Origin of the sequence: Streptomyces sp. NPDC058525 (assembly GCF_042719495.1) — a bacterium.
Taxonomy (GTDB): domain Bacteria; phylum Actinomycetota; class Actinomycetes; order Streptomycetales; family Streptomycetaceae; genus Streptomyces.
Genome location: NZ_JBHXNP010000002.1, coordinates 1 through 54,715, shown reverse-complemented (window position 1 = coordinate 54,715; position 54,715 = coordinate 1). Strand labels below are relative to the sequence as shown.

Below are 54,715 nucleotides of genomic sequence, written 5' to 3'. Positions count from 1 at the left end.
GTCCAGGCCCGTGTCGAAGCCGGTGCTCCAGTCCTGCCGTACAGGACGTGCCCGGGCTCGGCGAAGGCGAGCAGCGAGGGCAGGGCGGCGGGGCCCGCGGAGAGGGCGGTGTCGAAGGAGAAGCGCCGGCGCTCGGCCAGCAGGCCCTCGGGCGTGGAACCCGGGTGGAGGTGGGCGGCGACGGCGAACCGCTGGGCGGCGTACGGCAGGAACCCGCCCGCGTGGGGCAGGATCAGCCGCATCCGCGGGTACCGGCCGGGAACCCCGGCCAGCGCCATGTGCAGGGCCGTGCGCGGTGTCGTACGGGAAGTCGACCAGCGGGCCCGGCAGCCCCGGGACCGGCGGGCCCGGCGGCGCCGTCGGATGGACCAGGACGACGGCGGCGCGGGCGTCCAGCTCGGCCCACAGCGGCTCGAACGCCGGATCGCCGAGGTACCGGCCGTGGGCGTTGGACAGGACCACCACCCCGTCGGCGCGCAGGACGTCCAGGGCGTGCGGCCTCCGCGAGCGCGCCGTCCACATCGGGCAGCGGCAGGGCGGCGAAGTGGCCGAAGCGGTCGGGCCGCCCCTTCACGACCTCGGCGGCGAGCTCGTTCACGCTCCGGGCCCCCTGCCGCGCCCCGGCGAGGTCGTCGGGGGCCGCGAGCGGGGCCGGGTACGACAGGACGCCGACCTCGATCGACCGCCGGTCCATCATCTCGATCGCACCGCGTTCGTCCCACGCGGGCGCGCCCGCCCCGGACGCCACCCGAACGGCCGCCGCGCGCGGCAGCGTCAGCCGGTGGGCGCGTCCGGGGCGTCCAGCGGGGCGCCGTCCGGGACGGCGATGCCGAAGTCGTCCGTCAGGACGCGCACGATCTCCTCGCGGCCGGACAGTTCCCGCTCCTTGCGGGAGCCGTCCGTGCGGGTCTCGACGAGGTGGCGGCCGCTGAGCGCGAGGTGCGCGTCCGGCGTCGTCCGCTGGATGTAGAGGAGGTGGGAGAACGGGGAGCGCGGGTTGGTCGCGATGTGCCAGTTGATGACCTCGAAGTCCGGGGCCTCGAAGGGCTCCAGGGTGAACGCGTACTGGTCCGTCCACGCGTCCTCCTCGTACGCCTGGAGCACCCACAGCTCCAGCGGCCCGCGGTGCGGCCGGTGGACCAGGCGGTGCCTGCGGGTCGCGTCCCGGAACTCGGTGTCCGCGACCAGCGGGACCGGTTCGAGCAGCGCACCGCCCGCGCCGAAGCCGACGTCCGCCACGTACGGGCCGGGCTCGCCCGGTACGTCGACCAGCAGCAGCATGTGCGTACGCGGCCGGACCGCGCCCTCGGCCCCCAGGACGACGCGCGCCGCCAGCCGCGTGACGCCGAACCCGAAGGCCTCCAGCACGGCGGCCAGGAGCGTGTTGTGCTCGTAGCAGTAGCCGCCCCGGCCCCCGCGGACCAGCTTCGCCTCCAGGTCCGGCAGCGCGAGGGAGGGGGCCGCGCCGCCGAGCGGCTCCAGGTTCTCGAACGGGATGCCGTACATGTGCGCCAGGTGCAGCGACCGGAGGGTCGCCGCGTCCGCGCGGCGCTCGCCGGTCCAGCCGATGCGGGCGAGGTAGGCGTCCAGGTCGGGCCGCGGGGCCGCGCCCTTCGGGGCTGCGTCGTTGCTCGTCATGTCCCCGACCCTACGCAACGGGCGGCGGGACGGCCCCGGGCTTCGAGCGGCACTCGTCCCGTGCCGGTCACCGGGCCGGTCACCCGGCCCGGTAGCGGGGTCTCGGCTACCGCGGCTCCTCGCTCGCGGTGGAAACCCGTACGGGCCTGGCCGACGGCGCCCTGCGCGCGGGCGACCGCTCCGGACGGGCTGCGCGGCGTACGCCTCTTCGACGCGTTCCGGGGCCCGCACTGGACGCTGCTGGTCGTCGGCGAGGCCGCGCCGGCGCAGCTCCCGCCGCTGCCCGAGGTCCGCACCGTGCGCGTCCCGTCGTACGAGGCGTACGAGGAGTACGGGGACGGCCTCTTCCTCGTCCGCCCCGACGGTACGTCGGCTGGGCCGGGGCCTCGGTGACGGGCCTGGCGCCCTACCTGTCCCGCACCGGCGCCTGACGGGTCGGCTCGCCGCCCGCATCCTGAGCGGCCCGCCCTCGTTGGGCCGGGCATGAAGAAGATCATTACTGCCGCCCTCGTAGCCGCCCTGACCGCCATGGCCGTGGGAACGGCCGTGGCGGACGACGACGATGACGACACCCCGCGCCGGAACGCGCCCGCCGCGCCGGTGGTAGCGCTGCTCAACATCGGGGAGATCGACGACCCGATGGAGGACGTGCTCGAGCACGCCCTGCAGTTCGGGAACGGCTGAACCCGAACTAGGGGGTCTCGGCCGGGGTCAGCAGGACGAAGTCGGCGTTCGCCGGGTCGAGGCAGACGGCCAGCCGGCCCACGCCCTCGGCGTCCTCCGGCCCCATCTGGACGCTGCCGCCGTTCTCCGTGACCCTGGCGACCGCCGCGTCGCAGTCGGTGACGTGGAACACCGGGTGCCAGTACGCCCGGCCGTTCGTCAGGGCCAGTGCCTCCTCGGGGAGTTGCATCAGGCCGCCGTGCATGCGCTCCTCGGGCAGGCCGGCCGGGGTGATCAGGGAGTAGGTGCCCTCGCCGCCGCCCGGCAGCGCCATGTCACTGAACTGCCAGCCGAAGACCCCGCCGTAGAACTCCTTCGCGGCCCGGGCGTCGCTCGTGTACAGCTCCGTCCAGGACAGCGAGCCCGGCTCGTCCACCAGGTCGACGCCCTTGCTCGTGCCGGGTTCCCAGACGGCGAACTGGCCGCCCAGCGGGTCGGTGTACTGGGCCATCTTGCCCCACTCGTCGAGGTCCCTCGGCGGCACCCGCACCGTGCCGCCCGCGCTCTCGACGGCCCGGGTCGTGGCGGTCGCGTCCGGGACGCTGTAGTAGATCATCCAGGCTGGGCGGGCGCCCTCCTCGGTGAGCTTGCCGAGTCCGGCGACGATCTTGCCGTCCTTCCGGAACATGCCGCCTTCCATGTCCTCCCCCTCGCCCATGGACTCGTACTCCCAGCCGAGCACGGTGCCGTAGAAGGCGGCGGCGGCCCGGACGTCCGGAGCGCCGAGGTCGAGCCAGCAGGGGGAGCCGGGGGCGAAGTCAGTGCTGATCATGGCCAGTGCCCTTTCGCGGATCGTCTAGGCCCCCAGCGTGGCACCGGGCACTGACACTCGCCTGTCGGTCGCCCGGCCGGAGCGGCGCAGGGCCGCGGGTGTGGTGCCGTACCAGCGGTGGACCGCGCGGCGCAGGGCGCGGGCGTCGGCGTAGCCGCTGCGCGCGGCGATCGCGTCGATGCCGAGGTCGGTGTCGTGGAGCAGCCGCGTGATCCGGGCCCGGCGCAGGCTCTCGACCTCGTTGTTCCAGGTGGTGCCGTGTTCGTCGAGGCGGCGCTGGAGCGTCCGCGTGCTGACGGCCATCCGCCGCGCCACGGCGGCCAGGGTCGCCGCGGCCTCCTCGTGGGCGGAGGCCAGGGCGGTGCGGAACAGGTCCAGCCAGTCGTGCAGCGGTATCGCGGTGGCCAGGGTCTGCTCGGCGTGCCTGCGCAGCACGGCCGACAGGCCCGGCTGGGCGTGCGGCGTCGGGGTGTTCAGCTCGGAGGCCAGGAAGGTGATCGAGGTGTCCGGGGCTTCGAAGTCGATGGTGCGCGTGCCGTACAGCTCGGCCAGGGCCTCGTGCCGGCGGGGTGCCTTGGCGGCCAGGGTGACGCGTACGGGCACGAGGCGGCGCTGCGCGGCCTCGCTCAGCCGCCGCTGGTAGAGGCCGAGCGCGTAGCCGCGGATGGCGCAGGCCGCCTCGTAGGTCAGATCGGCCTGGTTGACGTGGCTGATGGTGACGTGCGCGCCGTCCTCGGTGATCCGGAGGGCGTCCGTGGAGGAGTCGGCGACGATGGCGATGTAGGTCGCCGCGTCGCGGAGCCCCTCGAGGGGGGTGGGCGCCGAGGTGATCAGGTAGTCCCAGACCCCGAAGGTGCCCGGGTCCGACTGCTGTGCGAGCGCGACCGAGAGCTCGGTCCAGGGCGTGTGCACGGTCGTCAGTTCCGCGATGCGGATGCCCGTGGCCGCCGGGGTCCGGCACAGGTCGTCGTTGAGGTGCTCGGGCGCCAGGCCCAGCAGGTGCGCGTATCCCTTGGGCGGTACGTCAAACAGGCGTGCGGAACTGACGCTCAGACGGGTGAGGGCGGAGGAGGTTGTTCCCTGATGTTCATGCGAGACCACGGGGGTTGAGCATAGACGAGCACGAATTGCCAGGTCATCGCCGGATCCTGGCGCGCGGTGTCCCCATCACGGCGCGGCGGGTCCCCCCGTGGCGCGTACGGTCCCCTGGCTGGCGCGTGCGGTCCTGGGGCGCGTGACCCCTCGGCCGTAGCGTGGTGATCGTCGTACGGACACCGACACGGTGGAGCGGAGCCCCCCCACGGGGGTGGGGGGCCCGCGTCACCGTGCCGACGGCGCGGCGGGGCCGTCCAGGCCGTCGAGGTCGTCGAGCAGCTGGTGCAAGGGTCTGCGCAGGGTGACGGCGAGGGGCCGGTCGTCGGTGCGGGCGTAGTCGGCCAGGTAGGCGCGGGCGGCGGCCGCGGCGGGCCGGGGATCCTCACCGGACAGGGTGTGTTCGACGGCCCGCACGGTGAGTGCGGCCAGTTCGGGCAGGCGGACTCGGGCCCGGGCGAGGTCCGGGGCGAGGTCTTCGCGGCCGCTGAGTTCGGCGACTTCCCTGGCCAGGGCGGTCAGGTGCGGTGTGAGCCGGTCGGCGGTGGCGACGAGCCGGGCCCGGAGCCGCACGGTGTCGCGATGGCGGCGCCGCAGCGGATTGAACCTCATGGCGCGTTCGGCTTCCCGGGCGCGTGCCGCATGGGCGTGCACCGCTTCGACGTCGGCGTCGACCTGGGCGAGGTTGTCGCGGGCCGCGGCCGGTCCGCTGCCCAGCGCCGCCGCGGTGGCGGTGAGGGCCCGCACCAGGCGCCGCCGGGAGTCGTCGGCGAGGGAGGCCAGGATGCGGTGCGGGTCGGGCGGCCACAGCAGCGGTGCGAGCAGGATCGTCACCACCGCGCCGGCGGCGGTCTCCCATACGCGCTCGAACGCGTAGGCGTCGGGCGAGGTGCTGGCGAAGACCAGCAGCGAGGAGACCGCGACCTGGGTGTTGAGCCCGCCCCCGGCCCGCAGGAACATTCCGACACCCAGGCCCAGTGCCACCACCAGTGCGAGCGTGGCGGTCGAGGGGCTCAGCACGTTCAGGACGGCGATCCCGATCAGTACCCCCGCCACCACGCCCAGCGCCCGCTGCACCGCCGTGCCCAGGGCCGTCATCGGATCGCCGCGCAGCGCCACCAGCGGAACGATCGCGGCGAACACCGGCGGCTGACGCGCTCCCAGCCACAGCGCGACCTGCCAGGCCGCCGCGACGGTGACCACGATCCGGGCCGCCGCGGGCCCCTCGGTGCGCAGGAGGTCCAGGGCCCGGCGGGCCCGTGTCCCGTGCGCCTCGGCGAGGTCGGTCATCCGCGCCCTTCGGTGAGGCGTCCGTGCTCGCCCGTCGAAGGCTGCGCGATCCGCGCGCTCGTACGCCGTGGCTTCCTCGGCCACAGCGTGCAGCGCTCCCGCCGCCCAACATCGCCATTACCCCGAACGCGGCATGTCACCCCCACTACGCTGGCGCGATGAGCCTCCACCAGCACGCCCCGGGAGGCCGCGGAAGCACCGCGGGCGGCGGGGGTGGGCCTGAGCACCGGAGCCGTGGCGAGGCGGCTCGGGGTGTCCGCGACGACCCTGCGCTCCTGGGAGCGCAGGTACGGGATCGGTCCGGCGGACCGGGAGCACGGCCGGCACCGCCGGTGGCTGCCGCCGGACGTCTCCCGGCTCGAACTGATGTGTGCGATGACCTCGCAGGGCGTTCCTCCCGCGGAAGCGGCCCGGGCGGCGATGAACCGTCCGCCCGAGTCCCTGGGGCAGCGGACGGACGGGACGCAAGGGGCGATGGGGGCCGAGGGGGCCGAGGGGGCCGAGGGGGCGGCGGGCGCGGCGAAGCTCTCGCTCGGCACCGGCCTCCACATGCCCGGGGGACGCGGCGCGCTGCCGCTGGGAGCCGTACGCCAGGAGTGCCGCGGACTGGCCCGTGCGGCGGTACGGCTGGACGCGGTGGCCGTCGGCGACATCCTCGAACGCGCGCTCGACGCCTACGGCTGCGTCGTCACCTGGGAGGAGATCATCGCGCCCACGCTGCACGCCGTCGGGCGCAAGTGGGCCACCGCGGGGGAGCGCTACGTCGAGGTCGAGCACCTGCTGTCATGGCACGTGTCCACGGCACTGCGGCGCGGGCGGCCGGCCCGCGAGACCGCGGGCGTGCCGCCCGTGCTGCTCGCCTGCGTGCCCGGGGAACAGCACAGCCTGGCCCTCGAGGCCTTGGACGCGGCCCTGGCGGAGGCCGGCCTGCCGCGGCGGATGTTCGGCCCCGCGCTGCCGGTGGACGCGCTGCGCGAGGCGGTACGGAGAGTGGGTCCCTCGGCCGTCGTGCTGTGGGCGCAGGTCAAGCCGGCCGGCGTGGACCTCGGCCGGGTCGTCGATGTCGTCGCCGGCGTGGAATGGGGGGTCAGGGGCGCCCGGTCGCAGCCGCGGCTCCTGCTGGGCGGACCGGGCTGGGCGGGCGTCCGCGACGCGGGATGTCGGCTCCTCACCGGGCTCGGCTCGGGCCTGGAAGTGATCCGCGGGATCGTGGGCACCTGGCCAGCGGTGAAGGAAGGCTGACGGATCAGAGGTCCTGCCACCCGCGCACGCCGCCCAGGCTCCGGCGCAGCGACAGCAGCCCCCTGCGCAGGTGGCTCTTGACCGTGCCCAACGGGACGCCGGTCCACTCGGAGATCCGTACGTGCGTCAGCCCGCCGTAGAAGGCCAGGCACAGGACCTCGCGCTGGGCCACGGGCAGGGCGGCCAGGGCATCCAGGAGGAGGACCCGGTCCAGTGCCGCATCGGGGCCCGCGCCGCCCGCCGGATCCGGCCGGTCGTCGGACTCCGGGACACCGGCGCGCACGGACGCCGCGATCCGGGCGCGTACGGTCAGCGCGTCCACGGCCTTGTGCCGCGTGATGCCCGCGAGCCATGCCGCCAGGTCGCCGCGCTGCGGGTCGTAGCGGTGGCGGCCGCGCCAGGCGTCGAAGAACACCTGCTGGGTGATGTCCTCCGCGGTGTGCCGGTCGCCCGTGGTGCGCCAGGCCATGGTGTGGACCATGCCGCCCCAGCGCCGGTAGGCGGCGGCGAAGGACGCCTCGTCGCCCTCCTTGAACCGCCTGGACAGGTCGACGGATGCGCACACCACCCCGTCGGGCGGGCCGGATGTCGTGGTGGGGGCGAGAACCATGGTGTCGGCTCCTGGTGCCGAGGACGGGCGAAGGGGCTGCAGCCCGAGGAGCGTGCCCGCGGCCGGCAGCCGCGCGCAACGTGCACCGTTTGTGCATCGATCTTGACCGGCCGCATCCCCCGTCCGGCCCGCCCGGTCCCGCGGATGGTGCATCCGAGGCGGCCCTCCGCGGGGAAGGCAGTCACAGACCGGTCGGGCCACACCGGGCGACGCCGGTCGGAGTGGAGGCCTCCATGTCCGCACGCAGTGACCAACCCCGCCCCGCGACGGAGCCGGAGGCCGAGCCGGAGCAGCGGCCGGGCCCGCTGCTCTGCCTGGTCACAGGGGCCAGCGGCTACATCGGGGGCCGCCTGGTGCCGGAGCTGCTGGACGCCGGCCACCGGGTCCGCTGCCTGGCCAGATCCCCCGAGGGGCTGCGCGACCACGCCTGGGCCGGCCGGGTCGAGGTCGTCCGGGCTGATGTCACCGACGCCGTGTCCACCGGCGAAGCCCTGCGCGGAGTCGACGTCGCCTACTACCTCGTGCACTCGCTGAACTCCGGCCGCGCCTTCGAGGACGAGGACCGCGCGGCCGCCCGTACCTTCGCCGAGCAGGCCCGCCTGGCGGGCGTACGGCGCATCGTGTACCTGGGCGGGCTGACCCCCGCCGGGGTGCCCGCCGACCGGCTCTCCCCGCACCTGCGTTCCCGCGCCGAAGCCGGCCGGATCTTCCTGGCGGGCGAGGTCCCGGCGACGGTGCTGCGCGCCGCCGTCGTCATCGGGTCGGGCTCCGCGTCGTTCGAGATGCTCCGCTACCTGACCGAACGGCTCCCGGTCATGGTCACGCCGAGCTGGGTGGGCAGCAGGGTCCAGCCGATCGCGGTGCGCGACGTCCTGCGCTACCTCGTCGGCAGCGCGACCATGCCCCCCGACCTGAACCGGACCTTCGACATCGGCGGGCCGGACGTCCTCACCTACGAGGAGATGATGCGGCGCTACGCGGCCGTGGCGGGCCTGCCCCACCGGCTGATCCTGCGGGTGCCCATGCTCACCCCCCGGCTGTCCAGCCACTGGATCGGCCTGGTCACCCCCGTCCCGCGCGGGCTGGCCCGGCCGCTCGCCGAATCGCTGCGCCACGAGGTCGTCTGCGACGAGCACGACGTCGCCCGGTACGTACCCGACCCGCCGGGCACACCCGTCCCGTTCGACCGGGCGCTCGCCCTGGCCCTCCAGCGGGTGCGCGAGGCCAAGGTGACCACCCGCTGGTCCAACGCCTCCCTGCCCGGCGCCCCCAGCGATCCGCTGCCCACCGACCCGGACTGGGCGGGCGGCAGCCTCTACACCGACCACCGGACCCTGGACACCGACGCCTCCCCGCAGGCGCTCTGGCAGATCATCGAGGGCGTCGGCGGCGACAACGGCTGGTACTCCTTCCCCCTCGCCTGGGCGGTCCGCGGCTGGCTCGACCGGCTCGTCGGCGGAGCCGGCATCAGGCGCGGCCGGCGCGACGCGTCCCGGCTGCGGGTGGGCGACTCGCTGGACTTCTGGCGGGTCGAGGAGATCGAACCGGGCCGGCTGCTGCGGCTGCGCGCGGAGATGCGGCTGCCGGGACTGGCCTGGCTGGAGATGTACGCCGATCCGCGCGCCGGGAGCGCCGGGCCGGCCGGCGCGTCCTACCGCCAGCGCGCCCTCTTCCACCCCCGCGGCCTGCTCGGCCACCTCTACTGGTGGAGCGTGGCCCCCTTCCACGCCGTGGTCTTCGGCGGCATGGCCCGCAACATCACCCGCGCCGCCGAACGCATCTCCCCGTCCTCGCCCCCCGCCGTTCCTTCCTCGATTCCTTCCTCGATTTCGTCCTCCCGCGAGGGATAGCGCATCCGGAAAGGCCCCCACCGGAGAAGACCCTCACAGCCGGTATCCGCCCTACCCGTACGGAGCGCGCTCCCATGACCGTCGCCATCGTCCTCTACACCTCCGACCTGCGCGTACACGACCACCCACCGCTGCGCGCAGCCCTCTCGTCCGCGACGGAGGTGGTGCCGCTGTTCGTCCGCGACAGCCACATCGAGGCCGCCGGCTTCGACGCCCCCAACCGGCAGGCCTTCCTCGCCGACTGCCTCACCGACCTCGACGCCGGGCTCCGCGCCCGCGGCGGCCGGCTGATCCTGCGCTCCGGGGACCCCGTGGCGGCGGTCGGAGCGGTGGCTCAGGAAAGCGATGCCGACGAGGTCCACATGGCCGCCGGCGTGAGCGCGTACGCCCGTGCCCGCGAGGAGCGCCTGCGCGCCGCCCTGGAACGGGAGGGCCGGCGGCTGTACGTGCACGACTCGGTCGTCACGGCCGTCGCCCCCGGCGAGGTGCTCCCGGCGGGCTCCGACCACTTCGCCGTCTTCACCCCGTACTTCCGGCACTGGGCGGGGCTGCCGCTCCGCGCGCCGGCGGCCGCGCCGCGCAAGGTGCCCGTTCCCGAGGGGCTCGCCTCGGGGCCCCTGCCCGCCCGCACCGCCGTCCGGGGCGTGTCCGAGCTGCTGGCCAGGGGCGGTGAGTCCGAGGGGCGGGAACTGCTCAACCGCTGGCTGGGCAGTGGCATCCGGCAGTACGCCGATACCCGTGACGACCTGGCGGGCGATGTGACCTCACGGCTCTCCCCGCACCTGCACTTCGGCACCCTCTCGGCCGTCGAGGTCGTCGGGCGGGCCCGGCAGCGCGGTGGGCTCGGCGCGGCCGCCTTCGTCCGCCAGATCTGCTGGCGGGACTTCCACCACCAGGTGCTCGCCGCGCGCCCCGACGCCGCGGCCGCGGACTACCGGTCCCGCCACGACCACTGGCGCACCGAAGGGGACGCGGGGGAGGAGATCCAGGCGTGGCGCGACGGCCGCACGGGCTACCCCGTCATCGACGCGGCCATGCGCCAGCTGCGCGCCGAGGGCTGGATGCACAACCGGGCCAGGCTGCTGACCGCCAGCTTCCTCAGCAAGACGCTGTACGTGGACTGGCGCATCGGGGCGCGGCACTTCCTCGACCTGCTCGTCGACGGAGACGTCGCCAACAACCAGCTCAACTGGCAGTGGGTCGCCGGCACCGGCTCCGACACCCGCCCCAACCGGGTCCTCAACCCGCTGATCCAGGCCCGCCGCTTCGACCCGGACGGCGCCTACGTGCACCGCTGGGTCCCCGAGCTGGCCGGGCTGCCCGTCCCGTACGCCCACCAGCCGTGGAAGCTCCCGAGCGCGGAGCGCGCCGGGATCGACTACCCGGAGCCCGTCGTGGACCTGACCGACGCGCTCGGCCGGTTCCGCGAGGGCCGGGGCCTCGGCTGAGCCGCGCCCCGTCCGGCCGGACCCGACCCGGCTCGGCCGGACGGGCACCTCCGGATGCAGCTCCGCCGGGCGTTCGCCAGACTGACCGAGATGATCGAATTCCGCCGCGACCGGCGTCACGGCCTGCTGCCGCCGGTCGTCGCCTGGCTGGTCGCGAACCTCGTCAGCTGGCTGGTCGGATCCGTTTCCGTCGCCGGCGACGGATCCGAGGTGGCCTACTGGTCCATGGACAGCCGCCACCGCTGGGACTCCGGTCACTACCTGTCCATCGCCGAGTCCGGCTACGAGATGTTCTGGTGCCGCGACCGCTATCCGGACTTCCGCGATGTCATGTGCGGAAACGTCGCCTGGTTCCCCGGATATCCCATGTCGGTCCGGGCGGCTTCGGCCACCGGACTCTCGTACGACCTCTCGGCTGTCGTCATCACCGAAGCGTCCCTGCTCGGCATGTTCGCGGTGCTGTGGTGGCTGCTGGGCGCCCGGCTCACCTGGGCCACCGGTCTGACCCTCGCCATCGGCACCGTGTTCCCCGGCGGCATCTACTTCCACGCGATGTTCCCGATCGCCACCGGAACGCTGGCGCTGCTCGTCTGCATCGCCGGAGTGAAACGCGGCTCCTGGGCGATGGCCGCCGCCGGCGGGTTCGTGGCGGTCGCCTGCTATCCGGTCGGCGCCGTGGCCGTCGGCATGCTGCTGCTGAGCGTGTTCTTCGCCTGGCGGAGGGACGCGTGGCCGATCCGGTGCGCGAAGGCCGGGCTGTCGGCGGCCGTCGCGGGCGGCGGCGTGCTCTGGGCGAAATGGCTGATGTGGCAGGCGACCGGCCGCTGGGACGCGTACGAGGTCCTCCAGGCGTCCAGCTACCGGCAAGGCGACCTGCACGAACCCTTCGGCGAGATGCGCAAGGCCTACGACTTCCCGTTCCGGCACTGGTACACGCCCGAGGGGCCCCTGCCGTGGCTGGTGGAGCACAGCCTCGCCGCGCACCGGCCCCAGCTCTGGCTCAACACCGCCTTCGTCCTGCTCGTCGTGGCGACGGCCGCGGTGCGGCTGATCCGGAACCGCCGGCTCGACGTCGAGGAATGGGCCGCCCTGGTGCTGACGGTGGCGATCTTCTGCGCCCCGTTCCTCGCCGGCGCGGAGATGTCGTGGTACCGCAACCACGCGCAGATGTTCGTCGGGCTCCTGCTGGTCAGGCGCATGTCCCGGTGGGTGCAGGTGCCGCTGCTGATCCTGTGCTCGGTCCAGTACTTCTTCCTCGGGGCGATGTTCTTCGCGGGGGTGCTGGTGTGACCCGGCCCGCTGCCCGCCCGGCTACTTCCGCTCTTCTCCCGTGTCGCGGGCGACGCAATAGGTGGGCCGGCCCTGGACGGCCGTGTAGATGCGCGCCACGTATTCCCCGAGCATGCCCAGGCAGAAGAGCTGGACGGCGCCGAAGAACAGCACCGTGATGATCAGAGAGGTCCAGCCGGGCAGGGTGCTTCCCATCGCGTAGACGGTGAGGGCCCAGGTGAGGAAGGCGAGGCAGAGGACGAGGCTGAAGGCGCCGATCGCCGTGGCCAGGCGCAGGGGGATCGCCGAGAAGCTGGTGACGCTGTCCAGAGCCAGGAGGATCATCTTGTGCAGCGGGTACTTGGTGGTGCCGGCGACCCGTTCGGCGCGCTGGTAGGTGATCTGGCCGCCGGGGAAGCCGAGCCAGGGGATGAGCAGACGGTAGATCTGCTGCTGGTCGGGGAGGGTCTTGAGGGTTTCCACCACGGCGCGGGACAGCAGGCGGAAGTCGCCGGCCTGAGCGGGGACGTAGGAGCCGGCCAGGCGGCGCATGAGCCAGTAGTAGGCGCCGGCCGTCCGGCGTTTGAACCCGCTGTCGGTCGACCGGTCGGTGCGGACTCCGTAGACGATGTCCAGACCGTCCGCCCGGGCCAGGGCCAGCATCTCGGGGATGAGCTCGGGCGGGTCCTGGAGGTCCGCGTCGATGCTGACCACGTGGGCGCCGACGGAACGGTGCAATCCGGCGGTGAGGGCGGCTTGGTGGCCGCTGTTCCGGCGCAGGGTCACGACGCGGAGCTCGGGCCAGAGGGCACGCAGGTCTTCCAGGAGGCGCGGGGTCCTGTCGGTCGAGCCGTCGTCGACGGCGACGACCTCGTACGGTTCCCCGCCCCCGTCGAGGATCGGCCGCAGCCGCGCCGCCAGCACGGGCAGGGCCTCCTCCTCGTTGTAGATGGGAACCACGACCGACAACGCGATCGATCCCGTGCCTGTGTCGTACACAGCACTGATGATGCGGGAAGCACCTGGACCCGGCACTCCGAGAAGCCGGAGCCCTCGCTCACCAGGGACTGCGGACCTTGACGCCCAGGCCGCGGACCTGGTCCTGGTCGTGCGGATGCAGCTTGAGCAGCAGGTCTTCGCCCACGACGCCGTCGCGCCGCCAGATGGTGCAGAGGGTCTCCAGCCCGGCTTCGGCCACCTCCGGCTCCTCGTCGGTCGCGGCGTTCACCAGGGCTTCCAGGACCGGCCTGGAGCGCAGTTCGCCGACCGCCCGTGCGATGCGGGCCCGCTGCCCGGCGGGGACGGCCGGGTCGGCGAGCGAGCGCAGGACGCCGGCGGTGTCGTGACGGTCCTGGGCGGGCAGCACCCAGCAGGCGTAGACGAGCTGGGTCGCCACCACGATCAGGTACTGCAAGGGCGCGAGCAGCCCCACGGGCAGCAGCGGGGCCAGCGGAAGCACGACCATCCAGCCTCCCCGGATCCGCTCGATGCCACCGTCCGGCGGTTCGAACCGCCGACCGGCCAGCAGGGTGATCACGAACATGGTCGCGAGCGTCAGGAGGGGCACCCCCACCAGTCCCGCGCGCAGGCCCAGGGCGAAGGCCGAGCCGAAGGGCTCGTCGCCGAGCGCAGGCAGCACGGCCGCGGCGGCAGCCCAGCCGACCAGGGCGGTCAGGACGTAGCGCTGCAGCGAGACGCGCAGCCACCTTCCCGTACTCATGACGACTCCCTCACATCAGGCGTTTTCGGGGCATGCGGGTTCGAGGCGCGCCGGGAGCGCTGTGCATACTGCTGGGCATGACGTCCTCGATCGCCACCCGCATTCATCTGATGATCACATTCGTACTGGTGATGTGCGGAGCGGTCGGCGGGGTTTGCTTCGGGCTTCTGCTGGGTGGCAGGACGACGGCCCTGGCCGCGGGTTGCGCGGCCGGTCTGGGCGCCGGCATTGGCTCGTTCCTCTCGCGCCGCCAGGTGGCGGCCTTCTTCCGGCCCGAGCGCGGCCTCGCACGGGCCGACGGGTACGCGGAGGGCATCGCCGACGCGGTCCTCGTGAGCATCGCGACCTATCAGGCGGCCGTCTTCCCCCTCACCCACGACGGCGTGAGCGAGGAGGAACGGGACGCCCGCCGCACGGTCGCGTACCGGGTCTCCGCCTACGACGGCCTGCCCCTCGCGGTACGGGTGTCGGCGGCGGCCGCGCTGGAGGCCCTCGACCAGGGCCTGGACTCCGAACGCGCCCAGGCCGCGATGAAGGACCTGTCCCTCACGGTCTACGACCACCGCGCCGGCCGCTGACCCCGGCACGGGACGAGCCGCCGCGGCGGCAGGACCGCGATCGCCGGCGTCGCTCACAGGCTCGCGAGGAGGCCGTCGAGGGGAGCCGGCACCTGATCGTGGTCGAGGGCCTCGACCAGCAGACGGCCGTAGCGGATCTTGCGGCCCTTCTTCGTGCCGAGGAAGCGCCGCAACTGCTGCCGCGCAGGCCGGCCGTGGTGTGCGGGCTGGCGCATGAAGGTCTGCCAGGCACGCAGGTCCCCCTCGGCCTGGACGATCTCCTCGACCTTCGGCGCGCCCAGCGCACGGATGAGCTCCTCCTCCAGGTCCGCCACGCACACGAAGACGTCCCCGCGCTCCGCTCCCGCGCGCGCCAGGCCGCGGTCGAAGAAGGGCCGTTCGCGTTCGTCGCACAGTCCTGTCAGGCGCAGGCCGAGTCCGGTCGGCCCGAGGAGGCCGGCGTACCGGCCGACGCTCATCGCCCCGCCCATCGACACCACGCACACGCCCTCGGCGGCCAGGTCCCGGCCGCGCCGCGCGGCCAGGGCCTCGACGGCGGCGAGGTCGCTCGCCCCTTCCAGCAGGACGGCCGTCCGCACGCCCAGCCGGACGGCCAGATCGCTCGCCGGACCGTCGAGCCCGTCACGTCCGTCCGGCCCGGCATGTCCGCCCGCTGCTCGGCGGCTGACCGCGTACCGGAACTCCTGCATGTCCGTCATGGAGCGAGTCTGCCTGTCGAACGGCGGGGCGGCACGGAATTATCCGATCACCCGCCCCGACCCGACACAGCCGGGCCCCGGGGAGAGCGTCCCCGGGGCCCGGCTGTGTCACTTCGCTGACCGTCAGGCTCAACGACCGGTCGGGCATGACGTCACGCTTCGACCGTCGCCCGGTTTCAGGGTCCCGGGCCGGCCGCCCTCAGGAGGCGCCCGGTACGGGTGTGAACGCCGGTCCCGTGGGGGTCGCCGGGGCAGTGGAGGCGCCGCCGTCCAGGCACATCAGCGACACGATGACCGGCGCCTGAATGCCCTGCGCGGGCTCGCCGTTGAAGCCGACGAGGACCGTCCAGTTGCTCTTCTTGAGGGTGATCGTCTCGCTGCCCGTGTCGGGACCGGCCTGCCAGCCGTGCTCGGAACGGGCCCGGGCGACGGCCGCCTTCACGGCGGCTTCCACCGTGTGCGGCTCGTGCCGTCCCGAGAGCCGTTCCGTGCAGCGCCCCAGGACGCCCGAGGGTTCGCGCTTCACCGTGACGCCCTCGGCCGCCAGCACCGACGTCATCTCCGACACCACCGTGTCCGCGGTCAGCGGCGGACCCGTGAAACGCGGGGGCAGCGGGCCGAGGTCCCGCAGCGGAGGGGCGCAGGCCGTGGCCGCGGCCGTCACCAGTGCCGCCATGACCAGGGGCGCGAGGGCTGCGCGCCGCTGTCGTTGTCGCACGAGGGGGGTCCGTCCTGTCGGTTCGCTGCTCGGAGGCCCAGTCTCCCATCCCGCTGATCTTGACCGCCCCCCGGCCCCGGCCGTGGTTTTCAGGACTTCTTCAGATTTGTCCCGGACCCGGACCCGGCTGTTCCATTCCGGACCGGGTCCCGGCCTCCGGTACGGGGTTCCGGAGCGCGGGCCGGGACCAGGGTGCGTCGGGGTCCGCGGACTCCGGCCGCAGCCCGAGCTCGCGGAGCTGGTTGACCGCCATCATGGCGGTGAACACGGTGTTGGGGTTGGCGCCGCCGACCCCCAGATCGGCGACGGCCCGCGCGTAGCGGGTGGTGAACGCGCCCGCCCGGACCTCCGCGCCCTCCCCGGTCAGCCCGAGCGCGGCCGCTTGCAGCGCGGTGGCCTGCTCCAGCAGCCCGTCCACGTACGGCACCACCTCGGCGCCGCGGCGCACGGCGAACGTGTGGCCGTCGGTCAGGAGGCCGGCCTCCCCCTCCTCGAAGAGGCGCGCGGCGGCGCCGAGCACGGTCTGGATCTTGAGCTGGTCGGCGTCGGCCATCGCCCCGCGGGCAGCGGCGCCGACCCGGCGATGCGGTCGAAGGCGCGCACCCAGTACGACAGGGGGTCCCGCATCTGGTCGAGGTCGAGGGCGGGGACGTAGTGCTCGGCCGGCACGCCCAGTTCGTCGGCCAGGTCGTTGTTGCCCACGTGGTCGAGGTGCCCGTGGGTGGTCAGCACCAGGACCCGGGACCACGGCCCGACCCGGTCGGCCGCCTTCCGCAGGGCGGTGCGGAAGGCCGTCGTGACTCCGGTGTCCACGAGCACCAGGGTGTCGCCGGCCCGGTGGACCAGGGCGTTGGCGACATCGGGCTGATCGTGCTCGACGTCCAGTCCCTGTCCGAGGACCAGGACGGTGCGGTCGTCGATCTCGATCAGGTCACCGAGCGCGGTCATGCGTTCCTCCCGCGGTCTGGTCCGGGTCCGGTTCGCCGAGCGTACGCCGCATCCCGCAGCGGAGCCTGCGCGGCGACGCGTGCGGGTCACGGGCCCCACGGGACTCCAGGTCTCACAGGACTCACAGGTCTCACAGGACCGCGATGCCCAGGGGGCGCTTTCCCGCGGGGAGCCGGTGCGCCGTGCCGGTGTCCAGGTCGACGACGGTGATGCCGTCCCAGTGGCCGTCGCGGGTGAAGCCCCCGGTCACGTACGCCGTGCGGCCGTCCTTCGAGACGGTGACGTCCTCGTGCGGACCGTCGAGCGGGATCACCTTCTCGGTGCCGTCCGGCGCGCGGACGGTGAGCGAGGGCCCCTCGTCGGTGGACGGGTCGATGGGACCGGTGCCGACGACGAGCAGGGTGCCGTCGGCGGTGACGGCCGCGCCGTGCTGGTGGGTGTTCGCGGTCATCCGCTCGACCGTCGACCTGCCGGTGGAGGGGTCGACCACGACCAGCCTCTCGCCCTCGAACGGCAGCAGCAGCCGGCCGTCGGAGGGGCGTACGGCCGTGTAGTGCGGCTTGAGCCACGAGCCGAGCCCGCCCTCGGTGCCGTAGGGGGCGACCTCGATGCGGCGCGTGTCCAGGGTGTCCGCGGCGACGACCGTGACGTCGAAGGAGTCGTGGTCCGTCGCGTACACCTGGCGGCCGTCCCGGGAGACGTCCACGTCGAAGGGGCGGCGGCCGGTGCCGGCGCTCCCGGTGACCTTCAGGGTGTCCGTGTCGATGACCTCCAGCGTGCCGTTGCCGCCGGGGACGTTGACGCCGACGTAGACGCGGCGGCCGTCCGGCGCGAGGGCGATGCCCATGCCGCCGCCGCGGTACTCGCCGTACGTCGAGCGGCCGAGGCCCGCCGTCCGGTAGGGCACGACGGCCAGGCGCTCGCGGGCGGCGGTGTCGACGACGGCGACGCCCTCGGCCGTGGCGACCCAAGCGCGGCCGTCCGCGCCGACGGCCAGGCCGTAGGGCGCGGTGCCGACCTTCACCGAGTCGAAGGGGCCCTTCTCCGGGTCGACGAAGGTGACGGTGTCCGATCCGAAGTCGGCGACCAGGAGCGTCCCGTCCGGCGTCCTGCCCTGCGCGCGGGCGCCGGCTTCGGGGCCGGGGGTCATGCCCGCCTCCGGCCGGGCCGATGCAGCGGCGGCGGATCCCGTGGGACCCGCCTGTGTGCAGCCCGTGAGCAGCGCGGCGACCCCGGCCGTGACCGCCGCCGCGGTCAGTACGGTCCGGCGGCGCCTGCGGGGGCGCCCCGTACGGCCGGTGTCCGAACGGCTGATCACCGTACGGCCCTCAGCAGGCCGGCGATCCGGGTGAAGCCGCGGCGCTCGGCGTGTTCGAGTGCGGTAACGCCGTCGCCGTCCGGCAGGTGCGGTGTGGCGCCGGCGGTGACGAGCAGCTCCACGATCTCCTGGTGCGCGCGGCCGCCGTCGCCGAGGATCACCGCTTCGAGCAGCGCGGTCCAGCCGAGCCGGTTGACGTGGTCGACGTCGATGTCGGTCTCCCGCAGCAGGGCGCGCACGTAGTCGACGTGGCCGCGTTCGGCGGCGGGGATCAGGGAGATGCCGCCGAACCGGTTGCGCAGCGTGAGGTCCGGTCCGGCCGGGAGCAGGGTGCGCATCATGCGGACGCTGCCGGTGACGCCGGTGACCAGCCACGGGCTGTCCTCCCGGTCGTCCTGCGCGTCGGGGTCGGCGCCGGCCGCGACGAGGGCCCCGGCGGCCGCCACGTGGTCGCCGAGGGCGGCGATCAGGAGCGGGGTGCGACGGTGCTCGTCGCGGGTCTCGATGTCGGCGCCGGCGTCGACGGCCGCGCGCACGGCGTCGGCGTCGTCGTCCCGGACGGCGGCCAGCAGGGCCCGGTCGGCAGGGGGCATGGCGGTGCTCCTCGGGTGGGTCAGGCCGCGCAGCGAGGCCAGGAGCGTCCTGGTCCTCGTACGCACGGCGATGGCGATGCCCGCCCGGGCGCTCGCGCGGATCCGGGCGGGGGAGAGGGGCCGGCGGCGCACGGTACGGGGGGACGCGTGCGCCGCCGGGGTCTGGGCGGGCGTCGTGCTCGACGTGGTCACCTGGACCTCCGCGACATCGTGGGTGGGGTGAGCCGGGTCATGGGAACCGTCCGCGGAGCGCGTCGCCGCGAGCGCGGCTACTTGTCCAGTGCCGCGACACCGGCCCGGGCGAACTTCTCGTCCAGGTCGCCGGAGGGCGCGCCCGCGACGCCGATGCCCGCGACCGGGGCGCCCTTGGCGGTGACCGGGGCGCCGCCGCCGAGGAACAGGGTGCCGGGGATGTCCTTGAGGTTGGGGGCCTGCTCAAGGCGCTTGGCCAGTTCGGAGGTGGGCGCGTTCCAGGACACGGCCGTGTAGGCCTTCTTCTCGGCCGACTCGTAGGACTGCGGTCCGGCGCCGTCGCCGCGCAGGGTGACGAGGGTGTTGCCGTTGCGGTCGACGACGGCGACGGAGACGCGCTGGTTCTCCTTCTCGGCGGCGTCGAGCGCGGCCTGCGCGGCCTTGGTGGCGGCATCGACGGTCAGGTGGGTCGACTGGGTCAGGTTCCGGTTCTTGGCATCCGCCTGCGCGGCGGCTGCGGCGGCTGCGGCGGCCGGGGCCGCCGGGGCCGGGGTGGCAGCGGCGGAGTAGGCGCCGAAGCCGCCGAGGGCGAGGGCGGCGACCAGGGCGCCGCCGGTGAGGGCACGGGTACGCCCGGAGAACTTCTCGACGTGCTTCATTGAGGCCAACTCCTGTATCTGGATGCTCAGTTGGGGCCCGGCCGGTCCGGCCTTCCCCGCTCTGACATCCATGGTGGGCCCGCCGAGGGCGCCGGCCCGTCGGCGTACCGGCTGCATGGCGCGCGCGGACGGCTGATGGCCGGGTCAACCGATCGGATGACCCCGGCCGCCCCGCAGCCCCGCCGCCCGCCCGCCCGCCGTCGAACCGGCGTGCGGGACGGCAGGCCGGCTTCCGTCGTAGGGTGAGCCCCGCACGTGGCGGACAGGAGGGCGAGGTGGCCGAGGTGGCCGAGGTGGCAGGGACGACGCTGAGCGGGACGACGGTCGACGAGGTGATGGCCGAGCTGGCCGGACTCGAGGACCCGAAGGCCCGCGCGGTGAACGAGAAGCACGGCGACGACCACGGTGTGAACCTGGGCAAGCTGCGCGCGATCGCGAAGCGGCTCAAGACGCAGCAGGACCTCGCCTGCGCGCTCTGGGAGACGGGCGACACCGCGGCGAGGCTGCTGGCGCTCCTGATCTGCCGCCCGAAGGCGTTCGGGCGGGACGAGCTGGACGCCATGCTGCGCCCGGCGCGCACGCCCAAGGTGCACGACTGGCTCGTGAACTACGTGGTGAAGAAGAGCCCGCACGCCGAAGAGCTGCGCACGGCCTGGTTCGCCGATCCGGATCCGGTGGTCGCGAGTGCCGGCTGGGCGCTGACCACCGAACGCGTGGCGAAGAAGCCCGAGGGCCTCGACCTCGTGGGACTGCTCGACGTCATCGAGGCGCGGATGAAGGATGCCCCGGACCGCCTGCAGTGGGCGATGAACCACTGCCTGGCCCAGATCGGGATCGAGCACCCGGAGCACCGCGCCCGCGCCCTGGAGATCGGCGAGCGCCTGGAGGTGCTCAAGGACTACCCGACGTCCCCGGGCTGCACCTCTCCGTTCGCACCCGCCTGGATCACCGAGATGGTCCGCCGCCAGGCCTGACGGCCTACCCGGGAAGGTCGGAAAGGGAGGGCCAGCCCGGGCCGTACAGCAGCGCCGCCAGACCGTGCCGCTGCTCCGCGCCGTTGAAGTCGTCCCAGCTGATCGCACCGTCCCGGTCCGCGTCGACCAGCGCGAACGCTGCCTCCGCCGCCTCCTCCGGTACGAGTTTGAACCCGCGCCACGCCACGAACTCGCGGCGGTCCATGAGCCCGTCCCCGTCCCGGTCGGCCACGTTGAACTGCGCGTGCAGCGCGGCCATCACCTCCGGCGAACCCGAGGGCCTGCCGGAAGCCGAGGCCGGCGGCAGGGAGCCGACCCACTCCCGGTACTCCTCGCGCGTGATCCGCCCGTCGTGATCACGGTCGACGAGCTCGGCCTGCCGCTGCCACACCGCGAGGTTCGCCTCGATCAGCGCGCGTCCCTTCGGTGAGCTCGGCCCCATCCCGTACGACTGGAGCATCTTGTCCGCGCTCGCCCGGTAGTCGTCGGCGGCGAGCACTCCGTCGCCGTCCGTGTCGAGCCGGTCGAAGATCTTGTCGGCCGCTGCCAACCGCTCGGTACCCATGCCGCGAGCCTAGGCCGCGGCCCTGCGCGAACCGGCGGATTCCCGCGCCCGGGGGCGTGTCAGCGCAGTACGGCCGCCAGCAGATCGGTGCCCAGCGCCGTCAGGTCGGGCAGGTTGAGGGTGTAGCGGACGTAGCGGCCCTGCCGCCGGCCCGTGAGCAGGCCCGCGCGGCGCAGGACGGCGAGGTGGCGGGACACCTCCGGGGGCGAGAGCTCCCAGGCGTGGGCCAGTTCGACCGTGGTGTGCGGACCGCGGGCCAGGGTGCGCAGCAGCCGCAGCCGTACCGGGTGTGCCAGTGCTTCGAGCCGCAGGCTGACCGTCTCCAGCGACACCGGTTCCGACGGGCCCGGTTCCGCCACCGGGTACTGCACCACCGGCTGCCATCCGGGCGCGTGGACCGCCACCAGGTGCGGGCGGCCGAAGACGCTGGGGATGAAGGTGACCCCGCTGCCGCGGGCGGCGGTCGCCTTGTCCTGCAGCTTGTCCACGATGATGCAGTCACCGTCCGGTGCCAGGGAGACCGCGCCGGAGACCGACGCCAGGGCGGCCCCGATGCCCTGGCGCCTCAGCAGGTCGTTCTTCAGGCGCAGGTCGGCGGCGAGCTGGGCGGTGACCCCCGTCCAGGCGGCGTCGAAGAAGGCCTCGGCGCACTGTTCGAGGGTGTGGCGCACCCGCTGCCGTACGGCGGCCGGGTCCGCGAGCAGCCGTTCCGCGAAGGCCTCCTGGCGCGCGCCGCGGGCCTGGGCCAGGTCCAGGGCCCGCTCGCGCGCGCCGGGGTGCGTGAGCGGCGAAGGCGCGGCGAAGGGGACCCGGCTGCTTCCGCAGGTGGTGACGAGCGCGGCGGTCACGTACGTCTCGTCGTCGATCCGGTCCACGTCGTCCAACTCCTCGGCCAGCGTCGGCCGGGGTCGGGCGGGGAGCAGGAAGTCGGCCTGTGAGGAACGCCAGAGGAACTCCGCCTCCCGCAACCGCTCGGCCGGCTCCGGCGGGAGCCCGGCCCAGACCTCCCCGGCCCAGCCGGCGAGCTGCGGATGGTGGCCGGGTTCGGCCAGTACGTGCAGCATCGCGGTCAGCTCGGCCAGCGGGGAGGCGGCGAACCGCAGTTGCCCGGACCGCAGACCGCTGATGTCGATCCTCAAGGTCACCCCCTCATCATCACCGACCGGCCGGGCGGCGGCGGAACCGATTGACGGACACCGTCAACCGACGCGGCCGGTCCGGCGGCCGCACGCAGGGTGGGCGCCATGGCAACCACCACCACCCTCAAGGTCCGTCCCCGCGCCCTCGTCCGCGCCTCCGGAGGCCCCCGCTACGCCGTCGCGCTCGCCGTGGACGCGCTCGGCACCGGCCTGCTCAGGCCCTTCCTGCTGATCTACGGCGTGCTGGTGCTGAAGCTGTCCGCGCCGGCCACCGGCATCGCCATGACCGTCGGCGTCGTCGTGGGCCTGGTGTGCATGCCTGCGGTGGGCCGGTGGCTGGACCGCGGGGCACGCAGCGCGGTCGTGGCCGCGTCGATGCTGGTGCGGGTCCTGGGCGTGGCGCTGCTGCTGGCCACACCGGCGGGGTACGTCTGGCCGTTCGCGACGGCGGCCCTCTTCCTCGGGATCGGCAACCAGGCGTGGCCGGCCGCCCATGCGGCGCTCGTGGCCACGGTCGCCCACGGCCGGGAACGCGACGCCGCCCTCGCGGCCGGCCGCGCCCTGCGCAACGCCGGGCTGGGCGTGGGCGCGCTCCTCGCCACCGTCTGCCTGGCCGGCGGCGCCGCGGCCTTGCAGGTGCTGGCGGCCGTCACCGGGCTCGCCTATCTCACCGCGGCGGCCTTGGCGTGGTCGGTCCGGCTGCGCGCGCGGCCGGCCGCCGCCCAGGCCGGCGAAGGCGAAGGCGAAGGCGAAGGCGAGGGCGAAGGCCAGGGAGAGTGCGAGGGCGACGCCGGGCCCGCACCGCGGATTTGTGCGCTGCTCGCCGCCAACGTGGTCTACGTCTTCTGCCTCAACATCCCCGAAATCGCGCTCCCGCTGGTCCTGCTGACACAGCTGCACGCATCCCCGGTGTGGTCGGCGGCCATCTTCGTGGCCAACACGGTGCTGGTGGTCGCCCTACAGGTTCCGGTCACCGTCCTGCTGTCCCGCTTCCCCCGGCGGACCGTGCTGGCGCTGGCCGGCATCGTGCTCGCCGCGTCCTACCTCGGCTTCCTCGCGGCCACCTCGGCGGGACACGGCTGGGGCGCCCCGGCCGTCGCCGCGGTGTCCGTGCTCTGCACCCTCGGCGAGATCGTCTACGCCGGCAGCGCCACCGCGCTCGTCACCGCCCTGGCCCCGCCCCGGCTCCTGGGACGCACCCTCGCCCGCTTCGAACTCTCCTCGGGCTTCGGCCTCGCCGTCTCCCCGGCGGTCATCACCGCGCTCGCCCCGCACGGCCCGACCGCCCTGTGGGGCAGCCTGGCCGCCGCGACGCTCCTGTCCGCGGGCGCCGTCGCCACCGAGAAGGACCGGCAGACGCCCGTACGGTCCCGGACCGGCGTGAGCGTGCAGCCGGGTCCGTCGGCCCGGGCGGCAGGACCTTCGGCCCGTCCGTAGAGCCGAAGGTCACCCAATATGTTGTGCTGGCGTGTCGCCAGGACCCCCAGATGTAGTGTTGCCGCTGTCGGTTCGGCAGGCATTTCCGAAGCCCGCCGAGACAACAGGGAACCCGGTGCGAATCCGGGGCTGCCCCGCAACGGTGAGCGACCGCACGACGGTTGGAGCCCGATACCTGCCGGCACCTCGCGCGCATGTCCGCGTGATGGGGTCTCTACCGCCTCGTGGGAGGGCTGACGTGACACAGATCAACGCCGTGGACTCGGTGACCGAATACCTGGACCGCAGCGACTGGCGGGTCAACGCCAACGCGAACCAGGGCTACTCGCTGGGCGGGCTCATCCTGAACACCGCCGGGAAGGTCGTCGCCAACTACTGGCTCGACCAGGTGTACACCCCCGCCATCGGGCGTGCCCACCGCGACGGCGACTTCCACATCCACGACCTGGACATGCTCGCCGGCTACTGCGCGGGCTGGTCCCTGCGCACCCTGCTCGCCGAGGGTTTCAACGGCGTCCCCGGCCAGATCGACTCGGCCCCGCCCCGGCACTTCTCCTCGGCGGCCGGGCAGATCGTCAACTTCCTCGGCACCCTGCAGAACGAATGGGCCGGCGCCCAGGCGTTCAGCTCCTTCGACACCTACATGGCCCCCTTCGTGCGCAAGGACGCCATGACGTACGAGCGTGTGTACCAGTGCATGCAGGAGATGGTGCACAACCTCAACGTGCCCTCGCGCTGGGGCACCCAGACCCCCTTCACCAACCTCACCTTCGACTGGACCTGCCCCGCCGACCTGCGCGAGCAGGTACCGGTCATCGGCGGCGAGGAGATGGGCTTCACCTACGGCGAGCTGCAGGCCGAGATGGACCTGATCAACCGTGCCTACATCGAGGTCATGACCGCCGGGGACGCGACCGGGCGGGTCTTCACCTTCCCGATCCCCACGTACAACATCACCAAGGACTTCCCCTGGGAGAGCGAGAACGCCGGACGGCTCTTCGCGATGACCGCGAAGTACGGGCTGCCGTACTTCCAGAACTTCATCAACTCCGACCTCGAACCCGGCCAGATCCGCTCGATGTGCTGCCGTCTGCAACTCGACCTCACCCAGCTGCTCAAGCGCGGCAACGGCCTGTTCGGCAGCGCGGAGCAGACCGGCTCCCTCGGTGTGGTCACCGTCAACTGCGCCCGCCTGGGCCACTTGTACGCGGGTGACGAGCAGGGCCTGCTCGACGCCCTGGACCGGTTGCTGGAGCTCGCCCGGGACAGCCTGGAGACCAAGCGGATCACCGTGCAGGACCTGATCGACGGCGGCCTGTTCCCGTACACCAAGCGCTACCTCGGCACCCTGCGCAACCACTTCTCCACCATCGGCGTGAACGGCGTCAACGAGATGGTCCGCAACTTCACGCACGACGCGCACGACATCACCGCGCCCGAGGGGCACGCGCTCGCCCTGCGCCTCCTGGACCACGTCCGGGCCCGGATGGTCGAGTTCCAGGAGCAGACCGGCCACCTCTACAACCTGGAGGCCACCCCCGCCGAGGGCACCACCTACCGCTTCGCGAAGGAGGACCGCCGCCGCTTCCCCGGCATCCTGCAGGCCGGCACCCCCGAGAACCCGTACTACACCAACTCCTCCCAGCTGCCCGTCGGCTTCACCGACGACCCCTTCGAGGCACTGGAGCGACAGGACGAACTGCAGACCAGGTACACCGGTGGGACCGTACTCCACCTCTACATGTCGGAACGCGTCTCGACCGCCGAAGCCTGCCGCAGCCTGGTGCGCCGTTCCCTGGAGAGGTTCTCGCTGCCCTACCTCACCGTGACTCCCACCTTCTCCATCTGCCCCGAGCACGGCTACCTGGCCGGCGAGCACGCCACCTGCCCGACCTGCGACGGGGACTGCGAGGTGTGGACCCGCGTCATGGGCTACCACCGTCCGGTGGCCTCGTTCAACATCGGCAAGAAGGGCGAGCACGCCGAGCGCACCCACTTCCAGGAGAAGGCGTCGGCCCCGGCGTGATCCGGATCGGCGGCTGGTCCCGGCTCTCCACCTGCGACTGGCCCGGCAAACTGGTCACGACCGTCTTCTGCCAGGGCTGCCCCTGGAGATGCGGCTACTGCCACAACCCGGAGCTGCTCGACCCGCGCGGGCCGACCGAGGTGCGGTGGGAGACGGTCACGGCCCACCTCGAACGCCGTCGGGGCCTGCTGGACGGAGTCGTCTTCTCCGGCGGCGAACCGCTGCTCCAGCCGAACCTCGTCGAGGCGATGCGCGCGGTGCGGGCCCTGGGCCACGGCGTGGGCCTGCACACCGGCGGCGGCTACCCGCGCCGTTTCGCGCAGGTGCTCGACGAGGGCCTGGTGGACTGGGTCGGCTTCGACATCAAGGCCGCCCCCGAGTCCTACGCCCGCGTCACGGGGGTGCGGGGCAGCGCGAAACCCGCCCTGCGCAGCCTCCGCCTCCTCCTCGACGCAGGGGTCCCGCACCAGCTGCGCACGACGGTCGACCCGGCGCTGCTCGACGACGGGGACGTCGCCGACCTGGAGTCGTGGCTGGCCGGGCACGGGCTCCACGATCACGTACGGCAGGAGGCGCGTGCCGTGTGAGGTTCAGCGGGCGAACCTCGACCGCAGGGCGTCCCGGGTGGCCACGTACCCTTCAAGGTCGCCGGCGAAGGCCGCGGCGTCCTTCGACGCCAGGGCCCGCTGGATCCGGATTCCCTCGTCCGCGGTGTTCAGGGCCTCCTGGACGCGGCCCAGCCGGCCCAGCTGTACTCCGAGGTTGACGAGCGCGCGGGCCAGGCTGTGCTCGTACGTCGAAGGGAGTTCGCCGGCCAGGCGGCGGTAGATGTCCACGGCCAGCCGGGAGGCACCGGCGGCCTCTTCCGCGCGGCCGAGCGTGGCCAGCCGGTTGCCCAGGTTGTTCAGCGCCTTGCCCAGCTCGTCCTGGTGCAGGGTGTTGCCGGTGGCGGCCAGGCCGCTGTGGATGCGTACGGCTTCTTCCGTGGCGGCCAGCGCCTGCTCCGGCCGGTCGACCGCGGCGAGTCGGTTCCCGAGGTTGGACAGGGCGCTGGCGAGGTGGCCCTCGTGCACGGCGGGCTGGGCCTCGGCCAGTTCGCGCCAGAGGCTGACCGCCTGCTCGGTGGCGTCCAGGGCCTCCGCGGGATGGTCCGTGTTCCACAGGTAGACGCCGAAGGCGGTCAGCGCGCGGGCGAGGGAGGGCCGGTAGGCGTCCGGGTTCGCTTCGGCCAGCCGGCGGCGGATGCCCACGGCCAGGGCGGCGGCGCCCGCCGCCGCCTTCCCGCGCCCCGATCCCCACAGGTGGTTGGCCACGGTGACCAGCGAGGTCGCGAACGCGGGTTCGTACGCGTACGGATCCGCGGCGGCCAGTTCGCGGTAGATCTCCGCCGCCGCCAGCCCCGTCTGCACGGCCAGGGCCCGGTCCCCCGACTGGAACAGCATGATCCCGGTGTTGACCAGTGCGCGGGCGAAGTCCGGCCGGTACGCGGCGGGGTCCGCGTCGGAGAGGGTGCCGTACACCTCGGCCGCCCGGAGGTTCGCCTGCAGGGCGTCCTCGATGCGGCCCACCGCCAACAGGCGGCTGCCGAGGTTGCCCAGGGCGCCGGGCAGGTCGGCGCGCGGGACGTCGGGGTGGTCGTCGGCGGGGTACTCGGCATCGTGGCGGCGAGCCAGTTCGATGGCCTCCTCGGTGGCCTCCAGGGCCTCGGTGTGCAGTCCCAGCTCCGACTGGAAGACGCCTCGGTTGGTCAACGCGCCCGAGAGGGAGGGCAGATGGAGCGCGGGATCCTCGTCGGCCAGGCGGCGGCAGCAGGCCACGGCCCGCTCGTTGCTGTCGAGCGCCCGGCGGTGCAGGCCCGCGTGCCACTGACGCATCGCCAGGTGCTCGTACAGCACCATGTGTTCGGTTGGGTCGTCCGTGAGGCCGGCCCGGTGCTCGGTCAGGCGGGCGGTGAGGGCCGCCATGCCCGGGTCGAGGTCGGTGTGCCTGCCCGGCGGGAACCGCGCCTCGACGGCCTCGAGCACGGCGACGGCGTCCGGGAGGCCGGCGAGGACGGTCAGGGCGCTGCTGCCGGCGTCGACCGCCAGCTGGGGGTCTTCGAGGAGCAGCGGGTTGAGGTAGCGCGGGCCGAGATGGGCCCAGTGCTGTGCGGCCGACGCGAGGAAGACGATCGCGCGGGGCGTCCAGGGCGCCGGCGCGCGCTCCCGGTCGCTGCGGGCGAGCAGCGCGGAGGCGGTGGGGATCGCCCAGGGCTGGTCCGGATAGGCGGACCGGTGGCCGGGGACGGTCAGCGCGAGGAAGTCCTCGGCGAGGCGGTCGGGGTAGAGGGGTTCCAGGACCTGGCCGGTGGAGGAGGGCGGGGGATAGCAGGAGGCGTGGTCCCGCAGTACGCCCGCGGGATCGGGCACCCGCAGCCGGTCCAGGACGGCGGCGCCTGCGGTGTGGGGGAGGGTGCCGGTGAGGATCGCGGTGAACACGGCCCGGTTCATCGTCGGGGGCGGGGTGCGGAAGCCGGTCCCGTCCTGTGCGGCACGGGCGCCGTCGCCGTACAGGCGCGCCCAGTGCAGCTGCTCGCGGTCCAGCAGGTACATGGTCAGGCCGGCCCGGTCCGCGGGCGGGTCCGCGCCGGTGGCGTGGGCGTCGACGGCGACCAGCGCGGCCATGTGCACGGCCAGGGTCAGGCCGAACTCGGCCCCGCCCAAGGGTACGGACGCCTGGATCCCGGCGCTGTCGGGCAGCTGGTAGGCGGCGGCGAAGCCGTCGCGGGCCGTGGTGAACATCGTGCCCCGCGCGTCCCCGTCGGGAGGCAGGGCGGAGAGGGGCCGGCTGGAGACTCCGGCCTGGTAGGCGTCCAGGGTGGCGCGCAGCGGGGGCAGCGCGTCGAGGGTGCGGCCCAGCATCAGGATCCGGGTCGTCACACCGGTCTGGTGCAGGAGCGAGTTCTTCAGCAGCCAGGTCAGGTTCGTGGTGAGCCACCGGTCGGCGTAGTCGACGATCATCAGTACGCCGGCGGATCCGTCGAGCCGGAGGTCCTGGCTGCCGGAGGCGACCGGGTCGGCGTCGGGGCCGTGGAAGGCGACGACGACCTTCCAGCCGGCCTCGGCGGACTCGGCGGCGAGCCGGTCCGCCAGCCGGGTCTTCCCCTGGCCGCCCGGCCCGTACAGCCACCGCGTCTCCAGCCGCCGGCCCCTGTCGTCGCGCCACTGCCGGAGGTCTTCGAGTTCGTCCTGGCGGCCGGTGAACGGTACGACGGCGCGGCGGGCGTTGAGCATCCGGCTGGGCAGCTCCCGCAGCCACCGGGGGTCGGTGTCCGGTCCGTCCTGCCAGTTGGCCAGCAGGTACAGCGGGAGCCCGCTGCCGGAGTGCAGGTGGATGTCGGCTCCCATCGCGCCGTACGCGAAGCTGTTGACGGCGACCACGTTCTGTACGAACCGGGGCCGGGAGCCGTCGTCCGGCTCGCTCACGCGTCACCCTCCGGTGCTCCGCCGGTGACGGGGCCCGGGGCGGTGGCCGCCGGCGGGCCGCCGTAGTGGGTGGTGGTGGTCAGGTAGACGTTGCCGTGCGTGACGCCCGCGGCGGTGGCGCCCGGGGCGGAGGCGGTGATGTTCTGTACGACCGAGGGCCGCTCGGCCTGCCGCAGCGCTTCCTGGGCGCGGGCGATGAGGGCGCGCAGGTCGTCGGCGGCGTCGGGGTACTGGACCAGGAACGCCTCCAGTTGCAGCTCCCACAGCGGGAGCAGGGCCCGGCGGGCGCGCTCGCTGTCCTCGGTCCGCCGGACCAGGTCGTCGTGCGAGGCCAACTGGACCTCGACCGTCTCCTGCCCGGCGGTGTCGCCGCGACGGAACAGCCGGACCACGGATTCCCGTGTGCCGTCCCAGGCGGTGGTGGCCATCGCCGCCACGACGGCCGCGGCTCCGGTCGTGGCCAGCTCTGCCAACTCCAGCATGCGGGTCTCCTTCAACGGCGGTGCGGGATCGCCGGGCAGCGAGCCGGGCATAGAGCCGGGCTTGAGCCGAGCGGCGAGCCGGGCCGCGTGCGCACCCGGCTCCTCGGCCGCCGCCGATTCCCCCCACGGACAGATCGGGCAGGCGGATCAGCCTAGGGCAAGTCGCCCGCCCCCGTCCCCGGTTCGGCCCCACCCACCGCGGCTGCCGCGTCCGCGGGTCCAGCGGACCATCTTCTGCCCGATTCCGGGCAGGATATGGGAAGTCGGGGGCCGCGTCGCTACAGTTGCGGCATGATCACTGCCTCGGCACTGGGGTCCTTCGCGCTGATCGTGGGACTCCTCACCCTCACACCGGGCCTCGACACCGCCCTCGTCCTGCGCACCGCCGCCCTGGGCCGCCGCAGGCGCGCCTGGGGCGTCGTCCTCGGCATCCAGACCGGCACCCTCGCCTGGGGGGTGCTCAGCTCGGCAGGTCTCACCGCCGTACTGACCGCCTCGCACCTCGCCTACGAGACACTCCGCTGGGCGGGCGCGGCCTATCTGGTGTGGATGGGCAGCCGCATCCTGGTGTCGACCCTGCGCCGACGGCCTGGTGCGGACCCCGACCAGGCCGAGGCCGGGACCGGGGCCGCGCCCGCGAACGAGCCCGAGGCGGATGCCGGCGACGGCTTCGGGAGCGGCTGGCGCCAAGGCGCTCTGACGAACCTGCTCAACCCCAAGGTGGGCGCCTTCTACATGGCGGTCCTGCCCCAGTTCATCCCGGCCGGCGCCGCGCACCTGCTGACCGGCACCCTGCTGGCCGGCGTGCACATCCTGCTCGGCCTGCTCTGGTCGGGCGTGCTGATCGCATGCGCCCGGGCGCTGCGCGTCAGGCTCCAGCGCCCCTCGGCACGCCGGATCCTCGACCGGGTCAGCGGCACGGTCATCGCAGGCTTCGGCGTGCACCTCGCCCTCGCCGACTGACCGGGCGGCCCGCAGGCTGCCGACGTAGCCTGGCGGCATGCGTGAGCACGATCTTGTCGTCATCGGTGCGGGATCCGGCAACGCCGTCATCGACGAGTCGTTCGCCGGCCTCGACGTGGCCATCGTCGAGGAGAGGTGGTTCGGCGGCACCTGCCTGAACGCGGGCTGCATCCCGAGCAAGATGCTCGTCCACACCGCGCACGTGGCCCGGACCGTCGAGGAGGCCGGCACGTACGACGTCGACGCGGAGCTGGCGGGCGTGCGCTGGCGGGCGGTGCGGGACCGGGTGTTCGGACGCCTGGACGCCGACCGCGAACAGGGCCGCCGGGATCGCCGCGAGACGGACTTCGTCACCGTGTACGAGGGGACGGCAAGCTTCACGGGCCCCCGGGAACTCCGGATCGACGGCCCCGACGGCGTCGTCGGCATCAGGGCCCGGCAGATCGTCATCGCCGTCGGCGGCCGCCCGTCGGTGCCCCCGCCCGTCGCCGGTTCCGCACTGCCGTACGAGACCTCCGACACCGTCATGCGGATCGACGCCCCGCCCCGCCGCCTGGCCGTCCTCGGCGGCGGGTACATCGCGGCGGAGCTCGCCGAGGTGTTCGCCGCCGCCGGCAGCTCCGTCGTCATCGTCGAGAAGGAGGAGCTCCTGCTCGGCCCGCAGGACCAGACGGTCGCCGAACGGTTCACCGAACTGGCCCGTTCCCGCTTCGACCTCAGGCTGGGCCGGGAGGTCACCGAGGTCGGCGGCCGCCCCGGCGCGCTGCGGCTGAGCCTCGACGACGGTTCGACGGTCGAGGCGGACATGCTGCTGGTCGCCGCCGGCCGCGTGCCCAACAGCGACCGGCTGAACCTCGAGGCCGCCGGGATCGCGACCCGCGACGACGGCCGCATCGTCGTCGACGCGTACCAGCGCACCACCGCGGAAGGCGTCTTCGCACTCGGAGACGTGTGCACACCGGTGCCGCTCAAGCACGTCGCCAACCGCGAGGCCCAGGTCGTCGCCCACAACCTCCGCCACCCCGACGACCTGATCGAGGCCGACCACGACCTGGTACCGGCGGCCGTCTTCACCCACCCCGAGATCGCCTCGGTCGGCGCCACCGAGCAGGAGTGCCGCGAGCGCGGGCTGGACGTGCTGGTGGGCGAGGCACGGTACGAGGACGTCGCCTACGGCTGGGCCATGGAGGACACCACCGGCTTCTGCAAGGTGCTCGCCGAACGGGGCACCGGCCGGCTGCTCGGCGCCCACGTCATGGGCCCGCAGGCACCCGCCCTCATCCAGCCCCTGGTCCTGGCTATGACCGCGGGCATCGACGCGTCCACCCTCGCCAGGTCCCCGTACTGGATCCACCCGGCGCCCACCGAGCTCGTCGAGAACGCCCTCCTCGACCTCGACTTGTGACCCCGCGCGTGAGCGCGCCGGGCCGGGACACAAGCGCGGTGTGCTGAAACTACTCCTGACAGCCGTCCTCGGCTCGAGGGAGGCGCTGCGCCCGGAGCTCCAGCAGTACTTCATCGAGCGGAACTTCGACGGCCGCCCGTTCGACCGCGACACCCGCAGCATCGTCTACGAACGGGCCAAGGGCACCGACGCGGAGGAGCCCTTCGGCACCGAACTCGACCTCTACCGGTCCGGCAGCGAGTACCTCGTCCCGTCCATGGCCCCCCGCCCCGTGAGCACCACCCCGCCCCGGGTCCGCATCGGCGGCCCCGACTGCACCCGGCCCTACGACATGGCCCTGCTCAACGTCTCGGCGATGAGCTTCGGCTCGCTGTCGGCCCAGGCGGTACGCGCGCTCAACACCGGGGCGCGGCTGGGCGGCTTCGCCCACGACACCGGCGAGGGCGGCCTGTCGGATCACCACCTGCGGCCGGGCGGGGACCTCGTCTGGGAGATAGGCACCGGCTACTTCGGCTGCCGGGCCGACGAAGGTGGCTTCGACGAGCGGAAGTTCGCCGAGAAGGCGGCGCACGAGCAGGTCAAATGCGTATCGCTGAAGATCAGTCAGGGAGCCAAGCCCGGCATCGGGGGCGTCCTGCCGGGGGCCAAGGTGAACGCGGAGATCGCGAAGGTCCGCGGGGTGCCGCAGGGCGAGCCCGTCATCTCGCCGCCCTTCCACCGCGTGTACTCCACCCCGCGCGAGCTGGTGCGCTTCCTGGCCCGGATGCGCGAGCTCGCCGACGGCAAGCCCGTCGGCTTCAAGCTGTGCGTCGGATCGCGCCGCGAGTTCCTCGCCGTGTGCAAGGCCATGCTGGAGGAGGGCAGCACACCGGACTTCGTCATCGTCGACGGTGCGGAGGGCGGCACGGGCGCGGCGCCGCTGGAGTTCGTGGACAATGTCGGCCTGCCGCTCGGCGAAGGGCTGATGGCCGTGCACAACGCCCTCGTGGGCTGCGGGCTGCGCGACCGCGTCCGCATCGGGGCCGGCGGCAAGGTGGCCACCGGCAGCGACCTCGTCAAACGCCTGCTCCAGGGAGCCGACTACACCAACGCCGCCCGCGCCATGATGTTCGCGATCGGCTGCATCCAGGCCCAGCGCTGCCACACCAACACCTGCCCCGTCGGCGTCGCCACCCAGGACCCGCGGCGCGCCCGCGCCGTCGACATCACCGACAAGTCGCAGCGCGTACGCCGCTACCAGGAAGCCACGGTCAAGAGCGCCCTCCAGATCATGGCCGCGATGGGCGTCGACGACCCGCGCGGACTGCGCCCCGACATGCTGCTCCACCGGGTGGACCCGCACACCGTCCGCTCCTACGCCGAACTCCACACGTGGCTCACCCCGGGACAGCTCCTCGCATCGGCGCCCGCCGACTGGGCATCCGACTGGCAGGCGGCCGACCCGGACCGCTTCACCCGCTGAACCCGGCACCCGCAGCACGGTGCCGCACCGGACCGAGGGGGCATTCCCATGGCACGCACCGTCGCCCAAGTCATCGTCGACGCACTTGGGGAACTGGGCGTCCAGCACGTCTTCGGCGTCGTCGGAGACGCCCTGAACCCACTGACCGACGCGATCCGCACCACGGACGGCCTGGACTGGGTCGGCTGCCGGCACGAGGAGGCGGCGGCCTTCGCCGCCGGAGCGCAGGCCCAGCTCTCCGGCACCCTCGGGGTGTGCATGGGCACGGTCGGACCGGGCTCCGTACACCTCCTCAACGGGCTCTACGACGCCGCCAAGAGCCGCGCCCCCGTCCTCGCCGTCTGACCTGGGCGATCAGGAGCTGACCGACGACCGCCCCCTGCGGTTCGCCCTCGACCGCTCCGTCACCCGCCCGGACGATCCGGCCCTCACCGAGGCCGCCGCGCTGCTGAACTCCGCCTCCCGCGTCACGCTGCTCGTCGGCCGCGGAGCCCGCGAGTCCCGCGCCGAAGTGCTCGCTGCCGCGGAGCGGCTCGCCGCGCCCATGGTGCTCACCCTCAAGGCGAAGGAGGGCTTCGAGGACGGCAATGCCTTCCAGGTGGGCCAGACCGGCCTGATCGGCAATCCCGCCGCCGTCCACGCGCTCGACCACGGCGACGCCCTGCTGATGCTGGGCACCGACTTCCCGTACCGCGACTGGTATCCGCAGGGCTGCAAGGTCGTCCAGGTCGACACCCGCGAGGAGAACCTGGGCCGCCGGGTCCCGGTGGACGTGGGCCTGACCGGGGACGTGGGGGCGACGCTGCGGGCCCTGCTGCCGCTCCTGGAGGAGACCGCCGACCGGACCCACCTGGAGGACGCGCGCGACCGGTTCGCACGCTGGCAGGAAGGACAGCAGCGGCTGGCCGATCCGGCGCACGAACGCCGCTGGACCGGCAGGCTGCGCTCGGCGCTGGACAACAGGGACCACCAGATCCGCCCCGAGGCCCTGGCCGCCGCGGTGGACGCGTACGCCGCCGAGGACGCCGTGTTCACCTCCGACACCGGTATGGCGACCGTCTGGCTCTCCCGCTTCGTCACCATGCGCGGCAGCCGCCGCCTGATCGGCTCGTACAACCTCGGCTCCATGGCCAACGCCATGCCGCAGGCCCTCGGGGCACAGCTGTGGGCGCCCGACCGGCAGATCGTCGCCTTCTGCGGCGACGGCGGGCTGAGCATGCTGCTGGGCGACCTCATGACGATCAGGACGTACCGACTGCCCGTGAAACTCGTCGTCTTCGACAACCGGCGCCTCGGCATGGTCAAGCTCGAACAGGAACAGGCGGGCCTGCCCGAGTTCGGCACGCAGCTCGACAACCCCGACTTCGCCGCCGTCGCGACCGCCCTCGGCCTCACCGGCATCCGCGTCACCGACCCGGCCGACCTCGAGGACAGCGTGCGCAGGGCGTTCGAGACTCCGGGCCCGGTCCTGCTCGACGTCCTGACCAACCCCGAGGAGGTGGCCGTGCCCGGGAAGCCGACGGTCAGTCAGGGGTGGGGCTTCGCCGTCGCCAAGGTCAGGGAGATCCTTCCGGGCGGAGGGGACTGACCGGCCCGTTGCGGGGTACCCGCGGGGCGGGCGCCGCCCGCTCGTACGCACGCAAACGACCCGAAGGAAAGGGCATCTCGATGACGATGACACAGTCACACCGGAGCAAGTCCCTCCGCACGCCGACGGAGCTCCGTCGACAGGCCGCCCACGCCCGCGAGGAGCTCGGCCGCATGGTCGGCGCGCTGGCCTCCAAGGAGCGGGCGGTACGGGCCACCGGCCGGGCCGCGGCCACGGCACGTACCCACCGCACCGCGTGGATCGGCGCCACGGGCATACTGGCCGCCGCCCTGCTCGCCCGGCGGTCCCGGCGTTCCCGGCCGGCCGCGCGGGCGGGACGGGCATGGCTCCGACGGTGAACGCGGCCCTCCCGGAAGGCGCCGTGCGGGATGCCGGCGAGGACGGACGGGACGAGAGCGCGGACGAACGCGCCGACCGGCAGTGGCAGGAGCTCATCCAGGAGATCCGCGTCGCCCAGACCGGCGTCCAGATCCTCTTCGGATTCCTGCTCACGGTCGCCTTCACCCCCGCCTTCCAAGGGCTCGCCCAGACGGACAAGTCGATCTACATCGTGACCGTGGTGCTGGGCTCGCTGGCGACGGGCGCGCTCATCGGGCCGGTCGCCTTCCACCGCATCGTCTCGGGCCACCGCATCAAACCAGAGGCGGTCGCCTGGGCCGCGCGCCTGACCTTCACGGGCCTCGTCCTGCTGCTGGCCACCTGCACCACGGCCCTGTTCCTCGTCCTGCGGGTCGCGACCCACAACGCCGTCGTGCCGTGGCTCGTCGGCGGCGTGCTCGCCTGGTACCTGCTGTGCTGGTTCGCGCTGCCCCTGTGGGCGAGGGTCCGCGACACCACCGGGCAGCGGTGAGGATGCCGCGGGGGCCGAAGGCTGAGCCCGGGTTCAGCTTCTCCGGCCCCCCGGCCCGGGGCGGGGCATTCTGTGGTGATGCGTCTGCTTTTGGTGGAAGACAACGCCCGATTCGCCGACCTGCTCCGTCAGGGTCTGGCCGAGGATGGGTTCGAGACGGAGTGGGCCTCCGAGGGGCGGGCCGGCCTGCGCCGCGCCCTGGAGCGCGGGTACGACGTGATCGTGCTCGACGTGATGCCGCCCGTGCTGCACGGCTACGAGCTGCGCGCACGGCTCCGGGCCTCGGGCGATGACACACCGGTCCTGATGCTGACCGCCAAGGACGGCGAGTACCACATCGCCGAGGGCCTGGAGACGGGCGCGGACGACTACCTCGTCAAACCGTTCTCGTTCGTCGTGCCGGCCGCACGCCTCAAGGCGCTGGTCCGGCGCGGCGGACGGCACAGGCCCACCGGATGGCAGGTCGGTGACCTCGAACGGTTCACCCGCCTCGACGCGGCCCGCAGCCGCGACCAAGGCGGCGCGGGCCTGGGTCTGGCCATCGCCCGCGCCATCGCCACCACCCACCGGGGCAGGTGTCGCTGCGCATGCGGGAGGACCGCAGCTACGCCCTGCGCCGGGCCCTGTTCCCGCCACCGCCGCTGGGCGAGGATCCCCTGGACGTCCTGCCGCCCCGCCTCGGAGGACCGGATGAACACCGGGCGCAGGCGCGGTGCATTCCCCCGAAATCGGCGGCACGCCCTGGCCAGTGAGGCCCGTGACCAGCGAGTATGCCTGCCATGGCCATCGACAGGGATCTCGTTTCCGTACGCTCGACGCGCTCGACGCCGCTGGTGTTCGGTTCGGGGGCGGCCATCGGTGTGCTGGGCGGGATGATCGGACTGGGCGGCGCGGAGTTCCGCCTGCCGCTGCTGATCGGCCTGTTCGGCTTCGCCGCGCTCTCGGCGGTCATCCTGAACAAGGCGATGAGCCTGGTCGTGGTCCTGGTGGCGCTGCCCGCCCGCCTGGTCGCGGTACCGGCCTCGGAGGTGGCCGCGCACTGGCCGGTGGCGGCCAACCTGCTCGCCGGCAGCCTGCTGGGCGCCTGGGCCGGCGCGTCGTGGGCGGTGCGCATGCGCGGCTCCACGCTCTACAAGGTACTGGCCGGTCTGATGGTGCTCATGGCCGTGGCCCTGCTCGTCACGCACACCACCACCCTGGAGACGCTCGCCCTGCCGCTGTGGGCGCAGGTGCCGTCCGGAGTCGTGGCCGGCTTCGGCATCGGGGTGGTCGCGGCGATCATGGGTGTGGCCGGGGGAGAGCTGCTGATCCCGACGATCGTGCTGCTGTTCGCGGTGGACATCAAGACGGCGGGCAGCCTCTCCCTCCTGGTGTCGCTGCCGACCATGCTGGTGGCCTTCGCCCGCTATAGCCGAGACGGCAGTTTCGCGGTGCTCGGCGCGAACCTCCGGTTCACCGCGATCATGGCCGCGGGCTCGATCGCCGGCGCCGTACTGGGCGGGCTGCTCCTGGGCGTGTTCTCGGACCTGGTGCTCATCCCCGTGCTGGCCCTGATCCTGCTCGTCTCCGCGGTCAAGCTCGCACGGCACGCATGAGCGCAACGGGCGCGCCCCCTCCCGCTACTCCCCCCGGCTACCGCTGACGGGTGCCTGCCAGGGCGTCCGTGCCGGGGGTGCAGTGCTCCCGCAGCGCCGCGAGCTCGGCGGTCGGCAGCCGGCGGGACGCGCCGCGCCGGCTGCCGTCCAGGCGCGAGACGCCTACGTCGAGCCACTGCGGGAGCGGCTCGACGCCGATGAAGGCGGCCAGTCGCGTCAGCTCCGCGCGGGGCTCGTCGAGCAGGTCCTCGTAGGCCAGCGTGGTCCGTAGCGGCGCGGGCACCTCGTCGAGATGCGCCACGCCCCGCACGACGATCTCCGACCACAGCGCCGCGAAGCCGGCCGACGGCAGGTCGCGATCCCGCACCAGCGCGCCATCGAAACGCTCGGCCAGCAGCCCGGACAGCTCGGGCGGCAGGGACCGGACCTGTTCCTCGGTCAGCTCCTCGACGCGCGCGGCGCCGGTCCGGGCCAGGATGTCGCGCAGCAGGTAGATCAGCCGGTAGCCCGTGTGCCGGCTCATGGACAGCGCGCAGTCCGGCCCGTCCCTGAACAGGTGCACGAAGCGTGCCTGCGGGAAGGCCCTGCGCAGCAGCGGCACCCGCTCCAGCGAGTAGCCCGACCGCTCGACCACCGCGCTGCGCCCGAACCGCGTGCACAGGAGCCCGAACAGGGCCTCGTAATGGCCGACGGCGGTCCGGTCCGGCCAGCCGCACACCTGCTTCTCCAGCTCGTCGAACAGGCCGTCCGGGTCGTCGGTCAGGTGCGGAAGGACCATCAGGGACAGGGCGGGGATGCCGGTGGTGTCGGTCGCGAAGCGTCCGGGACGGCGGGTGTAGACGAACTCCGGCATCGGCACCCCGCTCCGGATCATCCGCTCGAACACCGGATTGGGATCGGCCAGCAGCCGCCAGAACTCCCGGCCCGCCAGGACGCCTTCCGGGAAGCCGCGGCTCTGCACCGACGACAGCAGTTCGTTCAGGCTGAGCACGTCCCGATGCGCGTTGACGATGCCCGACAGCGCGGTCGACCCGCTGCGGCCGGTACCGACCACGAACGTCAGAGTGCGCATATGGGCAATTCCCTTCGACTACGACTACGACTACGACCACGACTACGACCACGACCACGACTTCGAGCTGTACCGATCGCCAGCAGACTTCCCCGAGCGCCACCACCCGACGCCTGTCCGTCCCGATCCGCCCCGGTCAACGCGTGGGCATACCCGCCGGGCACGGGTACGTCATGTTGTTGACACCTGCCGGACGGCGTGCGACAAAGACTGCAGGGCGTGTTCGCCACCTACTCCCTCGTCTGAGGTGCGCTTCTCCTCATGACGGGGCCGCCGTACCTGCCGGTGCCCTCGCCGGGGCCGGGGTCGGGGCCGACGTCGCGCGCATTTCACCGTCTCCCATCCGAGACTCGCCGAACAGCGGGCAAACCACCGCGTATGTGAACGGACAACTCTGCCTTGACCATGATTCCCGGATCCCGTGTTCCCGGGCGGACCTGGACCGTCCGTCTGACCGGCCACGGCGACCACACCGTCTCCGTCAGCTGCAGCACCGAGGCGTGCCGCATGCCGCCCCGCTCCAAGGACACGACGGCCATGCGGCGCTTCGCCGCCGAGCACGTCCGCGCGCACGCCCGGCTCGCGACCGTGCGCCCCAACGCCGCGTGTGCCTGCCGGGCCGCCGAATGCGGCTACCACGAGGACACCAGAGCCGCCTGCACCGGTGCCCCGCTGCTCGTGCTCATCCACAACCCGGCCGTCGGCCAGGTCTGGACCCTCGCCGAGATCTGCCAGGGCTGCGCACCGCTGATCTCGCACACCGCCGTCCTCGGCCGGGCCCAGCGCCCGACGGCCGCCCGGTCCTCGGCGTCGGCCGCCGCTCCGCCCGCCGCGGCCTCGCCGGCGCCGGCGCACGTCGCCGTGGCCGGCGGGTTCTCGTCTCCGGAGGCCGCTCCCGACGTCGTGTCCCGCCGTCGCCCGCACCGCGGTGGCCCCCGCCGCGCCCGCTGAAGCGGGCCCGGGCGGTGGGGGATCCGCCGGGCCGCTGCCGTCGGGCCCGTTGCCCGGGGACGACGGTACGAGCGCAGTCGCCGGGGGTTCGCCGGGCGCGGCCCGGGTGCCCGGCCGCGGAGGGACCGGGAACCCGGGACCGGCCGGGTTCCGTACGGAGCCGGGCGGCAGCCCGTCGTGCGGGCGGGCCGGCCGTACGGCGCCGGGGGAGGTTCGCCGTACGGCCGAGGCCCGCTCCGGAAGCCCCCGACCCGCAGGGGGCGGCTTCCGGTATCCACGCGTCTAACCCGGTTCTCCTCCGTCAAACGCCCCCGTTCCTCATGTGCTGAGAAGGCGTCAAGACCCGGCGTGCCCCCGGGAGTACCAGTCCAGGACGCCCGATCGAGGCGCGGGCGGTACGCATCCCGCATGAGTGGCCCTCGGACGCATGTCTACCGCGGATGCGCGAGGCAGTTGACACGGGTGTGGGCGGGATCGGTCGGCAGGGACGGCGCTGCGAGCGAGGGTGCCCTGCGTGACCTGCGGATTTTCCCGCGTCAGGGCCCTTTGGGCGCAAGGCTTTCGGATCATGCTCAGGCGGGACTACAGCATCGCTCTTCTCCGGGGGTGCACAGTCTCGTGCAGTCCCGCGAACTGCTGCCCCTCTCAGGTACCCCGACCGGATGCCGGTGACCGCCCAGGCGTCACGGGCATCCGTTCACCCGCCCGCGCTTCTTGCACGGGGTCGCAGCACAGACCCTGATTTACGGAGACGGACCGAATGAACCCCCATCAGACCACGTCACTCCTACTAGGCCTCGCCGCCATCGTGATCCTGGCACGCGTACTCGGCGCACTGGCCCGGCGATTGGGCCAGCCGGCGGTGATCGGTGAGGTGCTCGCCGGCATCGCTCTGGGACCGACCCTCTTCGACGGAGCGATCTCCGACGTCCTCTTCCCCGGAGACATCCGGCCCCTGTTGAGCGCCCTGGCCGCGGTCGGCGTCGCGGTCTTCATGTTCATAGTCGGCCTGGAATGGGACGCCACGCTCATCCGCGGAAGCGGCAGCCTCGCCGCCTCCGTCTCGTTCAGCTCCATCCTCGTGCCGTTCGGCCTCGGCATGGTGCTGGCGCTGTACCTGATGGACGAGTACGGCACCGGAGACCAGACCGCGTTCATGCTGTTCATGGGCATCGCCATGTCCATCACGGCGTTCCCCGTACTGGCCCGCATCCTCACCGACCGCAAGATGACGCGTTCCCCGCTGGGCGTCGTGGCGCTGGCCTGCGCCTCCATCGACGACGTCCTCGCGTGGACCGTGCTCGCCGGAGTGGTCGTCCTCAGCGGCTCGGGCGGCGCGGACGAGTGGCGCATCCTGCTCGCCGTCCCGTACCTGCTCGGCATGCTCTTCGTCCTGCGGCCCATGCTGCAGCGCTACGCGGACCGCCGCCCCGAGCTCCGGCTCACCCCGACCGTGTTCGCGTGCGTCGTCGCCGGGCTGCTGCTGTCCGCCGCCGTCACCGAGTGGGTGGGGCTGCACTACATCTTCGGCGCCTTCCTCTTCGGTGTGGTCCTCCCGCGCACCGGCACCGAGCGGCTCCGCTCCGAGGTCCACGACCGCCTCGGCGAGATGAACGGCACGCTGCTGCTGCCGGTGTTCTTCCTCGTCGCCGGCCTCAAGGTCGACCTCTCGGACCTGGACATGGGCGGGCTGGGCGCCCTCGCGCTGATCCTCCTGGTGGCCGTCGGCGGCAAGTTCACGGGCGCGTTCGTCGCCGCCCGGCTGAACCGGATGCCGGTGCGGCAGTCGGCCGCGCTCGCCGCGCTGATGAACACCCGAGGGCTGACCGAGCTCATCGTCCTCAACGTGGGTCTGCAACTGGGCTTCCTGTCCCAGGGCCTCTACTCGCTCATGGTCGTCATGGCCGTGGTCACGACCGCGATGGCGGGCCCGCTGCTGACCTGGTTCATCGGCAGGCCGAAGGACGACGACCAGCACAAGTCGTCCGGGACGCCCGAAAAGACCGAAAAGGCCGAGAAGGCCGAGCCGGCCGAACGCACGGCCGGAGCGGTGCGCACGAGCCTGTAGCCGCCATCCGGCCCGGCAGGGCGGGGCAGCGCGAGCGCCGTGAGCGGGGCCGCCACCGACCGGTGGCGGCCCCCTTACGGCCGCGGCGGCCTGCCCGGCCTAGCCGGAGCACTTGTGGTTCTGCCGGGCGGTGAGCTGCCCCTGCACGAAGGCATCGGTCTCCGGCGTGTAGGGGCCGCCGTGGTCGAAGAGCAGGTCGGTGATGCGCTGCCATTCCGCCACCTCCGCATGCGTGCCCTCGTCCGCCGCCTCCAGGTCGCCCGCGGCCTCCTCGGCGGCTTCCAGCGCTTCGGCGGTCTGGTGGTGCGTCATCCCCTCGGCACGTCGGCGCACCCGGTCGCGGGCGGCCCGTTCCCCGGGGGTCGGCTCGTGCGGGTCGTTCGCCGGTGCGGTGTCCTCGGTCATGGGTGGTGCGCCTTCCGTTGGAGCTGTGGCGGATCTCCGGCCCGTGTGGCGACGAGGACGGGCTCCGCCGCCGGACTACCCTTCAGGCCCATCGTCCCGGAGGAGCGGCAGATGACCGATACGACCACCATCGACCTCGGACCACAAGCCCGGATCGTGGCCGGTCTCGTCGCGGGCGTCCCGGACGCCCGCCTCGACGGCCCGACGCCCTGCCCCGAGTACGCGGTCGGCGACCTGCTGGGCCACCTCGCCCACCTGACCGTCGCGTTCCGCGACGCCGGCCGCAAGGACCTGGGCCCCGCGACGGACACGGACCCCGGAGCGGCCGTCCCCGCCCTGCCCGCCGGCTGGCGCGAGGAACTGCCCCGGGTCCTCGGCGAACTGGCCGAGGCCTGGCAGGACCCGGCGGCCTGGACCGGCATGACCCGGGCGGGCGGCCTGGACCTGCCCGGCGACATCGCGGGTGCGGTGGCCGTCGACGAACTGGTCGTCCACGGCTGGGACCTGGCCCGGGCCACCGGCCAGGAGTACGCACCCGACCAGGCCGCCCTGCGCGCCTCGTACGCGTTCCTGCTGGCGAGCGCCGAGGACGAGAGCCGCGCGGAGATCTTCGGCCCCGTCGTCCCCGTCCCGGACGACGCCCCCCTGCTGGACCGGGCCATCGGGCTGAGCGGGCGCGATCCGCACTGGACCGCCTAGCCGGCGCCGCCGTCGGCCGAGTGCGGACGGGCGTCACGCGGGAGGGGCGCCGTATATCTCGTCCTCGTCCCAGCTGCCGATGACGGGATCCTGGTGCACCGTGCCCGGGTGCCCCTCGGGCAGTACGCACGAGGCCTCGTACTGCTCGTCGTCGAAGAACCGCGCCCCGATCCCGCACGTCCGCTCCGCCATGGTGTCCGCTCCCTCCGCCGGCCGCCGATGGGCCGGACGAGCTGTCCAGCGATACGGGACCGGTGTCCCGTCGTTGCACGAGCATGACTGATTTCATGGTGCAGATTCCTGCGGACTGGCTGGCTCGGGTGTTCCTCGCGCTGCGCCGCGGGGCATCGGGCGGCGCGCAGGCCGTCGCCGAGGAACTGAGGCCGTTCACGGAGAAGCCCGGCCAGCGGGTGCCGGTCCCCAGGACCACGATGCTGCGGACCGAGTTGGCGCTGCGGCGGGAAGCGGAGCTGGCGAGAGTGCAGAGCCGGCGCGCCGAACTGTCCGACCACGCCGAGTTCCTGGTCCGGCAGCGGCTGGCCGACCAGTAGGGAGGCGGCCACGTGGCGCGGGCCCGGGCAGAGCGCCGGGTCCGCGCCACGGCTGCCTCAGCGGATCCGGTGCTCCGTCCAGAACGGGCCGAGGTCCCGTGCCGTCGCGGCCTGCGCCGCGCGCTTGAAGTCCGCGGTGGTGGTGACGCCCAGCCAGTGGTCCCGCACGTAGCCGCGCAGCATGCCCGCCATCGCCGGGCCGCCCAGGACGCGTTCGAGGTCGTGCAGGGCGCAGGACCCGCGGTGGTAGACGACCCGGTACTCCGAGCGGCGGCCGTCCGCGAAGTAGGCCAGCGAGCGGATGAGGGCGGCCGTCGCGCTCGGCCACGGCCCCTGGTCCTCCCAGCAGGTGGCGGTGTCCTCCCGGTAGTACAGCTCGGTCGCGTACTGGGCGAAGGACTCGTCCAGCCAGGGCGATGCGAACTGGTCGTTGCCGACGATGCCGTAGAACCACTGGTGGGCGATCTCGTGGACGACGGCCGAACCGCCCGGTTCGGTCCACAGCAGGACGAGGCCCGGGAACTCCATGTTGCCGAACTCGTCGAGGTTGTCGCTCATGACGAGGTCGAGCTCGCCGTACGGGTAGCGCCCGAACCGCTGCCCGAACTCGTCGACCGAGCCGATGGCGTCCTTCAGGTCGGTGGCGACGCCCTCGGGGGAGGTGGCGGCGGTCCAGTAGGCGTTCAGCCGGACCCCGCCGGGCGTCGTGACCGTCTTGGACCGGAAGGGGCCCGCCGCCCACGCGAAGTCCCGCACCCCGCGCGCCACGCTGGTGCTGACCGTGCGGCCCGGTCCGCCCGCGCGCCGGGTCGTGGTGCCCGTCGCGGGAACGACGAGCGCGCTGGGGTGGTCGAGGACGACCCGGAAGTCACCGGCCAGGGTGTGGAAACTCTCGCCGAAGCCGACGTCCGGGTCGAGGTGCCGGCCCTGGGCGTCGCGTACGGACAGCAGGGGCAACGCGTTGCCGAGGTAGCGGTGCGCGCCGTCCTTGCCGAAGCGGTGGACGCGGTCCGGGACGGTGATCTCGACGTCGAAGGAGACGCTCGTGCGCGCCCCGTACGGCAGCGGGGCGGGCAGGTCGATCCGCAGTGCGGTGCAGCCGACGGTGAGCGGTCGCGGAGTTCCGCCGGTGACCCGGGCCACCCGGACCGGGGACGGGCCGTCCGGGGTTCCGCAGCCGGCGGTGCCGTTGCCCCACAGCCGTACGTCGACGGAACGCAGCGGGGTGCGGGCGGCATTGCGGAAGGACACCGTCTGGCGTCCGGTCCACCGCGAGCCGTCGGAGTCGGCCCGCAGGGAGACGTCGTACGAGGGGCGGTCGGGGGTCGCCGCGCTCACCGGGGCGGCGGTGTCCGCGGCGTCCGCGGTCTCCTGGGCCGCGGCCGTCGGCGTCTGCGGGACGAGCAGCAGCACGGCCGCGAGGGCGAGTAACGGTGTACGCCAGTGCCTGAGCGAAGTCATGGCAGGCACGCTAGAACGCCCGTACGCCCGGACGCGCGAGTTCCGGGGCAGAGCGGCGGGCCAGAGCGGTGGGGCAGAGCGGCGGCGCGCAGCGGCCTAGCCGCTGCCGCGTACGGCGCTGAGCAGTGCCGACGTCGACGCCATGCGGGTCGGGGGCTGCCAGGTCCAGGTGCGTACGGAGGTGAAGCCGGCCGCCCGGACCGTCTGCGCGAGGGCGGGGAGAGCGGTGGGGAGCCACTTCTCGTGTGCGGCCAGGACCATGCGGCCGCCGGGGCGCAGGACGCGGTGGAGTTCGGCGAGGGCGGCGGTGAGGTCGGGCCAGAGCTGGAGGTTGTTGACGGAGATCACGACGTCGGCGGAGGCATCGGGCTCGCCGGTGCGGGCGGCGGTGCCGGATACGAGGCGCAGCCGGCCCCGGGCGATCACGGGCGCGCAGCGGCGGCGGGCCATGGCCAGCATGACGTCGGAGGGGTCGACGCCGATGACGTGTGCAGAGCGGCGGGCCGCGGCCGCGAGCCCGATCCCGGGGCCGGGCCCGAGGACCAGGACGGTGTCCCGTTCGGTGGGCGCGGCGAGGTCGACGACGTGCTGTTCGGTGGCGGCGTTGCCGCGTGCCATGAGCCGGCCGCCGAGCCGGCCGAGCAGCCCGCTGGGCCGGCCGAACCCCCGGGTCAGGAGGCGCTGGGTGATGCTCTGCACCCCTCCATGCAAGCACGTACGCCGATCCGCCGGGCCGAGGGCAACCCGGTCGGGCCAAGCGCGGGCGGCCCGCTGCTGCGAATGGCCCAGCGGCGGGACACCGGACAGGCGGCGGGCCGGAGGGGAGGCCTAACCTCGCTGCCAGACACATTCGTTCGCGAGGCTTGTGGAGACGTCATGTCCCGTCAAGGCCGCCGGCGGGCCGTCGCCTGCACGAGCATCGTCACCGCCGGCCTGCTCCTCGCCGGGTGCGCCCTCGCCGCGCCCGCGCCGCCGCGCCAGGCCTCCGGCAGCAGGGCCGAGACCGAGATCGCGGTGGGCGCCTACCTCCACTACGGCTCGCCCGGCGTCGAGCGCATGCAGGAGCTGTCGCACTGGCTCGGCGGTACCGAGCTGCGCGCGGGGCACACCTACCTGCCCGGCGACACCTGGGCGAACATCGAGGGGGCACCCGATTCCCTGCGCACCTGGGCGCGGTGGCGCACGGCGCGCGCCGACCGACTGTTCGTCCTGAACGTGCCGATGCTGGAGCGCAACGAGGCCGGCGTCCCCGACGCCCGGGTCGCCGAGCTGCTGCGCTCCGGGGCGCGGGGCCAGTACGACCGGCACTTCCAGCGGCTGGCGAAGCGGCTGGTCGCCCTCGGGGTGCCGGACACGGTGGTCGTGCTCGGCTGGGAGATGAACGGCTTCAACTACACGCATCGCTGCCGGCCGGACCCCGAGAACTGGAAGCGGTACTGGCGGCGCATCGTGGCCGCCATGCGCACGGTGAAGGGCCAGCGGTTCCGCTTCGACTTCGCGCCCAACCGAGGCGGCGACGCGATCGCCTGGACCAGGTGCTACCCCGGCGACGACGTCGTCGACATCATCGGCATGGACTCCTACGACCAGCCGCCGGGCCACTCCTTCGACGAGCAGGTCACCCAGCCGTACGGCCTCCAGCAGCAGGTCGACTTCGCGAAGGCGCACCGCAAGCGGATCTCGTACCCCGAGTGGGGGCTGTTCCGCAACGGCGACAATCCCGAGTACATGAGGGACATGCTGGCCTGGATCGCCGAGCACAGACCGCTTTACCACAGCATCACCGACTACTGCCCGCACGGCGTATGGCAGTGCGAGCAGAACCCGCGCTCCACAGAGGTGTTCAGGGATTTCCTGTCCACGGAACAGGACCGGCGCTCGCCTGTTCGCCTTCGACCGTGAGCCCAAGGGCCGTGACCTGGTGGGATAATCGGCCCGGTGGACGTAACGAGAGCTTCCTGGGTCAACACCACGCACGATTGGTCCGGCGTCGTCGATGCCGAGCATCTGGCGGGCATCCGGCGGAGTCCCGCGGAGTTCTCCCCGGGTGGGGCGTGGCATCTCGTGCTCGAGGTGCTCGCCTACGCTGCCGACGAGGCGTCCGGCCAGGGCGGCGGAAACTGCCTGGTCGTGCTCCATCCCGACGGGTCCGTCTCCGTCCGGGACGACGGGCGGGGGACCGACACGCGGGTGGACGAGCACGGCCGGAACGTGAAGAAGCCGGTCATGGCGACGAAGGACCTCCGGTTCTTCGACTTCCCGGAGGCCGAGGCGCTGCCCGACGGCCATCCCCGGCGCGGCATGTCCGTGGTCGCGGCGCTCAGCGAGTGGCTCGTCCACACCAACCGTCGCCTCAACGGGGCCTGGACCCAGCGCTACGAACACGGTGTGCCGGTCACCGGTCTCGAGCCCGCCGAGACCGACGGCACCACCGGGACGCTGGTCCACTTCCGGACGGACGCTTCGGTGGGGTCGACGGCCGGACCGGCCGCCGCCGACCTCGCGGCCCTGGCCGGAGCCTGGCCGCAGCTGGCGGTCCGGGTCGACGACCGGCGCGGAGGCTGACCGGCGGACGGATGCCGCGGCCGCGGCCGGTCAGGGGGTGCCGAGGTACGGCAGGGCGCGGGGGTGGGCGGGCCGGGTGTCCCGGCGCAGCAGGTCCCCGTACGACTCGCGGCGGACCACCTCCCGTGCCTCGCCGTCCCGGACGAAGACCACGGGGGGCCTGCGGGCCCCGTTGTAGTTGTTGGCCAGCGAGTAGCAGTAGGCGCCGGTGACCGGTACCGCGACGACGTCCCCCGGCCGCGGGTCGCGCAGCGGGACCCCGCGGATCAGGGTGTCACCGGACTCGCAGTGCCGGCCGACGAGGTCGCAGTCCTCGCCGCCGCCCACCCGGTTCACCACCGTGGCCTCGAAGCGCTGTCCGTACAGCATCGGTTCGAGGTTGTCCGCCATCCCGCCGTCCACCGCGACCAGCGGCCGCAGTCCCGGCTTGACGTTGACGACCCGGTACAGGGTCACGGCGGCCTCCGCCACCAGCGACCGGCCCGGCTCCAGGATCAGCCGGGCGTCCTCGGGCAGGTATGCGCGCGCGGCCTCGGTGAGGGTGCGGACGTACTCCGCGACGCCCGGCGGCCGGTCCTGGTACGTGTACCGGACACCGAGCCCGCCGCCGACGTCGTAGACGGGATGCCGGCCGAGCTCGGCACGGGTCCCGACCACCTCGACCGACTTCCGGAACGGCTCGGTCTCCATCAGCTGCGAGCCGACGTGCACGTGCAGGCCGTCCAGCCGGAGCCGTCCGCTGCGCCGGACCCGCTCGGCGGCCTCGACCGCCTGGGCCGCGGTGAGCCCGAACTTGGAGCCGCGCCCGCCCGTGGCCATGGCGGCATGGGTATCGGCATCGACCTCGGGCACCACCCGCAGCAGCACCCTCTGGACGCCGGTGACCAGCTTTTCCAGCCGGTCGATGTCACCCAGGTTGTCGATCACGATCGTGTCCACGCCCGCGGACACGGCCATCGCCAGCTCCTCGTCCGTCTTGGCATTGCCGTGCATGACGACGAGTTCCGGATCGGCCCCGGCGGCCAGCGCGGCGACCAGCTCTCCGCCGCCCGCGATGTCCACGCCGAGCCCTTCCTCGACGAAGGTGCGGATCACCGCGGTGCACGGGAACGACTTCGACGCGAAGACCACTTGGCTGTTCGGCCAAAGCTCCGACAGCGCCCGCCGGTAGGCGCGCGCCCGGACGCGCAGGGCCGTCTCGTCCACGACGAACGCGGGCGTTCCGAAGCGCTCGGCCACATCGGAGAGCCGGGCCCTCCATTGTCCGATTCCACAACGCCACCGCCGGACCCGGACGACGCCCCCGCCACCTTGGGCGGCGTGCTGCGGGCGGCCGGCGCATCGGCTCCCCGCGTGCTCACCGCCCCGGCCGGTTCCGACGTTCCGGTTCGGGGCACGGTCATCCACGACCCCGGCGACCGGCTCCCGGACTCGCCCGGCGGCGTCCTGCTCCTCGTCGGCACCGACCCGGCCGACCCGCGCCGGCTCGCCCTGCTCGGCCAGGCCGCGGCCAGGGGCTTCACCGCCGTCGTGGTCAAGCGCCGGGGCCAGGACATCCCGCGGTTCGTACGCGAGGCCGAGGTCCAGGGCATCGCCGTGCTCGCGGCCGACGACGACCTGCCCTGGCGCACCGTGGACGCCGTGCTCAGCAGCGCACTGTCGGGATCCGGAGGGCCCGAGTTCACCCCCGCACCGCTGGGCGGCGGGGAGCTGTACGCCCTCGCTGACCATCTCGCGGCGGCCGTCGGGGGCGCGACCGTCGTGGAGGACCTGGCCCAGCGCGTGATCGCGTACTCCAGCGTGCCGGACGTCCGCATCGACGCCTTCCGTGAGCGGGGCATCCTCCGGCGCCGCGTGTACGACCTGCCGGAACTGCCCATGCAACGCGGCCAGTACCGCCGGGTCCTGGCCTCACCGGGGGTGGTCCGGTTCCCCGCGATCGGGGAGGAGTTGCCGCGGGCCGCGTTCGCGGTGCGCGCCGGGACCCTGCCGCTGGGCTCCCTGTGGGTCATCGAACCCGAATCGGGGATGACCGAGGAGGGCCTGGCCGCACTGGCGGAGACCGCCCGGCTCGCCGCCCCGCACCTGCTGCGGCTGATCACCCTGCCCGAAGCGGAGCGCCGACTGCGCCGGGACGCCCTCCTGTCCCTGCTCACCGGCTCAGGCGCCGTCACGGAGGAGGCCTCCGCACTCCTCGGCCTGCGCCGCGGCAGCGAGTTCCGGCTGCTGGCGCTCGCACCCCCGCGCCCGGTCGCCGGCCACCCCGGCCCCACGCCCTCGGCGGCGGCCGCCGCGACCCTCCTGGAGCACGCCGAATCCGAACTGGTCCGCCAGTGCGCGGCCCACCGCCCCGACGCCACCGTCGCCGCCACCGGCGGTGTGCTGTTCGTCCTGCTGCCCCAGGCCGGGGCACTGCACGCCGGCCGCCGGTTCGCCGAGGCGGTGCTGACCGCGGTGCGCCGGGCCGTCTCCCCGGATGTGACCGCGGCCCTGACCCGGGCGGCACTGGACGTGAGCGAGCCGGCCTCCCTGCGCAGGGAGGCCGAGGCGGTGTTGCGGGCCGTCGCCGAGGCACCCGCCGGAGCCCCGGTGGCGATGGCACCGGACGTCCGCCACCGGATGCTGCTCGACCGGGTCGGCGACGAACTGGAGCGCGATCCGTGGCTGCGGCCGGCCGAGGTCGCCGCGATGCTCGCCCACGACGCCCTGCACGGCACCGGCTACGGGCCGTCGCTCACCGCCTGGCTGGACGAGGTCGGCGACGTCGCGGCGGCCGCCGGCCGGCTCCAGGTGCACCCCAACACCCTGCGCCACCGACTGCGCAGGGTGCGGGAGTTGTTCGGCCTCGACCTCGACGACCCCGATGTCCGGCTGGGTGCCTGGCTCGAGCTCAGGCGCGCGGCAGGTCCGCGGGCTCGCTGAACCCGTCCCCCTCCCGGTCCTGAACGTCGGCGGAGCCGTCGGCCGACCGCTCCGGTCTCGATCGGCCATGGACGGGGGAGCGGCGCCCCGGTACGGCCGGACCGCCCCGGCGGCCCGCGGTCACCGTGCGGGGCGGTCGCCCGGAGTCAGTCGAACACGGTCTCCCGCTCGGCCAGTTCGCGGTCGATCAGCTCCTGGACGGCGGTGCGCGTGGTCTCGCTGAGCCGCCGGGCGGCGTCCCGGCGGGCGGCCAGACCGTCCGGCCGGGGCGGCGCCGGGATCGGTTCCCCGACGGTGATCGTCCAGTTGGACGGCAGCGGGAACGGCGTCGTGACCGGGAAGTACGGCACGCCGAGGATCCGGGCGAGGGTCGGCACCTCCCCGAGCTTGGGGCAGGCCTCCTCAGCGCCGACGATCCCGACGGGCACCACCGGGGCGCCCGAGCGGATCGCGGCGACGGCGAAGCCGGGGCTGAAGGACCGCAGGCGATACCGCTCGGTGAACGGTTTCTCCAGTCCGGCGATGCCCTCCGGGTACACCCCGACGAGCCGGCCGGCGTTGAGGTGCTCGACGCCGGCCGTCGGACCGATGGGGAGCGCGCCGTTGCGGCGCGCGTGCCGCCCCAGAATGGGGGTGCGGAAGACGAACGGGGCCGCGAGGAAGCGGACGCGCCGGTCCAGGGCCCTGCCGAGCACCTTGTCCAGTACGAACGCGTCGAGGCCCCAGGCCCCGGAGTGGTTGACGGCCACCACGGCCGGGCCCTCGACGGGGATGTTCTCCAGGCCGAGCGCGACCACCCGGAAGTAGTCGTCGACGAGCCAGTCGAGGAAGCGGTCCAGCGCCACGCCCCCCGCTTCGCCGAGCAGCCGTTTGACGGAGCCGAGTTCCGCCCCCGTCGCTTTGATCATCTCGGCCACGCTGTCCTTCACCATCGGAGCTCACTGTTCCCTCGCACGTCACTCGACCGGGTGTCGGCGACACGGTTTCCGCCGGTTCAACGGCCGTGAGGTCTGTTGATCACGGCCGTTCGGGACACAACCGCGTGAATTTCCTACGTTCGAGGCCGAGACCGAGGCCAGGGTGGTCAGTCCGACAGCCGGCCCGCGGCGCTCCGTACGTCGGCGGCGGCGCGCGAGCACCGTTCGGCGTGCGCCAGGAGGACCATGCGGAACCGTTCGCCGGCCTCGCTGCCGTTCCAGCCGGTGTCCGCGGCGCAGGCGGCGAGGCTCTCGGCGTGCCGTTCCAGCCGGTCCGCGCCGACGCGCCCCCGTACGCCGTACTCGGACAGCGGCGCGGCCACCGCCCGACCGGTGAACCGCGGAGCGAGGTCCGCGGGACGCACCTCGGCCGCGATCCCGCGGACGACCTCCCGGCAGACGAGCGCGGCGAACCGTGCGAGGGCGCAGCCGGCCGGGTCCGCGCACAGCGCCCGGGCCGGATCCGTGGGCCCGCCCTCGGTGGCGGGCCCCAACAGCGTGGGCAGGTAGAGGATCTCGTCGCCGGCTGCGAGGGCCACGCCGTCGGCCCCGAGCGGCGCGCGCACCGGGTACACCACGGCGGACAGCGGCGGATACCGGTCCAGCGCCTGCTCCACGGCCTCGGCGGCGGCCTCCTCGTCCGAGTCCGCTCCGGTACCGGCCGTACCCGCGCCGAGCAGCTCCAGGGCCCGGAGCGCCGGAGCGCCGGTGGCCGCCGACACCAGGGCCAGGGCGTGCGCGACGGCCTCGTGGATGTCCGGGTCGCCGTCCCGGCCCCGGGCCGCCAGCCGGTCGGCCAGGGAGCCGGGCTCGGGGGCCGCCACGTACGGTGCCAGCCGCCGTCGTACGGCCGCCGCCCGCGAAGCCCCGTACGTCCGGCCGCCCGTGGCGCCCGTGGCGCCCGCCTCCGTGACCAGCTCGCTCAGCAGGGTGTCCTCGGACGCGCCCGCCCCCAGCACGACCTGCCGGCTCAACCGCAGCATGGCGGCGCGCCGGCGGTCCGGGTCCGTGGTGCCGTCCTCCCGCCGGGCACCGCGCAGGTCCACCAGGTGCCGGGCCACCTGGGCGGTCAGCCCGTCGCGTTCGTCCCGCGTCAGTACGTCCCACGCGCCCTCGGGAGCCGCGTGCGGGGACAGCGCGTACCGGAGGCCGTCGGCGGCGAGACCGTCCGCGGGCCCCAGCGCCCCCGCGGCGTCGGCACGGGTCAGCAGGTTTTCGGCGTCCGCCCGGGTCAGCGGCACGAGGAAGGTGCCGAAGGGCGTGCGCAGCCGCACCGGGCGCCCGTCCCGGCCGCCTCGCAGGTGCGCCATCAGCCGGTGCGTCAGCCCGTCGAGGGTCAGCGCGTCCAGGCCCAGCACGCGCGCGGGCAGGTCCGCCCACGGCAGGCGGCGGGCCACCAGCGCGGTGCTGAACAGGATGTTCTCCAGGGGCCAGGCCGTATCGGGCCGTGACGCCGTCACCGTCGCGGTCGCGGTCGTGCCGTCGGCTTCGGTCATGGGGCGGTCTCCCTCGTGGTCACTTGTCGCGGAGCATGTACGGCTGGTTCCCGACGACTTCACCGTCGTAGACCTTGATCAGTTCGTTCACCCGGTCCCGGTGGTGCGCCATGTCCCCCCGGAGGGTGTCGGAGTAGGCCTGCGGCGCGTGGGAGAGCGGGTAGTCGTAGGACTCGTCCAGCCAGGTCAGCTCGGTCCAGGCGGCGGGGATGTCGTTGGGGGAGGCGGGCCCGCGCCCGTCGAGCATGGGGATCACGTCGTGCTTGTTGACCAGGCTGATCACCTGGGTGGTGTGGTCGGCCGGGCGCTTGTTGTCGATGGGGGAGCCGAGCGTGACCACGTGCGTGATCCGGTAGGTGGACGCCAGCTCCACGTCCATGGCCAGGTTCATCGCCGTCAGCCCGCCCAGGCTGTGCCCGACGAACATCAGCTCCGACCCGGCCGGCAGCCCGGCCCGCCGCAGCAGCTTCCGGGCGGCGCGGGTGTACGTCGTATCGGAGCGCAGGCATCCGTCGAAGGCGCCGATCAGATCCTGCGGGGTGCTGTTGCTCGGCAGGCCGAAGCTCGTACCGGGCAGCAGCAGTACGTGCCTGACCTGGCCGTCGGCGCACTCGACGCGCCGCAGCAGCACCAGCCCGTGGTTGCCGAGCGCGCCGATGTCGTTGATGTAGCTGACGATGTCGTTGCGGGAGGTCCTGAGGACCTTGGCGAGGATGGCGTCCGGCTCGGTCCGCTCGGCGCGGCCGGGACCGGGGTTGAGGTAGCGGAGCACCGAGCTCGGCAGCCCGAAGAAGGGGTCCGTGGACGGCACCCCGCCGGCGAGCGTCACCCAGGAGAAGTCGTCGTTGACCGGATTCTCGTCGAGCAGCCCCAGCAGAGCCAGCAGCTCCATGATCACGGGGCTGACGGTCGTCAGGGCCCGGGTCACCCCCAGCCGCTCGACCAGCGCGTGCAGCGCCTTCAGCGCCTCCCACCGGTCTCCCGCCACCATGGCGTCGGTGAGCCGCCTCGCCAGTGCCGAGTCGAGGTTCGGGTGCTCGGCCGCCGCCGCCTCGATCCTCAGCGCGAAGGCGTCCACCGCCATGGCCACCGCGGCCGGGCGGCGGTAGGTCATGCTCCCCGCCATCCGGGCCAGCTCCCCGACGAGCCCGCCGTTCGGACCGAACCCGAGCCCCGAAGGGCTGGTCAGCGCCCGTGCGCACGACACCGCCGTACCGAGTGCCCATCCGGGACGGCGCAGGGCGGCCAGTCCGAACCGCCAACTGCTCAACGCCCCGGTCAGTTCCCCACCGGCCCGCTTCGCGGCGAGGGCCGCGTCCGCCAGCAGCACGGACGCGGCGACCAGCAGCTCCGCGTCGGGTCCGGCGGCCGCGGGCCCGGCGGGCCCGGCGGCGACGGCGGCGGAGCCGATCGTGTCGACGGGCGACCTGCTCTGCCCCGGAATGGGCTGTGTTGCTTCATCGACCACCTGAGGCGTCACGGTCCTCCCTCTCATCGCTGTGCGGTCTCACCGCGCTGCCCGCTTTCGCCAGGCATGCTGGCATCTCAGGAGATCCACTTCGCGCGTGCGCGGGGTCTCGGGCAGGCGCGATCCGGTCCCCGGAGCGTCGGTCGCCGGCCGGGGCCGGGCCTCCGGGGCCCGATTCCACGGGGCGCGGGGCGGGTGAGGCCGGGCCGCGCCCGCCCCGCGGGATTGCGCCGGCCCGGAGGATGAGCGGCGGAGCACGGTGTTGACGCGTGCCTGCCTCGGCCTGCGAGGTCCGGCCGGACGCACCGGCGCCCGACGCCGTCGGGCCGCCAAGGGAAGGGAGCCTTCGGAGCGGCTGTTTCCTTCGATTCGGGGGTGGGGAGTGGCTCGGACCACACCGACAAGAGGGATGAATCGGACGCGGAGGGTGACATTCGGGCCGCCCGGCGGTGACCCGCCCCACAGGACCCAGGTCACATACGAACCGGGATAGTAGACCTTAAACGTCCCCTACACACCCTCTCGCACCGCCTCCCACCTGCGCGGATATCCGAAGCCGGGCCGGGGGGCCGTTCCGCCCCGGCTGCGAGGACCACTAGTAAGCGGGGTCGTTGCCAGGGGGTCGGGGGGTCTGTAGAACTGGATGAGTCGCAAGGCGGCAGGGGTGCTTCACCCCCCGCCGACGAACCCCTCTCCTCCGCGTGAGTGGCTCACGCATGTCACCGGCATGCCGCGACCGTCCCTGTCCCCT

The 54,715-nt window shown here is 73.6% G+C and carries 50 protein-coding genes, 3 pseudogenes and 1 riboswitch; of the genes and pseudogenes, 26 read left to right on the top strand and 27 right to left on the bottom strand.

Translation table 11 applies throughout. The features are described 5' to 3' along the window. Positions 1–774: 774 nt before the first annotated feature. The gene (locus ACFWP3_RS01550; protein WP_384215389.1) at positions 775–1,638 is read right to left on the bottom strand and encodes an arylamine N-acetyltransferase; all 864 of its coding nucleotides are present in this window, start codon (positions 1,636–1,638) and stop codon (positions 775–777) included. Positions 1,639–1,736: 98 nt separating this feature from the next. On the opposite strand from ACFWP3_RS01550, the pseudogene ACFWP3_RS01545 reads away from it, so the two are divergent. Further along, a pseudogene (locus tag ACFWP3_RS01545) lies at positions 1,737–2,069 on the top strand (pentachlorophenol monooxygenase); the annotation flags it as partial. Between the two features lie 52 nt (positions 2,070–2,121). Further along, a complete protein-coding gene (locus ACFWP3_RS01540) occupies positions 2,122–2,322 on the top strand; it encodes a hypothetical protein (protein ID WP_384215388.1) in 201 nt (66 codons plus the stop codon). A 7-nt stretch (positions 2,323–2,329) separates the two neighbouring features. Here ACFWP3_RS01540 and ACFWP3_RS01535 read toward each other — a convergent pair whose 3' ends face one another. The 3 genes from ACFWP3_RS01535 to ACFWP3_RS01525 form a co-directional block, all read right to left on the bottom strand. Continuing rightward, complete coding sequence (locus tag ACFWP3_RS01535; protein WP_384215387.1) at positions 2,330–3,133, bottom strand: VOC family protein; 804 nt, start codon at positions 3,131–3,133, stop codon at positions 2,330–2,332. A 24-nt stretch (positions 3,134–3,157) separates the two neighbouring features. Continuing rightward, the gene (locus ACFWP3_RS01530; protein WP_384215386.1) at positions 3,158–4,234 is read right to left on the bottom strand and encodes an AraC family transcriptional regulator ligand-binding domain-containing protein; all 1,077 of its coding nucleotides are present in this window, start codon (positions 4,232–4,234) and stop codon (positions 3,158–3,160) included. A gap of 219 nt (positions 4,235–4,453) precedes the next feature. Further along, positions 4,454–5,515, bottom strand: a complete 1,062-nt coding sequence (locus ACFWP3_RS01525; RefSeq protein WP_384215385.1) for an aromatic acid exporter family protein — start codon at positions 5,513–5,515, stop codon at positions 4,454–4,456. Positions 5,516–5,728: 213 nt separating this feature from the next. On the opposite strand from ACFWP3_RS01525, the gene ACFWP3_RS01520 reads away from it, so the two are divergent. After that, positions 5,729–6,757, top strand: coding sequence for a MerR family transcriptional regulator (locus ACFWP3_RS01520; protein WP_384215384.1), 1,029 nt, complete (start codon positions 5,729–5,731; stop codon positions 6,755–6,757). 4 nt (positions 6,758–6,761) lie between these two features. Here ACFWP3_RS01520 and ACFWP3_RS01515 read toward each other — a convergent pair whose 3' ends face one another. Beyond that, a complete protein-coding gene (locus tag ACFWP3_RS01515; RefSeq protein ID WP_384215383.1) occupies positions 6,762–7,367 on the bottom strand; it encodes an RNA polymerase sigma factor in 606 nt (201 codons plus the stop codon). A 233-nt stretch (positions 7,368–7,600) separates the two neighbouring features. On the opposite strand from ACFWP3_RS01515, the gene ACFWP3_RS01510 reads away from it, so the two are divergent. From ACFWP3_RS01510 to ACFWP3_RS01500, 3 genes are all read left to right on the top strand, one after another. Further along, positions 7,601–9,217: an SDR family oxidoreductase gene (locus ACFWP3_RS01510; RefSeq protein ID WP_384215382.1), complete on the top strand. Its 1,617-nt coding sequence runs from the start codon at positions 7,601–7,603 to the stop codon at positions 9,215–9,217. 74 nt (positions 9,218–9,291) lie between these two features. After that, positions 9,292–10,665 (top strand): cryptochrome/photolyase family protein, encoded by a 1,374-nt coding sequence (locus ACFWP3_RS01505; RefSeq protein ID WP_384215381.1) that lies wholly within the window; start codon positions 9,292–9,294, stop codon positions 10,663–10,665. Positions 10,666–10,755: 90 nt separating this feature from the next. Further along, complete coding sequence (locus tag ACFWP3_RS01500; protein WP_384215380.1) at positions 10,756–11,955, top strand: hypothetical protein; 1,200 nt, start codon at positions 10,756–10,758, stop codon at positions 11,953–11,955. Positions 11,956–11,976: 21 nt separating this feature from the next. Here ACFWP3_RS01500 and ACFWP3_RS01495 read toward each other — a convergent pair whose 3' ends face one another. Both ACFWP3_RS01495 and ACFWP3_RS01490 read right to left on the bottom strand, forming a co-directional pair. Next, positions 11,977–12,933, bottom strand: coding sequence for a glycosyltransferase family 2 protein (locus ACFWP3_RS01495; protein WP_384215379.1), 957 nt, complete (start codon positions 12,931–12,933; stop codon positions 11,977–11,979). 58 nt (positions 12,934–12,991) lie between these two features. Beyond that, positions 12,992–13,654 carry a hypothetical protein gene (locus tag ACFWP3_RS01490; protein ID WP_384215378.1) on the bottom strand — a complete coding sequence of 221 codons (663 nt, stop codon included), beginning with the start codon at positions 13,652–13,654 and terminating at the stop codon, positions 12,992–12,994. A 77-nt stretch (positions 13,655–13,731) separates the two neighbouring features. On the opposite strand from ACFWP3_RS01490, the gene ACFWP3_RS01485 reads away from it, so the two are divergent. Beyond that, the gene (locus ACFWP3_RS01485; RefSeq protein WP_384215377.1) at positions 13,732–14,232 is read left to right on the top strand and encodes a hypothetical protein; all 501 of its coding nucleotides are present in this window, start codon (positions 13,732–13,734) and stop codon (positions 14,230–14,232) included. Positions 14,233–14,285: 53 nt separating this feature from the next. On the opposite strand, the gene ACFWP3_RS01480 is transcribed toward ACFWP3_RS01485, so the two are convergent. From ACFWP3_RS01480 to ACFWP3_RS01450, 7 genes are all read right to left on the bottom strand, one after another. Beyond that, the gene (locus ACFWP3_RS01480) at positions 14,286–14,930 is read right to left on the bottom strand and encodes a TOPRIM nucleotidyl transferase/hydrolase domain-containing protein (protein ID WP_384215376.1); all 645 of its coding nucleotides are present in this window, start codon (positions 14,928–14,930) and stop codon (positions 14,286–14,288) included. Positions 14,931–15,129: 199 nt separating this feature from the next. Then, positions 15,130–15,648, bottom strand: a complete 519-nt coding sequence (locus tag ACFWP3_RS01475; protein ID WP_384215375.1) for a hypothetical protein — start codon at positions 15,646–15,648, stop codon at positions 15,130–15,132. Positions 15,649–15,748: 100 nt separating this feature from the next. Continuing rightward, the gene (locus tag ACFWP3_RS01470; RefSeq protein ID WP_384215374.1) at positions 15,749–16,168 is read right to left on the bottom strand and encodes a hypothetical protein; all 420 of its coding nucleotides are present in this window, start codon (positions 16,166–16,168) and stop codon (positions 15,749–15,751) included. Then, positions 16,117–16,596: an MBL fold metallo-hydrolase gene (locus ACFWP3_RS01465; RefSeq protein ID WP_384215373.1), complete on the bottom strand. Its 480-nt coding sequence runs from the start codon at positions 16,594–16,596 to the stop codon at positions 16,117–16,119. The genes ACFWP3_RS01470 and ACFWP3_RS01465 overlap by 52 nt, the downstream gene beginning before the upstream one ends. Positions 16,597–16,726: 130 nt before the next feature. After that, the gene (locus ACFWP3_RS01460) at positions 16,727–17,914 is read right to left on the bottom strand and encodes a YncE family protein (protein ID WP_384215372.1); all 1,188 of its coding nucleotides are present in this window, start codon (positions 17,912–17,914) and stop codon (positions 16,727–16,729) included. Then, positions 17,911–18,507, bottom strand: coding sequence for an ankyrin repeat domain-containing protein (locus ACFWP3_RS01455; protein WP_384215504.1), 597 nt, complete (start codon positions 18,505–18,507; stop codon positions 17,911–17,913). Before ACFWP3_RS01455 ends, ACFWP3_RS01460 begins: the two co-directional genes overlap by 4 nt. A gap of 269 nt (positions 18,508–18,776) precedes the next feature. Then, positions 18,777–19,358, bottom strand: coding sequence for a heme-binding protein (locus ACFWP3_RS01450; RefSeq protein ID WP_384215371.1), 582 nt, complete (start codon positions 19,356–19,358; stop codon positions 18,777–18,779). Between the two features lie 335 nt (positions 19,359–19,693). Here ACFWP3_RS01450 and ACFWP3_RS01445 point away from each other — a divergent pair, with 335 nt between their 5' ends. After that, entirely contained in the window at positions 19,694–20,332 is a 639-nt protein-coding gene (locus ACFWP3_RS01445; RefSeq protein ID WP_384215503.1) for a DNA alkylation repair protein, read from the top strand. A gap of 4 nt (positions 20,333–20,336) precedes the next feature. Here the strand turns inward: ACFWP3_RS01445 and ACFWP3_RS01440 are convergent, their stop codons facing one another. Beyond that, positions 20,337–20,897 carry an EF-hand domain-containing protein gene (locus ACFWP3_RS01440; protein ID WP_384215370.1) on the bottom strand — a complete coding sequence of 187 codons (561 nt, stop codon included), beginning with the start codon at positions 20,895–20,897 and terminating at the stop codon, positions 20,337–20,339. A 59-nt stretch (positions 20,898–20,956) separates the two neighbouring features. After that, on the bottom strand, positions 20,957–22,042 hold the full coding sequence (locus ACFWP3_RS01435) for a DUF5937 family protein (protein WP_384215369.1): 1,086 nt from the start codon (positions 22,040–22,042) through the stop codon (positions 20,957–20,959). Positions 22,043–22,141: 99 nt separating this feature from the next. On the opposite strand from ACFWP3_RS01435, the gene ACFWP3_RS01430 reads away from it, so the two are divergent. The 3 genes from ACFWP3_RS01430 (at position 22,142) to ACFWP3_RS01420 (ending at position 26,086) form a co-directional block, all read left to right on the top strand. Continuing rightward, positions 22,142–23,473: an MFS transporter gene (locus tag ACFWP3_RS01430; RefSeq protein ID WP_384215368.1), complete on the top strand. Its 1,332-nt coding sequence runs from the start codon at positions 22,142–22,144 to the stop codon at positions 23,471–23,473. Positions 23,474–23,524: 51 nt separating this feature from the next. Next, a riboswitch (cobalamin riboswitch) is annotated at positions 23,525–23,671 on the top strand. Positions 23,672–23,711: 40 nt separating this feature from the next. Beyond that, positions 23,712–25,499 carry a ribonucleoside triphosphate reductase gene (locus ACFWP3_RS01425; RefSeq protein WP_384215367.1) on the top strand — a complete coding sequence of 596 codons (1,788 nt, stop codon included), beginning with the start codon at positions 23,712–23,714 and terminating at the stop codon, positions 25,497–25,499. After that, positions 25,496–26,086 carry an anaerobic ribonucleoside-triphosphate reductase activating protein gene (locus ACFWP3_RS01420; RefSeq protein ID WP_384215366.1) on the top strand — a complete coding sequence of 197 codons (591 nt, stop codon included), beginning with the start codon at positions 25,496–25,498 and terminating at the stop codon, positions 26,084–26,086. The genes ACFWP3_RS01425 and ACFWP3_RS01420 overlap by 4 nt, the downstream gene beginning before the upstream one ends. Before the next feature lie 3 nt (positions 26,087–26,089). On the opposite strand, the gene ACFWP3_RS01415 is transcribed toward ACFWP3_RS01420, so the two are convergent. Both ACFWP3_RS01415 and ACFWP3_RS01410 read right to left on the bottom strand, forming a co-directional pair. Then, positions 26,090–28,963, bottom strand: coding sequence for a tetratricopeptide repeat protein (locus tag ACFWP3_RS01415; RefSeq protein ID WP_384215365.1), 2,874 nt, complete (start codon positions 28,961–28,963; stop codon positions 26,090–26,092). Then, entirely contained in the window at positions 28,960–29,445 is a 486-nt protein-coding gene (locus ACFWP3_RS01410) for a hypothetical protein (protein ID WP_384215364.1), read from the bottom strand. The genes ACFWP3_RS01415 and ACFWP3_RS01410 overlap by 4 nt, the downstream gene beginning before the upstream one ends. Before the next feature lie 291 nt (positions 29,446–29,736). Between ACFWP3_RS01410 and ACFWP3_RS01405 the strand changes: the two genes are divergently transcribed. From ACFWP3_RS01405 to ACFWP3_RS01370, 8 genes and pseudogenes are all read left to right on the top strand, one after another. Next, positions 29,737–30,408, top strand: coding sequence for a LysE family translocator (locus tag ACFWP3_RS01405; protein WP_384215363.1), 672 nt, complete (start codon positions 29,737–29,739; stop codon positions 30,406–30,408). Positions 30,409–30,445: 37 nt separating this feature from the next. Then, positions 30,446–31,813, top strand: a complete 1,368-nt coding sequence (locus tag ACFWP3_RS01400) for a mycothione reductase (RefSeq protein WP_384215362.1) — start codon at positions 30,446–30,448, stop codon at positions 31,811–31,813. 40 nt (positions 31,814–31,853) lie between these two features. Next, positions 31,854–33,275, top strand: coding sequence for an FMN-binding glutamate synthase family protein (locus ACFWP3_RS01395; protein ID WP_384215361.1), 1,422 nt, complete (start codon positions 31,854–31,856; stop codon positions 33,273–33,275). 48 nt (positions 33,276–33,323) lie between these two features. Continuing rightward, positions 33,324–34,863 (top strand): annotated as a pseudogene (locus ACFWP3_RS01390) (thiamine pyrophosphate-dependent enzyme). Between the two features lie 80 nt (positions 34,864–34,943). After that, complete coding sequence (locus tag ACFWP3_RS01385) at positions 34,944–35,222, top strand: hypothetical protein (protein WP_384215360.1); 279 nt, start codon at positions 34,944–34,946, stop codon at positions 35,220–35,222. Beyond that, positions 35,207–35,734 carry a DUF6328 family protein gene (locus ACFWP3_RS01380; protein ID WP_384215359.1) on the top strand — a complete coding sequence of 176 codons (528 nt, stop codon included), beginning with the start codon at positions 35,207–35,209 and terminating at the stop codon, positions 35,732–35,734. The genes ACFWP3_RS01385 and ACFWP3_RS01380 overlap by 16 nt, the downstream gene beginning before the upstream one ends. Before the next feature lie 78 nt (positions 35,735–35,812). Then, a pseudogene (locus ACFWP3_RS01375) lies at positions 35,813–36,112 on the top strand (response regulator); the annotation flags it as partial. A gap of 401 nt (positions 36,113–36,513) precedes the next feature. Beyond that, positions 36,514–37,329, top strand: coding sequence for a sulfite exporter TauE/SafE family protein (locus ACFWP3_RS01370; RefSeq protein WP_384215358.1), 816 nt, complete (start codon positions 36,514–36,516; stop codon positions 37,327–37,329). Between the two features lie 37 nt (positions 37,330–37,366). On the opposite strand, the gene ACFWP3_RS01365 is transcribed toward ACFWP3_RS01370, so the two are convergent. Next, positions 37,367–38,401 (bottom strand): sulfotransferase, encoded by a 1,035-nt coding sequence (locus ACFWP3_RS01365; protein WP_384215357.1) that lies wholly within the window; start codon positions 38,399–38,401, stop codon positions 37,367–37,369. A 405-nt stretch (positions 38,402–38,806) separates the two neighbouring features. On the opposite strand from ACFWP3_RS01365, the gene ACFWP3_RS01360 reads away from it, so the two are divergent. Both ACFWP3_RS01360 and ACFWP3_RS01355 read left to right on the top strand, forming a co-directional pair. Continuing rightward, positions 38,807–39,352: a hypothetical protein gene (locus ACFWP3_RS01360; protein ID WP_384215502.1), complete on the top strand. Its 546-nt coding sequence runs from the start codon at positions 38,807–38,809 to the stop codon at positions 39,350–39,352. A 760-nt stretch (positions 39,353–40,112) separates the two neighbouring features. After that, positions 40,113–41,420, top strand: a complete 1,308-nt coding sequence (locus ACFWP3_RS01355) for a cation:proton antiporter (RefSeq protein ID WP_384215356.1) — start codon at positions 40,113–40,115, stop codon at positions 41,418–41,420. A gap of 99 nt (positions 41,421–41,519) precedes the next feature. On the opposite strand, the gene ACFWP3_RS01350 is transcribed toward ACFWP3_RS01355, so the two are convergent. Continuing rightward, positions 41,520–41,825 (bottom strand): hypothetical protein, encoded by a 306-nt coding sequence (locus ACFWP3_RS01350; protein WP_384215355.1) that lies wholly within the window; start codon positions 41,823–41,825, stop codon positions 41,520–41,522. 111 nt (positions 41,826–41,936) lie between these two features. On the opposite strand from ACFWP3_RS01350, the gene ACFWP3_RS01345 reads away from it, so the two are divergent. Then, positions 41,937–42,524 (top strand): TIGR03086 family metal-binding protein, encoded by a 588-nt coding sequence (locus tag ACFWP3_RS01345; RefSeq protein ID WP_384215354.1) that lies wholly within the window; start codon positions 41,937–41,939, stop codon positions 42,522–42,524. A 33-nt stretch (positions 42,525–42,557) separates the two neighbouring features. On the opposite strand, the gene ACFWP3_RS01340 is transcribed toward ACFWP3_RS01345, so the two are convergent. Beyond that, positions 42,558–42,716, bottom strand: a complete 159-nt coding sequence (locus ACFWP3_RS01340) for a hypothetical protein (protein ID WP_384215353.1) — start codon at positions 42,714–42,716, stop codon at positions 42,558–42,560. Between the two features lie 95 nt (positions 42,717–42,811). Between ACFWP3_RS01340 and ACFWP3_RS01335 the strand changes: the two genes are divergently transcribed. Next, positions 42,812–43,075 (top strand): hypothetical protein, encoded by a 264-nt coding sequence (locus ACFWP3_RS01335; protein ID WP_384215352.1) that lies wholly within the window; start codon positions 42,812–42,814, stop codon positions 43,073–43,075. A 57-nt stretch (positions 43,076–43,132) separates the two neighbouring features. On the opposite strand, the gene ACFWP3_RS01330 is transcribed toward ACFWP3_RS01335, so the two are convergent. Beyond that, positions 43,133–44,536 (bottom strand): M1 family metallopeptidase, encoded by a 1,404-nt coding sequence (locus tag ACFWP3_RS01330; RefSeq protein WP_384215351.1) that lies wholly within the window; start codon positions 44,534–44,536, stop codon positions 43,133–43,135. A 96-nt stretch (positions 44,537–44,632) separates the two neighbouring features. After that, on the bottom strand, positions 44,633–45,235 hold the full coding sequence (locus ACFWP3_RS01325) for a class I SAM-dependent methyltransferase (protein ID WP_384215350.1): 603 nt from the start codon (positions 45,233–45,235) through the stop codon (positions 44,633–44,635). Between the two features lie 177 nt (positions 45,236–45,412). Between ACFWP3_RS01325 and ACFWP3_RS01320 the strand changes: the two genes are divergently transcribed. Both ACFWP3_RS01320 and ACFWP3_RS01315 read left to right on the top strand, forming a co-directional pair. Continuing rightward, positions 45,413–46,438, top strand: coding sequence for a glycoside hydrolase family 26 protein (locus ACFWP3_RS01320; protein ID WP_384215349.1), 1,026 nt, complete (start codon positions 45,413–45,415; stop codon positions 46,436–46,438). A 36-nt stretch (positions 46,439–46,474) separates the two neighbouring features. Continuing rightward, complete coding sequence (locus tag ACFWP3_RS01315) at positions 46,475–47,101, top strand: ATP-binding protein (RefSeq protein WP_384215348.1); 627 nt, start codon at positions 46,475–46,477, stop codon at positions 47,099–47,101. Between the two features lie 30 nt (positions 47,102–47,131). On the opposite strand, the gene lysA is transcribed toward ACFWP3_RS01315, so the two are convergent. Next, on the bottom strand, positions 47,132–48,340 hold the full coding sequence (gene lysA / locus ACFWP3_RS01310; RefSeq protein ID WP_384215347.1) for a diaminopimelate decarboxylase: 1,209 nt from the start codon (positions 48,338–48,340) through the stop codon (positions 47,132–47,134). A gap of 21 nt (positions 48,341–48,361) precedes the next feature. Between lysA and ACFWP3_RS01305 the strand changes: the two genes are divergently transcribed. Further along, complete coding sequence (locus ACFWP3_RS01305; protein WP_384215346.1) at positions 48,362–50,023, top strand: PucR family transcriptional regulator; 1,662 nt, start codon at positions 48,362–48,364, stop codon at positions 50,021–50,023. Positions 50,024–50,169: 146 nt separating this feature from the next. Here ACFWP3_RS01305 and ACFWP3_RS01300 read toward each other — a convergent pair whose 3' ends face one another. From ACFWP3_RS01300 to ACFWP3_RS01290, 3 genes are all read right to left on the bottom strand, one after another. Then, positions 50,170–50,955, bottom strand: coding sequence for a lysophospholipid acyltransferase family protein (locus ACFWP3_RS01300; protein ID WP_384215345.1), 786 nt, complete (start codon positions 50,953–50,955; stop codon positions 50,170–50,172). A 152-nt stretch (positions 50,956–51,107) separates the two neighbouring features. Beyond that, positions 51,108–52,496 carry a hypothetical protein gene (locus ACFWP3_RS01295; protein WP_384215344.1) on the bottom strand — a complete coding sequence of 463 codons (1,389 nt, stop codon included), beginning with the start codon at positions 52,494–52,496 and terminating at the stop codon, positions 51,108–51,110. A 19-nt stretch (positions 52,497–52,515) separates the two neighbouring features. Continuing rightward, positions 52,516–53,976 (bottom strand): hypothetical protein, encoded by a 1,461-nt coding sequence (locus ACFWP3_RS01290; RefSeq protein WP_384215343.1) that lies wholly within the window; start codon positions 53,974–53,976, stop codon positions 52,516–52,518. Positions 53,977–54,715: the final 739 nt, after the last annotated feature.

What these genes read in the sequence shown, in the direction of transcription:
- ACFWP3_RS01365 (WP_384215357.1), bottom strand. Translation starts at nt 38,401, where the DNA reads ATGCGCACTCTGACGTTCGTGGTCGGTACCGGCCGCAGCGGGTCGACC.
- ACFWP3_RS01490 (WP_384215378.1), bottom strand. Translation starts at nt 13,654, where the DNA reads ATGAGTACGGGAAGGTGGCTGCGCGTCTCGCTGCAGCGCTACGTCCTG.
- ACFWP3_RS01445 (WP_384215503.1), top strand. Translation starts at nt 19,694, where the DNA reads ATGGCCGAGCTGGCCGGACTCGAGGACCCGAAGGCCCGCGCGGTGAAC.
- ACFWP3_RS01300 (WP_384215345.1), bottom strand. Translation starts at nt 50,955, where the DNA reads ATGGTGAAGGACAGCGTGGCCGAGATGATCAAAGCGACGGGGGCGGAA.
- ACFWP3_RS01345 (WP_384215354.1), top strand. Translation starts at nt 41,937, where the DNA reads ATGACCGATACGACCACCATCGACCTCGGACCACAAGCCCGGATCGTG.
- ACFWP3_RS01515 (WP_384215383.1), bottom strand. Translation starts at nt 7,367, where the DNA reads ATGGTTCTCGCCCCCACCACGACATCCGGCCCGCCCGACGGGGTGGTG.
- ACFWP3_RS01525 (WP_384215385.1), bottom strand. Translation starts at nt 5,515, where the DNA reads ATGACCGACCTCGCCGAGGCGCACGGGACACGGGCCCGCCGGGCCCTG.
- ACFWP3_RS01500 (WP_384215380.1), top strand. Translation starts at nt 10,756, where the DNA reads ATGATCGAATTCCGCCGCGACCGGCGTCACGGCCTGCTGCCGCCGGTC.
- ACFWP3_RS01385 (WP_384215360.1), top strand. Translation starts at nt 34,944, where the DNA reads ATGACGATGACACAGTCACACCGGAGCAAGTCCCTCCGCACGCCGACG.
- ACFWP3_RS01320 (WP_384215349.1), top strand. Translation starts at nt 45,413, where the DNA reads ATGTCCCGTCAAGGCCGCCGGCGGGCCGTCGCCTGCACGAGCATCGTC.
- ACFWP3_RS01465 (WP_384215373.1), bottom strand. Translation starts at nt 16,596, where the DNA reads ATGACCGCGCTCGGTGACCTGATCGAGATCGACGACCGCACCGTCCTG.
- ACFWP3_RS01360 (WP_384215502.1), top strand. Translation starts at nt 38,807, where the DNA reads ATGATTCCCGGATCCCGTGTTCCCGGGCGGACCTGGACCGTCCGTCTG.
- ACFWP3_RS01505 (WP_384215381.1), top strand. Translation starts at nt 9,292, where the DNA reads ATGACCGTCGCCATCGTCCTCTACACCTCCGACCTGCGCGTACACGAC.
- ACFWP3_RS01440 (WP_384215370.1), bottom strand. Translation starts at nt 20,897, where the DNA reads ATGGGTACCGAGCGGTTGGCAGCGGCCGACAAGATCTTCGACCGGCTC.
- ACFWP3_RS01335 (WP_384215352.1), top strand. Translation starts at nt 42,812, where the DNA reads ATGGTGCAGATTCCTGCGGACTGGCTGGCTCGGGTGTTCCTCGCGCTG.
- ACFWP3_RS01380 (WP_384215359.1), top strand. Translation starts at nt 35,207, where the DNA reads ATGGCTCCGACGGTGAACGCGGCCCTCCCGGAAGGCGCCGTGCGGGAT.
- ACFWP3_RS01535 (WP_384215387.1), bottom strand. Translation starts at nt 3,133, where the DNA reads ATGATCAGCACTGACTTCGCCCCCGGCTCCCCCTGCTGGCTCGACCTC.
- ACFWP3_RS01510 (WP_384215382.1), top strand. Translation starts at nt 7,601, where the DNA reads ATGTCCGCACGCAGTGACCAACCCCGCCCCGCGACGGAGCCGGAGGCC.
- ACFWP3_RS01370 (WP_384215358.1), top strand. Translation starts at nt 36,514, where the DNA reads ATGGCCATCGACAGGGATCTCGTTTCCGTACGCTCGACGCGCTCGACG.
- ACFWP3_RS01550 (WP_384215389.1), bottom strand. Translation starts at nt 1,638, where the DNA reads ATGACGAGCAACGACGCAGCCCCGAAGGGCGCGGCCCCGCGGCCCGAC.
- ACFWP3_RS01430 (WP_384215368.1), top strand. Translation starts at nt 22,142, where the DNA reads ATGGCAACCACCACCACCCTCAAGGTCCGTCCCCGCGCCCTCGTCCGC.
- ACFWP3_RS01480 (WP_384215376.1), bottom strand. Translation starts at nt 14,930, where the DNA reads ATGACGGACATGCAGGAGTTCCGGTACGCGGTCAGCCGCCGAGCAGCG.
- ACFWP3_RS01295 (WP_384215344.1), bottom strand. Translation starts at nt 52,496, where the DNA reads ATGACCGAAGCCGACGGCACGACCGCGACCGCGACGGTGACGGCGTCA.
- ACFWP3_RS01540 (WP_384215388.1), top strand. Translation starts at nt 2,122, where the DNA reads ATGAAGAAGATCATTACTGCCGCCCTCGTAGCCGCCCTGACCGCCATG.
- ACFWP3_RS01330 (WP_384215351.1), bottom strand. Translation starts at nt 44,536, where the DNA reads ATGACTTCGCTCAGGCACTGGCGTACACCGTTACTCGCCCTCGCGGCC.
- ACFWP3_RS01485 (WP_384215377.1), top strand. Translation starts at nt 13,732, where the DNA reads ATGACGTCCTCGATCGCCACCCGCATTCATCTGATGATCACATTCGTA.
- ACFWP3_RS01340 (WP_384215353.1), bottom strand. Translation starts at nt 42,716, where the DNA reads ATGGCGGAGCGGACGTGCGGGATCGGGGCGCGGTTCTTCGACGACGAG.
- ACFWP3_RS01405 (WP_384215363.1), top strand. Translation starts at nt 29,737, where the DNA reads ATGATCACTGCCTCGGCACTGGGGTCCTTCGCGCTGATCGTGGGACTC.
- ACFWP3_RS01400 (WP_384215362.1), top strand. Translation starts at nt 30,446, where the DNA reads ATGCGTGAGCACGATCTTGTCGTCATCGGTGCGGGATCCGGCAACGCC.
- ACFWP3_RS01410 (WP_384215364.1), bottom strand. Translation starts at nt 29,445, where the DNA reads ATGCTGGAGTTGGCAGAGCTGGCCACGACCGGAGCCGCGGCCGTCGTG.
- ACFWP3_RS01450 (WP_384215371.1), bottom strand. Translation starts at nt 19,358, where the DNA reads ATGAAGCACGTCGAGAAGTTCTCCGGGCGTACCCGTGCCCTCACCGGC.
- ACFWP3_RS01455 (WP_384215504.1), bottom strand. Translation starts at nt 18,507, where the DNA reads ATGCCCCCTGCCGACCGGGCCCTGCTGGCCGCCGTCCGGGACGACGAC.
- ACFWP3_RS01355 (WP_384215356.1), top strand. Translation starts at nt 40,113, where the DNA reads ATGAACCCCCATCAGACCACGTCACTCCTACTAGGCCTCGCCGCCATC.
- ACFWP3_RS01350 (WP_384215355.1), bottom strand. Translation starts at nt 41,825, where the DNA reads ATGACCGAGGACACCGCACCGGCGAACGACCCGCACGAGCCGACCCCC.